At 66.9% G+C, this 53,191-nt stretch carries 48 protein-coding genes and 1 tRNA gene; 27 read left to right on the top strand and 22 right to left on the bottom strand.

Features of this window, described 5'->3' with window-relative positions; translation table 11 throughout:
* The first annotated feature begins 331 nt into the window (after positions 1-331).
* From ACU18_RS02840 to ACU18_RS02825, 4 genes are all read left to right on the top strand, one after another.
* Positions 332-1,897 (top strand): NCS1 family nucleobase:cation symporter-1, encoded by a 1,566-nt coding sequence (locus tag ACU18_RS02840; protein WP_050684029.1) that lies wholly within the window; start codon positions 332-334, stop codon positions 1,895-1,897.
* 27 nt (positions 1,898-1,924) lie between these two features.
* A complete protein-coding gene (locus ACU18_RS02835) occupies positions 1,925-2,677 on the top strand; it encodes an aspartate/glutamate racemase family protein (RefSeq protein ID WP_050684028.1) in 753 nt (250 codons plus the stop codon).
* 15 nt (positions 2,678-2,692) lie between these two features.
* The gene (locus tag ACU18_RS02830) at positions 2,693-3,454 is read left to right on the top strand and encodes an SDR family oxidoreductase (RefSeq protein ID WP_050684027.1); all 762 of its coding nucleotides are present in this window, start codon (positions 2,693-2,695) and stop codon (positions 3,452-3,454) included.
* A gap of 67 nt (positions 3,455-3,521) precedes the next feature.
* On the top strand, positions 3,522-4,247 hold the full coding sequence (locus ACU18_RS02825) for a Pr6Pr family membrane protein (protein ID WP_197273502.1): 726 nt from the start codon (positions 3,522-3,524) through the stop codon (positions 4,245-4,247).
* Between the two features lie 8 nt (positions 4,248-4,255).
* Here the strand turns inward: ACU18_RS02825 and ACU18_RS02820 are convergent, their stop codons facing one another.
* Genes ACU18_RS02820 through ACU18_RS02810 form a run of 3 tightly spaced genes read right to left on the bottom strand, consistent with a single transcriptional unit; the run spans position 4,256 to position 7,296 of the window.
* Positions 4,256-4,633, bottom strand: coding sequence for a sterol carrier family protein (locus tag ACU18_RS02820; RefSeq protein ID WP_050684026.1), 378 nt, complete (start codon positions 4,631-4,633; stop codon positions 4,256-4,258).
* Between the two features lie 28 nt (positions 4,634-4,661).
* Positions 4,662-5,684, bottom strand: coding sequence for an asparaginase (locus ACU18_RS02815; protein WP_050684025.1), 1,023 nt, complete (start codon positions 5,682-5,684; stop codon positions 4,662-4,664).
* A 37-nt stretch (positions 5,685-5,721) separates the two neighbouring features.
* A complete protein-coding gene (locus ACU18_RS02810; protein ID WP_050684024.1) occupies positions 5,722-7,296 on the bottom strand; it encodes a molybdopterin-dependent oxidoreductase in 1,575 nt (524 codons plus the stop codon).
* Between the two features lie 99 nt (positions 7,297-7,395).
* Between ACU18_RS02810 and purD the strand changes: the two genes are divergently transcribed.
* Positions 7,396-8,715, top strand: coding sequence for a phosphoribosylamine--glycine ligase (gene purD / locus ACU18_RS02805; RefSeq protein ID WP_050684023.1), 1,320 nt, complete (start codon positions 7,396-7,398; stop codon positions 8,713-8,715).
* A complete protein-coding gene (locus ACU18_RS02800) occupies positions 8,712-9,650 on the top strand; it encodes a phosphoribosylaminoimidazolesuccinocarboxamide synthase (RefSeq protein WP_050684022.1) in 939 nt (312 codons plus the stop codon). Before purD ends, ACU18_RS02800 begins: the two co-directional genes overlap by 4 nt.
* Before the next feature lie 10 nt (positions 9,651-9,660).
* Here ACU18_RS02800 and ACU18_RS02795 read toward each other — a convergent pair whose 3' ends face one another.
* Positions 9,661-10,926: a helix-turn-helix domain-containing protein gene (locus ACU18_RS02795; RefSeq protein ID WP_050684021.1), complete on the bottom strand. Its 1,266-nt coding sequence runs from the start codon at positions 10,924-10,926 to the stop codon at positions 9,661-9,663.
* Between the two features lie 133 nt (positions 10,927-11,059).
* On the opposite strand from ACU18_RS02795, the gene ACU18_RS02790 reads away from it, so the two are divergent.
* Complete coding sequence (locus tag ACU18_RS02790) at positions 11,060-11,305, top strand: hypothetical protein (RefSeq protein ID WP_050684020.1); 246 nt, start codon at positions 11,060-11,062, stop codon at positions 11,303-11,305.
* A gap of 187 nt (positions 11,306-11,492) precedes the next feature.
* Here the strand turns inward: ACU18_RS02790 and ACU18_RS02785 are convergent.
* From ACU18_RS02785 to ACU18_RS02765, 5 genes are all read right to left on the bottom strand, one after another.
* Positions 11,493-11,569, bottom strand: a tRNA-Pro gene (locus ACU18_RS02785).
* 66 nt (positions 11,570-11,635) lie between these two features.
* Positions 11,636-13,462: an ABC transporter ATP-binding protein gene (locus ACU18_RS02780; protein WP_050684019.1), complete on the bottom strand. Its 1,827-nt coding sequence runs from the start codon at positions 13,460-13,462 to the stop codon at positions 11,636-11,638.
* Positions 13,459-15,267, bottom strand: coding sequence for an ABC transporter ATP-binding protein (locus ACU18_RS02775; protein ID WP_050684018.1), 1,809 nt, complete (start codon positions 15,265-15,267; stop codon positions 13,459-13,461). Before ACU18_RS02775 ends, ACU18_RS02780 begins: the two co-directional genes overlap by 4 nt.
* A gap of 288 nt (positions 15,268-15,555) precedes the next feature.
* Entirely contained in the window at positions 15,556-16,503 is a 948-nt protein-coding gene (locus ACU18_RS02770) for a metallophosphoesterase (protein WP_050684017.1), read from the bottom strand.
* Positions 16,504-16,509: 6 nt separating this feature from the next.
* Complete coding sequence (locus tag ACU18_RS02765; protein WP_050684016.1) at positions 16,510-18,885, bottom strand: transglycosylase domain-containing protein; 2,376 nt, start codon at positions 18,883-18,885, stop codon at positions 16,510-16,512.
* 37 nt (positions 18,886-18,922) lie between these two features.
* On the opposite strand from ACU18_RS02765, the gene ACU18_RS19520 reads away from it, so the two are divergent.
* The 3 genes from ACU18_RS19520 to ACU18_RS02755 are packed head-to-tail and all read left to right on the top strand — an operon-like array spanning position 18,923 to position 20,539.
* On the top strand, positions 18,923-19,078 hold the full coding sequence (locus ACU18_RS19520; protein WP_009359196.1) for a DUF4177 domain-containing protein: 156 nt from the start codon (positions 18,923-18,925) through the stop codon (positions 19,076-19,078).
* Between the two features lies 1 nt (position 19,079).
* Complete coding sequence (locus tag ACU18_RS02760) at positions 19,080-19,613, top strand: RidA family protein (RefSeq protein WP_050684015.1); 534 nt, start codon at positions 19,080-19,082, stop codon at positions 19,611-19,613.
* Between the two features lie 14 nt (positions 19,614-19,627).
* Positions 19,628-20,539, top strand: a complete 912-nt coding sequence (locus ACU18_RS02755; RefSeq protein WP_050684014.1) for an NUDIX hydrolase — start codon at positions 19,628-19,630, stop codon at positions 20,537-20,539.
* 174 nt (positions 20,540-20,713) lie between these two features.
* On the opposite strand, the gene ACU18_RS02750 is transcribed toward ACU18_RS02755, so the two are convergent.
* The gene (locus tag ACU18_RS02750; protein ID WP_050684013.1) at positions 20,714-21,391 is read right to left on the bottom strand and encodes a Crp/Fnr family transcriptional regulator; all 678 of its coding nucleotides are present in this window, start codon (positions 21,389-21,391) and stop codon (positions 20,714-20,716) included.
* A gap of 252 nt (positions 21,392-21,643) precedes the next feature.
* Here ACU18_RS02750 and ACU18_RS02745 point away from each other — a divergent pair, with 252 nt between their 5' ends.
* Positions 21,644-22,828: a MarP family serine protease gene (locus ACU18_RS02745; RefSeq protein WP_050684012.1), complete on the top strand. Its 1,185-nt coding sequence runs from the start codon at positions 21,644-21,646 to the stop codon at positions 22,826-22,828.
* 21 nt (positions 22,829-22,849) lie between these two features.
* Here ACU18_RS02745 and aroQ read toward each other — a convergent pair whose 3' ends face one another.
* From aroQ to ACU18_RS02720, 5 genes are all read right to left on the bottom strand, one after another.
* A complete protein-coding gene (gene aroQ / locus ACU18_RS02740) occupies positions 22,850-23,314 on the bottom strand; it encodes a type II 3-dehydroquinate dehydratase (RefSeq protein WP_050684011.1) in 465 nt (154 codons plus the stop codon).
* A gap of 174 nt (positions 23,315-23,488) precedes the next feature.
* Positions 23,489-25,681: an alpha-galactosidase gene (locus ACU18_RS02735; RefSeq protein WP_050684010.1), complete on the bottom strand. Its 2,193-nt coding sequence runs from the start codon at positions 25,679-25,681 to the stop codon at positions 23,489-23,491.
* 118 nt (positions 25,682-25,799) lie between these two features.
* The gene (locus ACU18_RS02730; protein ID WP_050684009.1) at positions 25,800-27,140 is read right to left on the bottom strand and encodes an ABC transporter substrate-binding protein; all 1,341 of its coding nucleotides are present in this window, start codon (positions 27,138-27,140) and stop codon (positions 25,800-25,802) included.
* 60 nt (positions 27,141-27,200) lie between these two features.
* Positions 27,201-28,130, bottom strand: coding sequence for a carbohydrate ABC transporter permease (locus ACU18_RS02725; RefSeq protein ID WP_050684008.1), 930 nt, complete (start codon positions 28,128-28,130; stop codon positions 27,201-27,203).
* Positions 28,131-28,143: 13 nt separating this feature from the next.
* Positions 28,144-29,076, bottom strand: coding sequence for a carbohydrate ABC transporter permease (locus tag ACU18_RS02720; RefSeq protein ID WP_050684007.1), 933 nt, complete (start codon positions 29,074-29,076; stop codon positions 28,144-28,146).
* Positions 29,077-29,318: 242 nt separating this feature from the next.
* Here ACU18_RS02720 and ACU18_RS02715 point away from each other — a divergent pair, with 242 nt between their 5' ends.
* The 6 genes from ACU18_RS02715 (at position 29,319) to ACU18_RS02690 (ending at position 35,819) form a co-directional block, all read left to right on the top strand.
* Positions 29,319-30,341: a LacI family DNA-binding transcriptional regulator gene (locus ACU18_RS02715; protein ID WP_050684006.1), complete on the top strand. Its 1,023-nt coding sequence runs from the start codon at positions 29,319-29,321 to the stop codon at positions 30,339-30,341.
* A 160-nt stretch (positions 30,342-30,501) separates the two neighbouring features.
* On the top strand, positions 30,502-30,837 hold the full coding sequence (locus ACU18_RS02710; RefSeq protein ID WP_157370877.1) for a hypothetical protein: 336 nt from the start codon (positions 30,502-30,504) through the stop codon (positions 30,835-30,837).
* A complete protein-coding gene (locus ACU18_RS02705) occupies positions 30,837-32,414 on the top strand; it encodes a sensor histidine kinase (protein WP_082178146.1) in 1,578 nt (525 codons plus the stop codon). Before ACU18_RS02710 ends, ACU18_RS02705 begins: the two co-directional genes overlap by 1 nt.
* Positions 32,399-33,058, top strand: a complete 660-nt coding sequence (locus ACU18_RS02700) for a response regulator transcription factor (RefSeq protein WP_050684004.1) — start codon at positions 32,399-32,401, stop codon at positions 33,056-33,058. Before ACU18_RS02705 ends, ACU18_RS02700 begins: the two co-directional genes overlap by 16 nt.
* Complete coding sequence (locus tag ACU18_RS02695; RefSeq protein ID WP_231685992.1) at positions 33,055-34,599, top strand: SLC13 family permease; 1,545 nt, start codon at positions 33,055-33,057, stop codon at positions 34,597-34,599. Before ACU18_RS02700 ends, ACU18_RS02695 begins: the two co-directional genes overlap by 4 nt.
* Before the next feature lie 20 nt (positions 34,600-34,619).
* Positions 34,620-35,819 carry a glycerate kinase family protein gene (locus tag ACU18_RS02690; RefSeq protein ID WP_231685991.1) on the top strand — a complete coding sequence of 400 codons (1,200 nt, stop codon included), beginning with the start codon at positions 34,620-34,622 and terminating at the stop codon, positions 35,817-35,819.
* Here ACU18_RS02690 and ACU18_RS02685 read toward each other — a convergent pair.
* The 5 genes from ACU18_RS02685 to acs form a co-directional block, all read right to left on the bottom strand.
* Entirely contained in the window at positions 35,793-36,602 is an 810-nt protein-coding gene (locus ACU18_RS02685) for a DeoR/GlpR family DNA-binding transcription regulator (RefSeq protein ID WP_050684002.1), read from the bottom strand. The two genes, ACU18_RS02690 and ACU18_RS02685, sit on opposite strands and share 27 nt — an antisense overlap.
* Positions 36,603-36,660: 58 nt before the next feature.
* On the bottom strand, positions 36,661-37,572 hold the full coding sequence (locus ACU18_RS02680) for a carbohydrate ABC transporter permease (protein ID WP_050684001.1): 912 nt from the start codon (positions 37,570-37,572) through the stop codon (positions 36,661-36,663).
* Positions 37,569-38,540, bottom strand: a complete 972-nt coding sequence (locus ACU18_RS02675) for a carbohydrate ABC transporter permease (RefSeq protein ID WP_050684000.1) — start codon at positions 38,538-38,540, stop codon at positions 37,569-37,571. The genes ACU18_RS02680 and ACU18_RS02675 overlap by 4 nt, the downstream gene beginning before the upstream one ends.
* Positions 38,541-38,603: 63 nt before the next feature.
* Positions 38,604-39,914: an ABC transporter substrate-binding protein gene (locus ACU18_RS02670; RefSeq protein ID WP_050683999.1), complete on the bottom strand. Its 1,311-nt coding sequence runs from the start codon at positions 39,912-39,914 to the stop codon at positions 38,604-38,606.
* A 206-nt stretch (positions 39,915-40,120) separates the two neighbouring features.
* A complete protein-coding gene (acs, locus tag ACU18_RS02665; RefSeq protein ID WP_050683998.1) occupies positions 40,121-42,118 on the bottom strand; it encodes an acetate--CoA ligase in 1,998 nt (665 codons plus the stop codon).
* Positions 42,119-42,525: 407 nt separating this feature from the next.
* Here acs and ACU18_RS02660 point away from each other — a divergent pair, with 407 nt between their 5' ends.
* The 3 genes from ACU18_RS02660 to ACU18_RS02650 all read left to right on the top strand — a co-directional run bounded on the left by ACU18_RS02660 (position 42,526) and on the right by ACU18_RS02650 (position 45,484).
* Positions 42,526-43,944: a hypothetical protein gene (locus ACU18_RS02660; RefSeq protein WP_050683997.1), complete on the top strand. Its 1,419-nt coding sequence runs from the start codon at positions 42,526-42,528 to the stop codon at positions 43,942-43,944.
* Positions 43,945-44,015: 71 nt separating this feature from the next.
* The gene (nth, locus tag ACU18_RS02655; protein ID WP_050683996.1) at positions 44,016-44,810 is read left to right on the top strand and encodes an endonuclease III; all 795 of its coding nucleotides are present in this window, start codon (positions 44,016-44,018) and stop codon (positions 44,808-44,810) included.
* A complete protein-coding gene (locus ACU18_RS02650; protein WP_050683995.1) occupies positions 44,807-45,484 on the top strand; it encodes an NUDIX hydrolase in 678 nt (225 codons plus the stop codon). The genes nth and ACU18_RS02650 overlap by 4 nt, the downstream gene beginning before the upstream one ends.
* 35 nt (positions 45,485-45,519) lie before the next feature.
* Here the strand turns inward: ACU18_RS02650 and ACU18_RS02645 are convergent, their stop codons facing one another.
* Both ACU18_RS02645 and ACU18_RS02640 read right to left on the bottom strand, forming a co-directional pair.
* Positions 45,520-45,711 (bottom strand): YegP family protein, encoded by a 192-nt coding sequence (locus ACU18_RS02645; protein ID WP_050683994.1) that lies wholly within the window; start codon positions 45,709-45,711, stop codon positions 45,520-45,522.
* A 150-nt stretch (positions 45,712-45,861) separates the two neighbouring features.
* Positions 45,862-47,580 (bottom strand): bifunctional 3'-5' exonuclease/DNA polymerase, encoded by a 1,719-nt coding sequence (locus ACU18_RS02640; protein WP_050683993.1) that lies wholly within the window; start codon positions 47,578-47,580, stop codon positions 45,862-45,864.
* Between the two features lie 142 nt (positions 47,581-47,722).
* On the opposite strand from ACU18_RS02640, the gene ssd reads away from it, so the two are divergent.
* The 7 genes from ssd (at position 47,723) to ACU18_RS02605 (ending at position 53,188) form a co-directional block, all read left to right on the top strand.
* Positions 47,723-49,039, top strand: a complete 1,317-nt coding sequence (gene ssd / locus ACU18_RS02635) for a septum site-determining protein Ssd (RefSeq protein ID WP_331456809.1) — start codon at positions 47,723-47,725, stop codon at positions 49,037-49,039.
* Positions 49,040-49,119: 80 nt separating this feature from the next.
* A complete protein-coding gene (locus ACU18_RS02630; protein ID WP_050684030.1) occupies positions 49,120-50,328 on the top strand; it encodes a TadA family conjugal transfer-associated ATPase in 1,209 nt (402 codons plus the stop codon).
* The gene (locus ACU18_RS02625) at positions 50,328-51,110 is read left to right on the top strand and encodes a type II secretion system F family protein (RefSeq protein ID WP_050683992.1); all 783 of its coding nucleotides are present in this window, start codon (positions 50,328-50,330) and stop codon (positions 51,108-51,110) included. Before ACU18_RS02630 ends, ACU18_RS02625 begins: the two co-directional genes overlap by 1 nt.
* Positions 51,107-51,712 (top strand): type II secretion system F family protein, encoded by a 606-nt coding sequence (locus tag ACU18_RS02620; RefSeq protein ID WP_050683991.1) that lies wholly within the window; start codon positions 51,107-51,109, stop codon positions 51,710-51,712. The genes ACU18_RS02625 and ACU18_RS02620 overlap by 4 nt, the downstream gene beginning before the upstream one ends.
* A gap of 143 nt (positions 51,713-51,855) precedes the next feature.
* Positions 51,856-52,245, top strand: coding sequence for a DUF4244 domain-containing protein (locus tag ACU18_RS19515; RefSeq protein WP_050683990.1), 390 nt, complete (start codon positions 51,856-51,858; stop codon positions 52,243-52,245).
* Positions 52,245-52,649, top strand: coding sequence for a TadE family type IV pilus minor pilin (locus ACU18_RS02610; RefSeq protein WP_050683989.1), 405 nt, complete (start codon positions 52,245-52,247; stop codon positions 52,647-52,649). The genes ACU18_RS19515 and ACU18_RS02610 overlap by 1 nt, the downstream gene beginning before the upstream one ends.
* 161 nt (positions 52,650-52,810) lie before the next feature.
* Positions 52,811-53,188 carry an Rv3654c family TadE-like protein gene (locus ACU18_RS02605; protein ID WP_050683988.1) on the top strand — a complete coding sequence of 126 codons (378 nt, stop codon included), beginning with the start codon at positions 52,811-52,813 and terminating at the stop codon, positions 53,186-53,188.
* The last annotated feature ends 3 nt before the right edge of the window (positions 53,189-53,191 follow it).

The following is a 53,191-nucleotide window of genomic DNA, read 5'->3' as shown; positions in this document are numbered from 1 at the left end:
ATCTTCTCCTGCAGCCACGGAGGCCTCATTTCATCGTTGAATGATTGGCGACTGTTTTTCATGATGTGAGAAAACAATCTTGCACAACGAGATTATCCAGAGGGGCCAAGCCGGTCAACCGGAGCGGTGGTCCGCGGGGTTCCGTAGGCGAGATACCGCTTGCCCACCGATTGTGACCGCCGGCATGCCTGATCAACCTTGACCGAAGGTGATACAGATCATACTATTATTTCACTATTCAATATCTTGATTCCGCATTGTGGAATAACAGCGAGGGTCATTCGATCCGGTCTCACCACAGCGGCAGTACTCCCAGAATTGGAGCCCCCCAATGCAGACCAACCCCCCGGTCGGCGTCGAAACTGCAGACCTGACAGCGCCGTCAGTGCTTCCCACCCACCCCTCCGCTGGCGGTGATGCGCTCTGCGAGGCCGCCAGCGCCGCCTCCGGCGTCGAGATCAGTCCCACTCTCTACAACGCGGATCTTGCCCCCACCAAAAAAGCCGGCCGCAGCTGGTCCGGCTACAGCATCTTCACTCTGTGGGCCAATGACGTGCACAGCCTGGGCAACTACGCCTTCGCCATCGGCCTGTTCGCCCTGGGCCTGGGCGGCTGGCAGATCCTCCTGGCCCTGGGCATCGGCGCCGCCCTGCTGTTCGGACTGCTTAACCTCTCCGGCTTTATGGGCGTGAAGACCGGGGTTCCCTTCCCGGTCATGAGCCGCATCAGCTTCGGCATCCGGGGCGCACAGATCGCCGGCCTGCTCCGCGGCGCCGTGGCCGTGGCCTGGTTCGGAATCCAGACCTACCTCGCGTCCGTGGTGTTCCGCGTGATGCTGGTGGCCATGGTCCCGTCCCTGGCCGACCTGGACCGGAACTCCATCCTGGGCCTGTCCACCCTGGGCTGGATCGCCTTCGCCATCCTCTGGGTGGTGCAGCTGGTCATTGTCAGCTTCGGCATGGAAATGATCCGCAAATACGAGGCTTTCGCGGGTCCGGTCATCCTGGCAACCATGGCGGCCATCGCCGTGTGGATCTTCATCGAAGCCGGCGGCGCCATCGCCTGGTCCGCCAACAACGCGCTGGAGGGCCCCGAAATGTGGCTCACCATTTTCGCCGGCGGCTCGCTGTGGGTCTCCATCTACGGCACCTTCGTGTTGAACTTCTGCGACTTCACCCGCTCGGCGAAGTCGAAGAAGGCAGTGGTCCGGGGCAACTTCTGGGGCATCCCCATCAACATGCTGCTGTTCGGCGTGATCGTGGTGGTGATGGCCGGTGGCCAGTTCAGGATCAACGGCACCATCATCCAGAGCCCCTCGGACATCGTCCAGACCATCCCCAACACGCTGTTCCTGGTCCTGGCCTGCCTCGCCCTGCTGGTCCTGACCATTGCCGTGAACCTGATGGCCAACTTCGTGGCCCCCGTCTACGCCCTTACCAACCTGTTCCCCAAGCGGCTCAACTTCCGCAAGGCAGCAATCGTCAGCGCCGTGATCGGCCTGGTGATCCTGCCCTGGAACCTCTACAACAACCCGCTGGTCATCCTGTACTTCCTGGGTGGCCTGGGCGCACTGCTGGGCCCGCTGTTCGGTGTGGTCATGGCCGACTACTGGCTCATCCGCCGCGGCAAGGTCAACGTTCCCGAGCTCTACACCGCGTCCCGCGAAGGCGCCTACTTCTACAAAAACGGCGTCAATCCGCGGGCCATCACCGCAATGGTCCCGGCGGCTGCCGTGGCGCTGCTGATCGCCTTTGTTCCTGCGCTGGCCGCAGCCGCCCCCTTCGCCTGGTTCTTCGCCGCAGGCATCGCCGCAGTGGTGTACTTCTTCGTCGCAGACCGCGGGCAGCGACTGGTGGACCAGGACGGCGAGGCCATCGCCGTCGCCAGCACGCACTGACCGCCCACCCTCCAGCCAAGGAATCCCATGCGCATACTCGTTGCAAACGTCAACACCACCTCCTCCATGACCGAGGCGATTGCCGCCCAGGCCCGCAGCATTGCGGCGCCCGGGACGGAGATTGTGGGCCTCACCCCGAGGTTCGGTGCGGACTCGTGTGAAGGAAACTTCGAAAGCTACCTGGCGGCGATCGCCGTGATGGACGCCGTGACCTCCTACCCCGAGCCGTACGACGCCGTGATCCAGGCCGGCTACGGCGAGCACGGCCGGGAGGGGCTGCAGGAGCTCCTCGACGTTCCGGTGGTGGACATCACCGAAGCGGCGGCCAGCACCGCGATGTTCCTGGGCCACAAGTATTCGGTGGTCACCACCCTGGACCGCACCGTCCCGCTGATCGAGGACCGGCTCAAGCTCGCCGGGCTGGACGCCCGCTGCGCCTCGGTGCGGGCCAGCGGCATGGCCGTCCTTGAGCTGGAAGAGGAGCCGGAACGCGCGGTGGAGGCCATCATCGGCCAGGCGCTGCGGGCTGTCACCGACGACAAAGCGGAAGTCATCGTCCTGGGCTGCGGCGGCATGGCCGGACTGGATGAGGAGATCCGGCGGCGCGCCGGCGTGCCGGTAGTGGACGGGGTGGCGGCAGCGGTGACCATTGCCGAGTCCCTGGTCCGCCTGCGGCTCTCCACCTCCAAGGTGCGGACCTACGCTGTGCCGCGGCCCAAGACCGTCATAGGCTGGCCCCTGAACAGCGCACCGGTGGACGCCGCGCGCCAGGGCAGCTAGGTACAGGAGATCGGCGTGGAGAGTCCCCATCCCAACGGACGCGTGGCAGTGGTCACCGGGGCCGGCTCCGGCATCGGCCGGGAAGTTGCCCGGCAGATGCTGGCCGCCGGCTACCGGGTGGCCCTCGCGGGCCGTCGCCGGGAGCCGCTGGACGACGCCGCCGGCGGCCATCCCGCCGCGCTGGTGGTGCCGTGCGACGTCACCCGGCCCGACGCCGTCGAACGCCTTTTTGCGGACGTCCTGGGCACGTGGGGGCGCGTGGATGTCCTGTTCAACAATGCCGGCGTCTTTGGTCCGGCGGCGGGCGTGGACGAGATCAGCCTGGCCGACTGGGACGCCACGGTGGCGGTCAACCTGACCGGGTCCATGCTGTGCGCGGCAGCGGCGGTCCGGGCCATGAAGGGGCAGGAGCCGCAGGGCGGCCGGATCATCAACAACGGTTCCATTTCCGCCCACGTGCCGCGGCCCAGGACCGTTGCCTACACCGTCACCAAGCACGCCATGACGGGGCTGACCAAAAGCATTGAGCTGGACGGCAGGGGCTTCGGGATCACCTGCGGGCAGATCGATATCGGCAACACCAGCACCGGGATCATGGACACCATCGGGGTGGGCTCCGGCGCGCTCCAGGCGGATGGCAGCCGCCGGGTTGAACCGATGTTCCCGGTGGCCGACGCCGCCCGGGCCGTGCTGATGATGGCGGACATGCCGGCCTCCGCCAGCGTGGGTTCCGTGGTGGTCACGGCCGCGGGAATGCCGTTCGTGGGCCGCGGCTGAGCCTGCACCCGCAGGAATCCGGGCCGGCTTCGGCCGCCCGGGAACCGATGTGGCCTAGGATCAGGCCATGACCGCAAACAAGGGACTGGCTCTTTTCCGCACCTGGTTCGCGCTGCTGGGCTTCGTGGCAGTCCTGTTCCAGTTCCTGTACCTGATGCAGAACGTCCCGGGCGCAAGCGCCGGCAACTACTTCAGCTACTTCACCATCGAGTCCAACATCATCGCCTTCGTCACGCTGGGCATCGCCGCCTGGTTCGCCTGGAAGGGGGCGAGCCCCCGCTGGCTGGAACTGCTCCGCGGCGCCGCCACCGTGTACATGACCATCACCGGAATCACGTACAGCCTGCTGCTGAGCGACGTGGACGTGAACACACCACTGCCCTGGGTCAACGTGGTGCTGCATTACACAGTGCCCACCATCATTGTGATCGACTGGCTGGTGGACCTGCCCAAGACCAGGATCTCCATCAGGACCTCGCTGCTGTGGCTCGCATTTCCGCTGGCCTACCTGGTCTACAGCCTGATCCGTGGCCCCTTCGCCGACTGGTACCCCTACCCGTTCCTCGATCCCCGGCTGGGCGGCTATGGCACCGTGGCCGTGATGTCCGTCCTGATTGCCGTGGCGGCGTTCGCCTTTGCCGTGATCGCAGCGTTGTCCACCCGGCTGCAGAACCTGGTGCCGCACCCCGCCACCGCAGCGGCAGGGAGCAGGGTGGCCGGCACCGGGCAGGGCCCGGACCGGATTACCGGCACTGGTCCAGGTACCGCCACAGGTCCCGGCAGCGTCAGCTAAGGCAGCAGCTAAAGGGGCAGCAGCGCCGACAGGTCCGCGCGGAGCCCGGACGCTGCCACCTTCCCTGCCGCGACGGCGTCTGCCCAGCGGATCCTGCCGCTGACCATCCCCAGCCAGGTGGCGGCGTCGCACTCTATGACGTTGGGCGGGGTGCCGCGGGTATGCCGGGGACCCTCGACGCACTGGGTGACGCCGAACGGCGGCACCCGCACTTCCACGGAGTTGCCGGGCGCGCGGGCCGTGACTTCCTCCAGTGAATACCGCACCGCCGTTGCGAGTGTCTGGCGCGGAACCGCTGCGTCCGAGGGGGCTTCCTGGGCGCGCTGCCAGGCGGCGAGCGCGGCAGCGCCTTCCTCAAGATCAATCCGACGGCGGGCTATGGCCATGCGTCGGGCCTCCTTCCGGTGGGGTGGGTCAGGGCTGGTCCAGCAGGGCGGACACCGAAGGGCCCAGCCGGATCTGGCCCACGGGCCGGCCACCGCCCAGGACGGGTTCCACAACTTTGGCCAGGACGTCCGCCACCTTATCCGGGTCCACGGCACCTGCGGCCGCGAGCAAGGTCAGCGCCACCAGCGAGGTGGCCCGGAGGTTGCCGTCCAGGACCTTGATGGCCACGGAAACGCCCTGCGGCGTGGCCATGGCCAGGACGCCTTCCGCCCCGATCTTGGCGATGACTTCCAGGTCCTCCATCACCACGGTGTTGGCCTCGCCCTTGCCCTGCACTGCCCATGGGTAGTCCAGCATGGAGGTGGCAATGGTGGCGGCCCGGGCGTTGGAGTGTTTGTCCCCGGGGGCCTTGGCCAGCTGCGAGTACGCGCGGGCCAAGCCTTTCAGGGACAGTGCGGCCACGGGGGCGCCGCAGCCGTCAACACCCAGGTGCGCGATCCGTTCTTCGGCGTTTTCCTCGATGGCGGTGCGGACAGCCTGCTGCAGCGGGTGGTTGGGCTCAAGGTAGCTGGCGGTGTCCCAGCCGTTTTCGGTGCACGCCCAGAGGAACGCGGCGTGCTTGCCGGAGCAGTTGAACGCCAGCCTGGACCTGCCGCGTTCGGAGCGGACCAGCCAGTTCCGTGCGGTTTCGTCCTGTGGCCAGGCCTCGGGGCAGAGCAGCTGGTCCTCCCGGACGCCCGCGGCCTTCAGCATCCCGGACACCACATCCATGTGGTCCAGGGACCCGGTGTGGCTGCCGCAGGCCACCGCCACCTGGGCGCCCCGCAGCGGGACGCCGCACTGCATGGCGGCCAGGGCCTGGAACGGTTTGAGGGCCGACCGGGCATAGACGGGGGTGGTGATGTCGCCCAGTTCCGTGACCACGGAGCCGTCCGCCGCGAGGAGCACGGCGGAGCCGAGGTGGCGGGACTCCACAAAACCGCTGCGTTCAATAACGGCCAGTTCGACGGCGGAGTCCACGGTGAAGGTGGCGTGCGGGTTGTGGGGCATGCTGCTTAGTCTATGGTCCGGCCGGGCCTGCACCGCGCTACTGGACGGTGACCATCACGGACTGCCAGCCGGATGCGCCGTCCGGCACGGGGTCGGCGCGCTGGTCCGTCTGGACCTCGCCGGTGCCGTCCGTTGCCCGGACCTTGATGTAGTGCGGGCCCGGGGTGGCGTCCCACTGGTAGGACCACTGCCGCCAGGTGACCAGTGAAGCCTCCGTGGACAGCTCGGCTTCCGCCCAGTCGTTGTTGTCGATCTGGACTTCCACTTTGGTGATGCCGCGGGTCTGCGCCCAGGCGGTGCCGCCCACGGCGACCTTCCCGGCCGGGACCTTAGCGAAGGACTTGGGCACGTCCACCCGCGCCATGGTCTTGATGGGTCCGCGCTCGGACCAGCCGCGGTCGGTCCAGTAGGCCTTGCTGTCCGCGAACCGGGTGACTTCGAGGTCAACCACCCATTTGGTGGCGGACACAAAACCGTACAGGCCCGGGACCACCATCCGGACGGGGTAGCCGTGCTCCAGGGGCAGCGGTTCGCCGTTCATGCCGATGGCCAGGATGGCGTCCCGGTCATCCTGCAGGACTTCCAGGGGCGTGGAGGCGCTGAAGCCGTCAATCGAGGTGGAAAGGACCATGTCGGCACCGTCCAAGGGCTTGGCCCGGCGGAGGACTTCGCGGATGGGCAGGCCCAGCCACTTGGCGTTTCCGGCCAGGTTGCCGCCCACGGGGTTGGACACGCAGGTGAGGGAGACGTGGGTTTCGATGAGTTCGGCATCCAGCAGGTCCTGGAACGTGAGCCGGACTTCCTCTTCCACCATGCCGTGGATGCGCAGCTCCCAGTCGGCGGCGTTGATCTCGGGGACGCTGAGCGCTGTATCAATCCGGTAGAACTCGTTGTTGGGGGTCAGCCAGGACGGCATGCCGGCCACCGGGGACTGCACGCCCTCGGGAACTGCTGCGGCAGCCTTGGCCGGGGCGGGCAGCTGCATCGCGCTGCGGGCCTGGGCAATGTTGCTCCTGGCCGCGCTGAGCAGCCGGCCGCCGGTTGCCGCGATACCCGCACCAACGGCGGTGATGCCGGCCGCGGCAAAAAACCTCCGCCGGCTGGTGGCGGGCCGCCCGTCGTCCGCGGACTGGTCGGCGGGGGCTTCGGGCCACGCCTTCAGGCGCCACAGGGGAGCCACAAGCAACCGGAGGACCACCAGGCCGGCCAGGGTGCCCAGGATGCTGGGGATCGCGTCGACAGGGTTGACGCCGGCGCGGGTCACCACGGCGCCCACAATCACGGCGCCCATAAACAGGACGCCCAGGACACCGAGCGCCCATTTCCGGAACGCCACCACACCCAGCACGCAGGCCAGCAGCGCAATGGTCACACCCATGCCGGCGAACAGGGCCGCCTTGTCATTGGTGCCGAACGTGGCGATGGCGAAGTCCTTCATCCACGGCGGCGTGAAGTCGATGAAGGTTGACCCCAAGGCAAAGAGCGGGGTTGCCCTCGCCGTGAAGAACGCTCCGATGAGTTCTGCCACTGCCAGCACGACGGCGGCAGCCACCACACCTGCCAGCGCCGCCATGGCGGTGGTTCCCTTGGGCCAATTCCGTTGCGTCTTCATGTCAGCTATTCGGAGTGGCGGGTGCCGCGGATTGTCCGGGCAGGTTGGCAAAGACACAGCTTAGGCCCGCTAAGGGTGCACCACGTACCCTTGTTGACTGTGAAGGTACTCGTCATTGGCCCCGGAGGCCGCGAACACGCCATTGTCCGCTCCCTGCTCGCCGACCCCAACGTGTCCGAGGTCCACGCTGCACCCGGCAACGCCGGCATCAGCAAACTGGTCCCGACGCACCGGATCGACGGCAACGATCCGCAGGCCGTGGCGGCGCTCGCCACCCGGCTCGCCGTTGACCTGGTGGTGGTGGGACCGGAGGCGCCGCTGGCGGCAGGGGTCTCTGACGCCGTCCGCGCCACCGGCATCCCGGTGTTCGGCCCGGACAAGGCAGCAGCCCAGCTTGAAGCGTCCAAGGCGTTTGCCAAGGAAATCATGGCCGAAGCCGAGGTGCCCACGGCCATGGCCCTGGTGGCCACCAACGCAGCCGAAGCTGCCTCTGCCCTGGACACCTTCGGCGCACCTTACGTAGTGAAGGACGACGGCCTGGCCGCCGGCAAGGGCGTTGTGGTCACCAAGGACCGCGACGAAGCCCTGGCCCACGCGCAGACCTGCTTCGACGCCGGCGGAACCGTGGTCATCGAGGAATTCCTGGACGGCCCAGAAGTGTCCCTCTTTGTCCTGTGCGACGGCCACAACACCGTGGCACTGTCCCCGGCCCAGGATTTCAAGCGGATCTTCGATAACGACGAAGGCCCCAATACCGGCGGCATGGGCGCCTACACCCCTCTCGAATGGGCACCCGAAGGGCTGGTCCAGGAAGTCATTGACCGCGTGGCGCAGCCCACCGTCAACGAAATGGCCCGCCGTGGCACCCCCTTTGTGGGTGTGTTGTTCGTGGGGCTGGCCCTGACCACCCGCGGCACCCGCGTCATCGAATTCAACGTCCGCTTCGGCGACCCTGAAACGCAGGCCGTCCTGGCCCGGCTCAAGACCCCTCTCGGTTCCCTGCTCCTGGCCGCTGCCAAGGGCGAACTGGACCGGGTGGATGAGCTGCGCTGGTCGAAGGAAACGGCTGTCGCCGTCGTCGTGGCGTCCGAAAATTACCCGGACACCCCCCGGACGGGCGACCGGATCCGCGGCCTCAAGAAGGCGGAAGCGCTGGACGGCGTGCACGTCATCCACGCCGGCACGGCGCTGGACAACGACGGCAAAGTGGTCTCCGCAGGCGGCCGTGTCCTGGCTGTGGTCGCCCTGGGCAGCGACCTGGTGGAAGCGCGCGAAAAGGCGTACGACGGCGTGGAGCTGGTGCAGCTGGACGGCTCGCAGTTCCGCAGCGACATTGGCCGCAAGGCCGCACGCAACGAGATTAAGGTCTCCACCGCCACCGGAGCCCTCCCCGTGACGAAGGCGAAAGGCCTGGCATGAGCGAAACACCCGAGTTCCGCGGTCTCAAGACCGAAACCCTGGACCTGCCCGGCTGGACGCACGTCTACTCCGGCAAGGTACGGGACCTGTACGAGCCCGCCGACCCCGCCATCTTGGAGCAGGTGGGCCAGGAGTGCGTCCTGGTGGTGGCCAGCAACCGGATCAGCGCGTTTGACCACGTCCTGGCCAGCGAAATCCCGGACAAGGGCCGCATCCTCACGCAGCTGAGCCTGTGGTGGTTCGGGCAGCTGGGCGTGGAACACCACGTCCTGGCGTCCACCGTTGCGGACGGCGTGCCGGAGGCCGTTGCGGGCCGGGCCATGATCTGCAAAAAACTGGACATGTTCCCCGTGGAATGCATTGCCCGCGGCTACCTCACCGGCACCGGGCTCGTGGAGTACCGGGCCAGCGGGACGGTCTGCAGCATCCCGCTGCCGGACGGCCTGGTGGACGGCTCACGCCTGGAGCAGGCCATCTTCACACCGTCGGCCAAAGCCGAGGTGGGGGAACACGACGAGAACATCACCTACGAGGCAGTAGTGGGCATGGTGGGCGATGACATCGCGGCCCGGCTCAGCGAGCTGACCCTGAAGATCTACACGACGGCGGAGAAGATCGCCCGGGAACGCGGCGTGATCCTGGCCGACACCAAGGTCGAATTCGGCTACGACGCCGTGTCCGGGGCCATCACCCTGGGCGACGAGGTCCTGACGCCTGACTCGTCCCGCTTCTGGGACGTGGCCACGTACCAGCCGGGACAGGCGCAGCCGTCCTACGACAAGCAGTACGTCCGCGACTGGCTGACGTCCGCCGAGTCCGGCTGGGACCGGAGCTCCGACACTCCGCCGCCGGCACTGCCCGCAGAGGTGGTCAGCCGGACCCGCAGCCGCTACGTGGAAGCGTACGAAAAGATCACCGGCCAGGCGTTCGCCTGACCAGCCGGTGCTAACTGGCCCCGGCAGCCGCTGCGGCGCGCTGCTGGGCCAGCTTGATCTCCAGGACGGCATCCAGCGCCTGCTGGACCCGGTCTGCGGCTCCGGCCGCGCTGAACGCCTTCTGGGCCTCCTGCAGGTGCACCAGGGCCTCGTCCGTCTCGCCTGCGGCTTTCAGTGACTTCCCCAGCAGCAGCGAAACCTCACCGGCCGTGTGTTTGGCCAGGGAATCACTTTCGCTGTGGATGCCGCGCAGCTTCTCGACGGCAGCCACGATGTCCCCGGTCAGGTACAGCCAGCGGGCGCGGATGAACGCCACTTCCAGCTCATCGCTTTTGGTTCCGCCCACAATGGAAAATGCCAGTTCGGCCCGCTCGATGGAGGACAGCGTCTCCGGCTCCACGATGCCGGAGGAAAGCCGCACCGCCGCCGAGGCCTTGTTGAACCGGGCCCACAGCTCAATGTCGTTGGCGGGCGAGAGCAGTTTCGCTGCCCGTTCGTGGTGTTTGACGCCCTCCACGTAGTCGTGGCGCATAAATGCGACGTTGCCGATCACCCAGGCCACCTCGCCGGCGAGCTGCGACATGGAGTGCTCATCCACCTGCTCGTACAGGGCCTGGCAGAACTTCCAGGCCTCGTCCAGCCGGCCGCTTTCGGCCAGGGCGCCGATCAGGATCCGGTGGGCACCGATCAGCACGGTTGAGTTCCGCGGCAGGCTGACGGACAGCTTGACCGCTTCGAGGGCGTGCTCCACGGCGACGGACAGCTGGCCCTGGCCATGGCAGACGGCGGCCAGCATCTGGCGGGCACGGACGCCGAGCCCCACCGATTCGGTGGCCATGGGGTGCTCAAGCAGGCGTTCGATGATGTTGCGGCATTCCTGCAGGTCACCCTGCTTCATGAGGCATTCCGCCTGCATATAGGTCATGTTCCACCAGGCACTGGTGTTTTTGCCGTCCAGCGCGATCTGGGCGGCGGCCGCAGCGTGGCTGGCAGCGAGTTCGTAGTCCCGCAGGTCCCAGGCCTGGCGGGCGTACAGCCCGGCCAGTACGTACTCGGCGTCGCTGACGGAAATAGGCTGGCTCCAGGCTTCCAGCGCCTTGGGCGCCAGTTCCAGCCGGCGTGCCAGTTCCTCGATCACTTCTGCTGTCGGTTCCCTGCGGCCCGTCTCCAGCAGTGAGATGTAGCTGGGGGAATACAGATCCCTGCCCAGTTCGGCCTGGGTCAGCCCCCGTTCGAGACGCTCCGCGCGGAGCTTCTCCCCGAATCCGTTACCCACGGGATATCCTCCTCTTCTGGGACTGTCTTTGTGCAAATGCTTGACAGTCCCTGTGGAAAACATTTTACAATGTATGTCAACAAGGACAGTGCTGGCTTTGTAACGAATCCGACTCGTATTGAGGAACCCAAACATGTTCAAGAAGATCGCATCAGCAGCCGTACTGGCTGCCGCGCTGGCATTCTCCGCTGCGGCCCCCGCCGTCCTGTCCGCCGGGTCCGTCGTGGACAACTCGGCAACCTCCGTAGCCATTGGCAACTGGCCTGATCCCGCGTCCAAGAAGACCAAGACCACCACGGAGCCCACCACCACCACCACCGAGCCCTCGGGAACCACTTACACGGCTTCCCGGATCGGCAACTGGCCGGACCCCGCGTAAACAGCTTCCTCACCTAAACGGAGGCAGGGAACGGCCCCGGAGCGGATGCTCCGGGGCCGTTTTTTCTCCCGGCGCCGGGACTATCAGTCACGGACTGTGTCCTGCGCCGTTATGGAACCGGGATCTGAGGGACGCGGGCAATTAATACAAAAAGAGGGCCTCCGTGTGGAGACCCTCTTTTTGTAATTGGTCGGGATGACAGGATTTGAACCTGCGACCTCGTCGTCCCGAACGACGCGCGCTACCAAGCTGCGCCACATCCCGATCCGCTGCAAAAGCAACTTTACAAGAATAGCGGATGCCGGGTCCCGATGCGAAATCGGCGCCCGCTCAGACCAGGGAGTCCTTCCATGCGCCGTGCAGATCGGCGAACCGGCCGCCGCCGCTGATCAGGTCGGTGGGGCTGCCGTCCTCCACAATCCGGCCGTCGTGGACCACCAGAACACGGTCCGCGGTTTCCACCGTGGACAGCCGGTGGGCGATGATCAGCGCCGTCCGGCTCTCCGCGTCCGTGCCGGCCAGCAGCCGGGCCAGGCCGGTCTGCACAAGGCGCTCGGACGGGATGTCCAGGGAAGACGTGGCCTCGTCCAGGATCAGCACTGCCGGCCGGGCCAGGAATGCCCGGGCGAAGCTGATGAGCTGCCGCTGGCCGGAGGAGACCCTCCCGCCGCGCTTGTTGACGTCGGTGTCGTAGCCCTCCGGAAGTTCCAGGATGAAATCGTGGGCGCCCACCGCGCGGGCGGCGTCCTCGATTTCCTTCCGGGAGGCTTCCGGCCGGCCCAGGGCGATGTTGTCAGCCACCGACCCGCTGAAGAGGAAGGCTTCCTGCGTGACCATGGTGATGTTCCTGCGCAGGTCGGTGGTGCTCAGGTTGCGCAGGTCCACGCCGTCCAGAGTCAGGGAGCCGGAGGAGACGTCGTAGAAGCGGGCAATGAGCTTGGCCAGCGTGGACTTGCCCGCGCCGGTCTGGCCCACCAGGGCCACCGTCTGCCCGGCGGGGATGTGCAGGTCCATGGTGGGGACAATGACAGGGCCGTCGCCGTACCGGAATTCCACGCCGGTGAAGTCGACGGCGCCGCGGGCGTTCTTCAGCGCCACCGGGTTTTTGGGCGGCCGGACGGTGGGCACTTCCTCGAGCAGTCCGGAGACCTTCTCCAGGGCGGCCTGGGCACTCTGGAACGAGTTGTAGAACATGGCCATCTGGTCCACGGGCTGGAAGAACCGCTTGGTGGACAGGATCAGCGCCAGCAGTACACCCACCGCGAGTTCGCCGCCCAGCACGCGGAAGCCGCCGAAGAGCAGGACCACGGCCACGCAGACGTTGCCGATCAGCACCAGGCCGGGCTGGAAGATGCCGTTGAGGTTGATGGACCGGACCGTGACCAGCCGGTAGTCCTCCGCCAGCTCGCCGTACCGGTCGGCGTTCTCCTTCTCCTTGCGGAACGCCTTCACGGCGCGGATGCCGGTCATGGTCTCCACAAAATGCACAATCAGGCGGGCCGAGACAACGCGGGATTCCCGGAACGCAATCTGGGAGTGCTTTTGGTACCAGCGGGCCAGGAAGAACATGGGGACACCGGCGGCCAGGACCAGGAGGCCGCTGCGCCAGTCCAGGGCAAACACCGTGATGGCGGTGAAGATCATAAACAGCAGGCCGGAGGCGAGTGAGCTTACGCCGGAGTCCAGGAGTTCGCGGAGCGCCTCGAGGTCCGAGGTCTGCCGGGCGATGATCCGGCCTGAGGTGTACTTCTCGTGGAATTCCAGGCTCAGCCGCTGGGTATGGCGGAACACGCGCAGCCGCAGGTCCAGCAGCATGGACTGGCTCAGCCGGGCGGTGGAGGTGACGTAGAGGGCCGTGAGTCCCGCTGTCGCAATCGCGGCCAGCAGGTACGCGACGCCGGTGAACACCAGCGGGAGGTTGTCGCCGGCCTGGAGGGCGGGCAGCGCGTTGTCGATGCCGAACGCGATCAGCGCCGGGCCGGCAACGCGGGCGGCCTGGGACAGGACCACCATGGCAATGGTCAGCCAGAACCGCAGCCGAACGGGCCGGATCAGGGATCCCAGAAGGGCCAGCGACCGCCGTCGGACGGCCTTGCTTTCGTTTTTGCTGAGGTGGGCGTTGTCCTCGTTGGCGGTGCCGAAGGTAGCGGAGCTCATCGGGTGGCCTCCTCTGCCTGGTCTTCAAGGGCTGACAGTTCGGAGTCAAGGTCCCGCGGTTCCGGGTCGAGGCTCGCGATCACGTAGCGGTAGTGGCTGTTCGTGGCCAGCAGTTGGGTGTGCGTGCCGACGGCTGTGATCCGGCCCTCTTCCAGCAGGGCGACGCGGTCGGCCAGGGCCACGGTGGACGGGCGGTGCGCCACGATCAGGGTGGTGGTGTCGCGCAGCACCTCCCGGAGCCGGGTCTCCACGAGCTCTTCCGTGTGGACGTCCAGGGCGGACAGCGGATCGTCGAGCACCAGGACCTGCGGGCGGGCTGCGATGGCGCGTGCCAGCGCGATCCGCTGCCGCTGGCCACCTGACAGGCTCAGGCCTTCCTCGCCGATCAGCGTGTCCAGGCCTTCCGGCAGGGAGTAGGCGAAGTGTGCCTGTGCCACGTCCAGGGCCTCTTCCAGTACCTCGTCGGTGCGGTCCCGGGCGCCCAGGAGGACGTTGTCGCGCACGGAGTTGGAGAAGAGCGTGGTGTCTTCGAACGCCACGCCGACCACCCGGCGGAGGTGCGGGACATCGAAGTCGCGCAGGTCCACTCCGTCGATGCTGATGCTGCCCCCGGAAACGTCATAGAGCCGGGGGACCAGCTGGATCAGGGCGCTTTTGCCGCTGCCGGTGATGCCCACCAGGGCCATGGTCTCGGCGGGCCGGACCTCCAGGTTGATGTCCTTGAGGATCGGTTTGTCCGGTGCGTCCTCGAACGCGAAGGTGGCGTTGGTGAACCGGAGTGCCCCCGCCAGCCGGTCGGGCCGTTTGGCCTCGGCGGGGGACGTGATGGTGTTGGCGGCGTCCATCACTTCGTAGTGGCGGTCGACGGCGGTCTTCGCCGTGAGTGCCATGGCGAGGAGCATGCCGGAAAACTCCACGGGGGACGCAATCACGGCGGCGGTGGCGAAGAAGGCCACCAAGGCGCCGATGCTGAGCTGGCCGTTGGCGCAGAGCATCACGCCCACCACCAGGCCGGCCCCGAGGGCGAGTTCGGGCAGGAGCGTGACCACCATGGTGAAGGACGCCTGATGGCGGGCCTTCTCTATTTCGGTCTGCCGCAGCTCCTCGGCCTGTTCGTTGAAGTTTTCCAGGGCCTCGCGGCTGCGGCCGAAGGCCTTCAGCACGCGGATGCCGTGCACCGATTCCTCCACCGTGGTGGCGAGGTCGCCGGCCTGGTCCTGGCTGCGCCGGGCAACCTTGCTGAACCGGGTGCGGAACCGGAAGCTGTACGCCATGATGGGGACCGCCGCCGCCAGGAAGATCAGGGCCAGCTGCCAGCTCATGGAGAACATCACCGCGATGCCGATGACCACCGTCAGGGTGGTCACCACCAGCATGATGGCGCCAAACGCCATCCAGCGGCGCAGGAAGTTCAGGTCCGTCATGGCCCGGGAGAGGAGCTGGCCGGATCCCCAGCGGTCGTGGAAGGAGACGGTCAGGTCCTGCAGGTGGCCGTACAGCGAAACCCGCATTTTGGTTTCCACGGTGGTGGCGGGGTTGATGACGAACTGGCGGCGGAGGGCCACCAGGCCGGCCTCGGCGATGCCGAGGACCAGGATGACGGCGGCGGAGATCCACACGGCATCCGTGGCTCCGCCGGGCTGCAGGGAGTCATTGATCAGGACCCGGAGCACCTGCGGAATGGTCAGTGCCACCACGCTGGCCAGGAGTGCGCACAGGAGGCCCATGACCAGCCGCGGGATGATGGGCCGGATGTGCGGGTAGAGGCGGCTGATGGATCTGAAGAATGATGTTTGCTTGGCCATGCCCGCTTTTCAACCTAAACCGAATGTGATTACCCTTGGCAACTACCTTATGCCATTGAGTGAGACGATTCACAGGGGTTCCGGCTTTGGTGGTGGACTTGCCCAGTTATTATGATCCGCAATGCGCCGGGCCCAAACCCCACGCTACCCGCAGCCCCCGCCCCCTGTTTCCCCCCGAGTTGCACTATCACTTGTGGTCCCCAAAACCCCGTGTTGGGGACCACAAGTGATAGCGCAACTCGGGGTGGAGAGGGGTTGAGGGGGTGGTGGCACGGGTGGGGCTGCGGCTTAGGCTCCGGCGGTGAGGGTCAGCAGTACTGCTTCGGGGCGGCACGCGATGCGAACCGGTGCGAAGCGTGAGGTGCCGATGCCGCCGGAGACGTTGACCGGCGTCGTGCGGCCATTGCTGTGCCAGTCGTTCAGGCCCTTGGCCCGCCAGGTGGGCAGGTCGCAGTTGGTCACCAGGGCGCCGTAGCCGGGGATGCAGATCTGGCCGCCATGGGTGTGGCCGGCCAGCAGGAGATCCGCGCCCTCGGTAGTGAAGTGGTCCAGGACCCGCTGGTAGGGGGCGTGGATGACAGCGACCTTGAGGTGGTCGTTGGCGTCCTGGTTGACGGTGCCGCGCGGCCAGCCGGCGTACTGCTCCCGGTTCAGGTGCGGATCATCGACGCCGGAGAAATCAAACCGCATGCCGTCCAGCACCAGCGACTGGCTCCGGTTGGTCAGGTCCACCCAGCCGCCCATGCCGAACCCTGAGCGAAGGCGTGGCCAGTCCAGTTGCGTTGGGCCGCCCTTCCTCTTGGAGGGGCCCAGCAGGTAGGCGGCAGGGTTGCGGGGGGTGGGCGCGAAGTAGTCGTTGGAACCCGGCACAAAAACACCCGGAAATTCCAGCAGGGGGCGCAGTGCTTCGAGGAGCGGATCCACTGCCTTGACGTGGCTGAGGTTGTCACCGGTGTTGACCACGAGGTCCGGCTCCAGGGCGGCCAGGGAGCGGAGCCATTCAGCCTTCCTGTCCTGGCCGGGGACGAAGTGGATATCGCTGAGGTGCAGGATGCGGAACGGCCTGCGGCCGGCGGGCAGGATGGCCAGGGTCTCATCCCGGACAACAAACTGGTTCTTTTCCCACAGGCCGTACGCTGCAGTGGCGATTCCCGCTGCGGCGCCGGCGCCTGCGGTGACGGCCAAACCGCGCCCCAGGGACTGGGCGCGGCTTACCAGGGCGGGATCAATCCTCATGTGTGGTCAGCCGTTCCCGTTGCCGTTCCCGTTCCCGTTCCCGTTGCCATTTCCGTTGTTGCCCTCGGTGGTGGGGGCCGGAGCGGGCTGGGTGGCTGCGGGAGCGGGTGCCTGGGTGGCGGGGGTCGGCGCCTGCGTGGCGGGCGTGGGGACTGACCGCTGCGGGGCGCCGTTGATCATGTTGCTGGGCGGTGCGGGGAAGGCCTCGGTCCCGTAGTTCGGCGCAATCTGCGTCATGAAGTTGGAGAACATGGGCCCGGCAATCATGTAACCATCGATGCCTTGGTAGAACTTGCCGTTCACCGTGATGTTCTGGCCTGGACGTTGCTGTGCACCCAGCGGGTCGCCGAACCAGGCGGCGGTAGCCAGGCCCGTGGTGTGGCCCACCACCCAGGTGGAGCCGTTGTTGTTCGAGGTACCGGTCTTGGCGCCGATGGGGAAATTGGTGCGGGTGGAGAGCCGCGGCTGGATCAGCGAACCTGAACCGCGGTTCATGACTTCCTGCAGCGCGTAGTTGACGCCTCGCGCCACCTCCGGCTTGATCGCGTCGCGGCAGTTGGCGGACTGGGCGGGCAGATCCGCACCGGTCTGGTCCTTTACACCCGTGATGGCGATGGGCTCGCAGTACTTGCCGTCGTTGGCGAACGTGGCGAAAGCGCTGGCCATGGTCAGCGGTGCGGTCTGGGTGGAGCCCAGCAGGTTGGCCAGCGTGGACATGTCGATGTTGGGGTTCGGCGCGGCGATGTTGCCGGCGTCGTCCAGGACGATGTTTCCGTTCTGGTCCAGTTCGGGGAGTCCGCTGTGGAGGCCGACGGCGTCCACAACCTTCTGGATGCCGCAGAAGTCCAGCTGGGCTGCCGAGGCGAACGTGACGGTGTTGATCGAGTTGTAGAGCCCCTCAAGGACAGACAGCGGCCGGTACCACTGCGGCTCGGCGTTCTGGAGGTCATCGGCTGTACCAAGGCCCTGGTTCTTTTGTGCCGTGCTGTAGCCGCCGGTGACCTGGCCGCAGGTGTTGCGCCAGTTGAAGCCCAGCGGGTAGACGCGCTGCGCGGAGTTAACCACGGTATTCATGGTTTTGCCCTCGTTCAGCCACTCGGCAAACGTGAAGGGCTTCATGGTGGAGCCGGGCTGCGCGCCGCCCATGCCGTTGAGGTCGTTGCCGTCCTTGTCCAGCTTGTCCACGTTGAAGTTCACCTGCGAATCGAACCCGCCCTCGGCAGGGAGGAAGCTGGTGTTTTGGGCCATCGAGACGATCTTGCCGGAGCCGGGCTGCACCGTAACCATGGCGGCGCCCCATTTGTCCGGGTTGGCGCCGGCGGCCGTATTGACCTGGTCCTGTGCCACGTTCTGGGCTGCGGGGTCCAGGGTGGTGGTGATGGTGAGGCCGCCGCCGTAAATCAAGCGCTGGCGTTCCTCTTTGGTGGCACCGTACGCCGGGTTGTTCTCCAGCAGGTGCAGGATGTAGTCGCAGAAGTACGGCGCGGTGGAGGCGTACGCACAGCCTTGCTTGGGCTGGGTTACCACGGGCTCCACGGGAGTCGCCACAGCGGCGTCGTGCTCTGCCTGGGTAATTTTGGTCTGGCTCAGCATCAAACTCAGCACCAGGTCACGGCGGGCCTTGGCGTTCTCCGGGTTGGTGACCGGGTCAAACGCCGAGGGGCTGTTGACCAAACCGGCCAGCAGCGCGGCCTGGGGGAGGGTGAGGTCCTTGGCGGAGGTGCTGAAGAAGTAGCGGGAAGCGGCTTCGATGCCGTACGCGTTGACGTTGAAGAACACGATGTTCAGGTAGCCCTCAAGGATCTGGTCCTTGCTGAACTCCTTCTCCAGCGCGATGGCGAGCTTCATCTCGCGGAGCTTGTCGCCTACGCCCTTATTCACGCCGTTGAGCTTGATGTCTTCGTCCTTGCCTTCGGCGGCAAGGTTGGCGTTGAGGACGTTGTTGACGTACTGCTGCGTGATGGTGGAAGCGCCCTGCTTGTTGCCGCGAGCCGTGGCAACAAGCGCACGGAGGATGCCGGTGGTGTCAACGCCGCCGTGCTCGTAGAAGCGGCTGTCCTCCACCGCGATGACGGCTTCCTTCATAAACGGCGAGATGTTGTCCAGGGAGACCTTGGTCCGGTTCTCCTTGTACAGGCTGGCGATCTCGCTGCCGTCCGCGGCCAGGATCCTGGTGGTCTGGTTGGGCGGATCAACCTTCAGCTCGGCGGGGAGCGTGTCGAAAAACTCGATCGAGCCGCTGGCGGCGCTGCCGGAAACGGCTGCCGCGGGGACCAGCAGGCCCGCCACCAGGACACCGCAAATAGCACTCACGCCAAGGAAAATAAGGATCTTTCCCAGGGTGGTGGCCGTGTCAAAAAGGGGGTTCGTGCGAGTCGCCATGTTTTCCACTTTACCGGCAAGGACTAGTCTTTAGCTCATGACCAAATGGGAGTACGCGACGATTCCGCTCATCATTCACGCTACAAAGCAGATCCTGGACCAGTGGGGCGAGGACGGCTGGGAGCTCGTCCAGGTTGTCCCCGGGCCGGACGGCAACGGACTGGTTGCCTACCTGAAAAGGGAGAAGCAGTAATATGTCAACCCCCGCAGAAGCCCCTGCCGGCGCGGAAACAGCGCCAACATCGGCAGTGGAGCAACGGCTCGCCGAACTGGGACTGACCCTCCCTGCCGTGGCCGCACCCGTGGCCGCTTATGTGCCCGCAGTGATCTCCGGCAACCACGTTTACACCTCCGGCCAGCTGCCGTTTATTAACGGCAAACTCGAAGCTACCGGCAAGGTTTCGCTGGGCACCGAGGGGCATGCCGACGAGCCCACCGTCTCACCCGAGGACGCCCACCGCTATGCCGCTGTCTGCGCAGTGAACGCCCTCGCCGCGGTCAAAAGCGTCATCGGCGATTTGGACCGGATCACCCGCATCGTAAAGGTCGTAGGCTTTGTCTCCTCCGACCCCACGTTCACGGGCCAGCCGGGCGTCATCAACGGCGCCTCCGAACTGCTGGGCCGGGTCCTTGGCGACGCGGGCCAGCACGCACGTTCCGCCGTCGGCGTTTCCGTTCTTCCCCTGGACTCCCCGGTGGAAGTCGAACTGATCGCAGAATTCAGCTAGGTCCGGTCCTTCCCTTGCCACAACTAGCACGACGCCTCTTCGCCCTTCCCCAGGAATTGGAGGGAGCGGCTCAAAGCTGGCTTGAACACGGCGAACGGACCCCCCGGGCAGCCCGCCTGGCATCCTCGGTGGTGCTGCTCCGGGATTCGCCGACGGGGCTGGAAACGTGGCTGGCTTACCGGCCCGGTTCCTCCCCGCTGGGCGTCCTTGCGTTCCCCGGCGGTTCGCTGGACGCGTCCGACGACGACCCCATCGGTTGGTTGGGCCCCTCACCGCAGCAATGGGCTGACCACATGGGTACGGCCGACGTCGGATTGGCCCGCCGGCACGTGGTGGGCGCCATCCGCGAACTGTTCGAGGAGACCGGTTTGCTGCTGGCGGGCCCGGACATGTCCGGCACCGTCGAGGCCACTTCCACCCCGGAGTGGATGCGCGCCCGGCTTGCCGTGGCCGAACAGGAGCGCAGCCTCGCCCAGATCCTGGACAAGCGCGGGCTCCTGCTGCGGACCGACCTGCTCAAGTCGCTGGTCAACTGGCGCACCCCCGACTTTGCGCACCGCCGTTTCGATACCCGCTATTTTGCGGCCACCGTGCCCATGGGCCAACAGCCCAGCCTCCTGGACGGCCGCGGCGTATGGGGCCGTTGGGTCAACGCCGGCACCGTCATCGGCGGGCGCGGCACCACCGCCCTTGGTGATGAAGTGGGGCAGGAAAACACCGTGGGGCTGCCGCTGGGCCAGTTGCTGGTCCCCGGTTCCGAGATCATGCTCGAAAAGATGGCGGCCGCCAATGGCTGCATCGCCTACCTCAGCTACAAACGCAAGGCCCACGTGTACCAGCCTGCCCTCGTGGAGGAGGATGGACACCTGATGCTTGAGGTCGAAGCCGCCAAAACCACCCCCGGCGAACCGCAGCGGGAGCGCTGATCCAGCCTTCGCAGTGACCGGCCGGGGCAGACTGGACCCACGGATCCTCTGCGTGCTGCTCCTGCGTCGCTTTGACGCACGCTGCCGGATCCCCGGGTCCAGTCTCATGGCGGACGCCCGCGTTAAACGCGGAAGGCCGCCCTGGTCAGGACGGCCTTCCGAAAGGTGCGTTGCCTAGCGTGAACGCTGGCGCAAGCGCTGCATGTCCAGGATGACGACGGCGCGGGCCTCAAGGCGCAGCCAGCCGCGCTGGACGAACTCGGCCAGTGCCTTGTTGACCGTTTCGCGGGACGCGCCCACCAGCTGTGCCAGCTCTTCCTGGGTGAGCTCGTGAGCCACCAGGACGCCGTCCGTGGCGGGACGGCCAAAGCGGTCGGCCAGGTCCAGGAGTGCCTTGGCCACGCGGCCGGGAACGTCGGAGAACACGAGGTCCGAGAGGGAATCATTGGTGCGGCGCAGGCGGCGGGCCAGAGCCTGCAGCAGCTGGGCCGAGACCTCCGGGCGGGTGCGCAGGAGCGTATTGAGGCTCTCGTTCCTGAGGCCGGCGAGGCGGGTCTCCGACACCGCGGTGGCGGTGGCCGTGCGGGGGCTGGGGTCGAACAGTGCCATCTCGCCGAAGAGCTCGCCCGGGCCGAGGATGGCCAGGAGTGATTCGCGGCCGTCCGGGGACGTCCGGCCCAGCTTCACCTTGCCGGAGACGATGAAGTAGAGCTGGTCGCCCTGGTCGCCTTCGCGGAACACCGATGCTCCGCGGGAAAGGTCCACCTCGGTCAGCTCATCCGTCAGCAGACGGAATGCGTCGTCGTCGAGCGTGGCGAAAAGGGGTGCTCGGCGCAGTACCTCGATGTCCATGAAATCTCCTGAATAAAAGTGTCGGCTGTGGCGCTTGTGCCATTGTTTCAGAATTTTCAAGGTTCTGTGACGAACTTGGCACCGGAAACGCCCGCATGACGCCTGCTGATGACGGAATCCACAACATATCCGACCCCGGAGGAAGGCGGGAACCGGCGGTGCAGGACGGGCCCGAGGGGCCGCGTTGGCTCCACAGTGGATTGTCAGATACCCCCACTAGAATGGGGGTTCAACTTCTGATAAGGAGCCTTCGTGGCTGGCTTGACTGTCCTGGACCTGGTGCTGATCCTGGCGCTGCTGTCGTACCTCGTATACGGGCTGCGCAACGGCTTCCTGGTGACGGTCGGCGGGATCGCGGGTTTCGCGGCCGGGGCCGTGGCAGCCTTTTTCGCCGTCCCCCTGGTCAGCGGGTTCGTCCCGGACCCCGGCTGGCGGCTCACTGCCATCGTCGCGGCCAGTGTTGTCCTGGTGGTCCTGGGCCACAGCCTCGGCACCATGGTGGGGCGCCTGATCCGCGGCGCCGTGCGGATTCCGCCCCTTCGCGCGGTGGACCGGATAGTGGGCGGTGCGGCCAACCTTGCGGTGTCCGCGCTGGTGATGTCCATGCTGGCGTTCAGCGTGGGCTCGTTGGGCGTGCCGGTGGTGTCGGAGCAGTTGGCCGATTCGAAGGTGATCCGCTTCATCGACGGGCTCACGCCCACGCAGGTGAAAGCCACCATGGCGCAGCTGCGCTCCACGGTGGTCGGCAACGGCATTCCGGTCCTGCTCCAGGGCCTCGGCCAGGGACCCGCGGTGGCCGTCCCGAACGCCAGCACCGACACGCCCGCGCTGAACAAAGCCGCGGAATCCGTGCTGCGGATCGCCGGGACCGCCTACCAGTGCGGACAGAACCAGACAGGCACGGGCTTCGTGGTGGCCACCGACCGCGTCGTGACCAACGCCCATGTTGTGGCGGGCGTGTCGCAGCCCGTGGTGGAGCTGCCCGGCGGTGACGCCATGCCCGGCCGCGTGGTCTACTTCGACACCCGGCATGACCTCGCGGTGCTGGCCGTGGACGGCCTGCCCGCCCCGGCACTGCCCTTCAGCGGCGACCTGCCCGGCGGGAGCCCTGCAGCGTTCGCGGGGTATCCGCACGGCGGCCCGTTCCAGTCCAAGCCCGCCACCGTCCAGGACATCGCCACCATCCTGGTGCCGGACATCTACGGCAACGACCCCGCACCGGAGGACATCTACCGGCTCGCCGGGGACATCCAGCCCGGCAATTCCGGCGGGCCACTGCTGACCACCAACGGTGAAGTGGCCGGCGTGGTGTTCGCCAAGGCCACCTCCGACACCGAGATGGGATTTGCCATCACCATGGACGACCTCAACCCGGTGGCGGCCCAGGCGTCCGGGCTCTCGGCACCTGTTTCGTCCGGGCAGTGCATCCAGAAATAGCACCCGCCACTGGCCTGGCGCCTACAGCACCTCGGCCAGGTACTCGATAGCCAGCCGGTAGCCGGTGACTCCGGCGCCGACGATGACGGCTGCGCACACTCCTGACAGGTAGGAATGGTGCCGGAACTCCTCGCGCTGGTGCACGTTGGTGATGTGGACTTCGACGGCGGGCAGCTGCACCGCGGCGAGGGCATCGCGCAGGGCCACGGAGGTATGGGTAAAGGCGCCGGCGTTGATGACGATGCCCGCCGCGTTGCCCCGGGCAGCGTGGATGGCATCGAGCAGGACGCCTTCGTGGTTGGACTGGACGCACTCCACGGAAAAACCGTGGGCCCGCGCGGCGTTGGCGGCCAGTTCCTCAATATCCGCCAGAGTGGACGTGCCGTATTTTTCCGGTTCCCGGGTGCCCAGGAGGTTCAGGTTGGGACCGTTGATAACAAGGATGGTGCCGCGGGCGGCATCGGCGGCGGTATTGGCGGAAGTCATGGTGCCAATCTAGCCGTTTGCCCCCGCCCCGGGCATTTCTTACGCCGGCCCGCCTTCCACGCCGCCCCCTGCCCACGCCCACGCCCGAGATGGCACTTCGCGGCAGTGTTCGGGGGAAACATCGCCGCGAAGTGCCATCTCGCGCAGAGTGGAGGGGGCGTCGGGGCCGTGGGTTTAGAGGGCCGTGACCTGCAACAGCACGCCGTGCTCTGGGTGCAGCGGCGGCATGGGCAGCCCCACCTCGGCCAGGAACGTCCCGGTGGCCACCGCCCCGCCGGCCAGCCATTCCGGCGGCTGGACGTAGGCAAAGGTGTGGTTGTGGCCGGCGTCCGCCGCTGTGGGGTAGATGGCTTCCACGCGGTAGCTTCGCCCGCCCTCCAGCCCCGGGATGCCGATCCGGCCCGGCTGTTCGGCCGCGGCGGTGCGGGTGCTGACCAGGGCGAACAGCGCCGCCGTCGTGCCCTCAGCTGCCGGCCCGTCGGCCACCACGCCGTGGAGCAGCAGCGCGTCCCCGGGAAGGTCGGCGTGGACGCGGGTGCCGCTGTGGAGCAGGCCCCGGTGTTCCTTGTAGAGGCCCACAAAGCGGCGGAGCTCATCGCGGTCCTTGCCCTGGACAGTGCGGACGTCCCATTCCATCCCGAAGTGGCCGAAGAGGGCCGTGATGGCGCGGAAGGAGAGGTCGTGGGTGCGGGCGGTGGTGTGGGACGTGGTGGGGCCGATGTGGCTGCCCACGAGTTCGGGCGGGACCACGGCCCCGGTCCAGCGTTGGATTGTTTGCCGTTCCAGGGCGTCGTTGCAGTCCGAGGCCCAGATCCTGTCGGTGCGCTCCAGGATGCCAAGGTCAACCCGGCCGCCGCCTGAGGAGCAGCTTTCAATCTCGACGCCGGGATGGGCCGCCCGGAGCGCGTCGAACAGGCGGTAAGCGGCGAGGGTCTGCCCGTGGACGGAGGGCCGGCCGGCATGGCCGTGTTCGGTCTGGTCCCGGTTCTGGTCCCACTTGAGGTAGCTGATGTTGTTGCCCGCGAGCAGGGCATCGATCCGGTCGTAGACATACTGCCAGGCCTCAGGGTTCACCAGGTCGATGACGTGCTGGTTGCGCCATTCGAGCGGGAGCCGGCCGCCGTCGCCGGGTGCTGCCGCCGACGGGCCCACGATCCAGTCCGGATGCGCGCGGGCCACGTCCGAATCGAGGTTGATCATTTCGGGCTCCACCCACAGCCCGAACTCCATGCCGCGGGTGTTAACCGCGTGGATCAGCGGGGTCAGCCCGTCCGTCCAGACCGTTTCGTCAACAAACCAGTCGCCCAGTCCCGCGTGGTCGCTGCGGCGGCCGCGGAACCAGCCGTCGTCGAGCACAAAACGCTCCACGCCGAGGTCGGCGGCTGAATCCGCCAAATCCACCAGGGTGTCCAGGTTGTGGTCGAAGTACACGGCTTCCCACGTGTTCAGCACCACAGGACGCGGCTTCCCGGCGGGCAGGCCCGTCGCAGCGGCAGGCAGGACGTGGTGGGCCCTGGCGCGGAACCAGCTGTAAAAGGCGGCGGTGACGCCGTCGAGGCCCGAGCCGGAGTAGGCGGCAAAAAGCGCTGGTGCGCTGTAGCTCTCCCCGGGTGCCAGGACGACTTCGGCAGAGCCCAGGAGTTCGGCCGCGCCTACGACGGTGCGGCCGTCCCCGACGGTATCGGCGAAGTGTTCGTGGTTTCCGCTCCACGCAAAATGGGTGGCCCAGACCTGGCCGTGGCGGTTGCCGAAGCCCGTGGTGCCGGCGGCGAAGAGGAGTGAGGAGTCATGTCCGGTCCTGCCATGCCGGCCGGCCCGGACCCAGGTGCCCTGCTGGATGTCCCGGCGCTGGGGGTGGCGTTCGCGGCACCACCGGCCGGTGAGGTCCAGCAGTTCGGTGGCTGCCGGTGCAACCGGCAGGACGGTGGCCAGCTCGTCCACCTGGAACGGCGTGCTGCCGTGGTTGGTGAGGGTATGGCGCAACTCGAGGAGGCCGCCGTCGTGCAGGGTCAAGGTGGACGCGACGCTGATGCCCGTGCCGTCGTCGGCCTGGACGATTGTTGCCGTGCTGCCTTCCTGCACGGCTGAGGTGACCCGGAGCCGGGAGGAGAAGTCCAGTCCGCCGGACCCGTCGACGACCCGGTGTCCGCGCACCGCCGGACGGCCCCGCCAGGACGAGGATGCCTGTGGGAGGAGTGCGGCGGGCACGCGGGCATCGACGGCGGAGTTCGTTATCGGGGCGGTCAACAGTCCCAGGTCCGGAAGTGTGCTGCCCAGGTCGGCCCCCCAATGGATGACCTCTGCCTCCCCGCTGTCGAAGCTGATCAGCAGGCTGGTGCCGGCGGAACGGAGGTGCAGGGGATCCATGAACGTCTCTTTCGGGTCAAAGTCTGTTGGCCGCCGCGGAAGGTGCGGGGCTGGTCTGGTTACTACGGTAATGCCGCTCCGGGTGCCGCCGTGGCGGCGGCGCCCGGAGCCTGGGGTGTTACTTGAACAGGGCGTTGACCTGTTCGTTTGCTGCGGTGAGGGAGCTGGCTGGCGCCTTGCCGGAAACTACCGCGTCCATCGCCGGCTTCATGATGCCATCCACCTTGGCAGCGTTGTCGGCGATGGGAAAGAGGAAGGTGGTCCCGTCGTCAACCTGCTGGCTGAAGGCGGTCACATCCACGCCTTTGGCCTTGAAAGCCTCCACGGCTTTGTCCGCAGAGGTGGTGATGGCAGGGAACACCACAGCCTTGGACGCGACGACGTCCTGGCAGGCGGTGGAGCCCAGGTATTCGACCCATTCGATGGCCGCTTCAGGCTTTTTGGTGCCGGCGTAAATGGAATCCGCCAGGCCGTTGTACATGCTGGCGCGCTTGCCGCTGACCCCCTTGGGGGTGGGCGCAATGCCCACCTGGACGTCCTTGTAGCCGGTGTACTGGCCGATCATCCAGGAACCATTCGCATTGATGACCGACTTGCCGGCGGCGAACGTGTCGGCCATGCTGGCGCCCACGGTGGTTTCGAGCTTGGGCATGTAGCCCTTCTCCACGAGCCCTGCGAACCAGTCGATGCTTTCCTGGAACTTGGGGTCGTCGTAGTTGAACTTCTTACCCCACGGGTTTTTGTCCGTGTGGGTCCAGCCGGTGGTGCCCGTAAGGTAGCTCCATTCCGTCTGGCCCTGCCCGGAACCGGAGCCGGTCAGGCCCAGGCCGTAGACCTCGACGTTGTTTTTGTCGAAGCCGGCCTCGTCACCGCGGACCCCGTTTTTGTCCACGGTCAGGTGGGCGATGGTTTTCTCGTAGGAGCCGCCGTCGTCCGGGTTCCAGGTCAGGTCCGCCATCTGCGCGGCGCTCACGCCGGCGTCCGTGGCGAGCTTGGTGTTGTAAAACAGCGCGATGGTGTCCCAGTCCTTGGGCAGCCCGTAGCGTTTGCCGTCCTCGCCCACCCAGAGGTCCGCGAGGCCTGCGTTGTAGGCACCGGTGTCCACGTTGTCCTTGGCGACGGCGTCGTCCAGGGCCAGGAGCTGCTTGTTTTTGATGAATTCGGGGTACTTGCCCAGGTGGTCGGTGAAGACGTCCGGCGCCGTACCGGCCACAAAACCGTTGGTGAGGGTGCCCCAGTAGTCGTCCCAGCCGCGCTGGGTGACCTTGACGGTGATGTCGGGGTTGGCCTTGGTGAAGTCCTCGGCGCACTGCTTGTAGGCGGGAAGCTGGTTGGCATCCCAGAGCCAGTAGTTGATTTCGCCCTTGCCGGCCTCGGCTGATGAGCCGCCGCCACAGGCGGAGAGGGCAAGGACTGCAGCGGCTGCGGCAGCCAGGCTGCCAATGGTCTTCTTCTTCATGGTGGGCCCTTTCAAAGGCGTGTTGTCCGGGCAGGCCGCCATGGCATGCCCGAGAAGGGGTTATTTGATGCCGGAAAAACCGATGGAATTCACGATCTTCTTGCCGAAGATGGCGAACAGGATGAGGACCGGAAGGGCCGAGACCAGGGTTGCGGCCATCAGTCCGGACCAGTCGGGGGCGCCTTGCGGCGACTGGGATTTGAAGACGCCGAGGCCCACGGTGAGGACCCGGACGGATTCGTCCTGGCCCACCAGCAGTGGCCAGAAGTATTCGTTCCACTGCCCGATGAAGGTGAGCAGGGCAAGTGTGGCGAGCGGGGCCGCGGCGTTGGGCAGGATGATCTGGAAGAAGATCCGAAGATGGCTGGCGCCGTCGAGCTTTGCTGCTTCCTCCACCTCCCGGGACATGTTCAGGAAGAACTGGCGGAGGAAGAAGATGGCGAACGGCGTCATAAAGATGTAGGGGAGCACCAGGCCGAGCATGGAGTTCAGCAGCCCCATGTTTTTGATCAGCAGGAAGTTGGGCAGCGCCGTGAAGATGGGCGGCACCATCATGGTGGCCAGGAAGAGGCTGAACACCACGTTCCGGCCGCGCCAGCGGAGCCGGGCGAAGGCGTAGGCGGCCATGGCGCTGAAGAACACGGCGCTGGCGGTGGTGATGGCGGCAAAAAGCACCGAGTTGCGCAGGTAAATCCAGAAATCGATCTGCGCGCCGGAACCGCCGTCTGCGATCGCTTCCTCGGGGCTTTGCAGGCCGAAGACCCGCTTGAAGGCGCCGAGGTTGAAGTCTGCCGGCAGAAGGTTGGAGGCGTTGGTGGCCAACGATCCGTTGGTGGACAGGGCGGTGCGCAGGACCCAGTAGAAGGGCAGGACGGAGACGGCCACGGCGATGGCCACGAGGACCCAGGCGCCGGATTTGCGCCAGTTGATCGGCCGACGGCGGCGGGTACTTTTGACGCGCGACGTTGCGGGTGCGTGTGTGGTGGTCATGGTGGTGGTGTCCTTAGTCCAGGTCCGATTCGTTGCCTTTGAGGAACTTCATCTGGATGAAGGCCACAATGGCGAGGATGGCGAAGAGGATGACGGCAAGTGCCGATCCGTAGCCGAAGTCCGATTCGGTGAACGCCTTTTGGTAGATGTAGAACTGCAGCACCCGGCTGGCGTTGACGGGGCCGCCCTGGGTGGTGACGGCCACGGTGTCGAAGACCTGGAAGGAACCGATGATGGTGACAATCAGGACCAGTGCCAGGACCGGGCGCAGCAGCGGCAGGGTGATTTTCCGGAACGTTTGCATGGGGGAGGCGCCGTCCAGGTTGGCCACTTCATAGAGGTGGCTGGGAATGGACTGCAGTCCGGCGAAGATCAGGAGTGCCGTGTAGCCCATGTGCCGCCAGGTATTGATGAGGGCCTGGGTGGGGATGGCCCATTCCGCGCTGCCGAAGAACGCGATCTTGGGCAGGCCGATGCTGTCGATCAGGAAGTTGACGATCCCGATCTGGTAATCGAGCAGCCAGAACCAGAGCAGGGCGGCGATCACGTTGGCCATGAGGTAGGGCAGCAGGAGCGCGCCCCGGATGATTGTTGACTTAGCCACCCGGTGCATCAGAAGGGCCAGGCCCAGGGCGAGTGCCGTCTGGAGCACGATGTTGATCAGGACGTACTGCGTGGTGACGCCGAGGGCGTTCCAGAAAAGCGGGTCCTTGGCGATGGCCTGGTAATTGGCGATGCCGATCCATTCCGGCTCACCCAGGATGCTGTATTCGGTGAAGCTGAGGTAGATGCCGCGGAGCGTGGGGACCAGGTAGAAGAGGACAAACCCGATCATGGCCGGCGCGATGAAGAACAGTGCGATCTTGACGTCGCCCCGTCCACGGCGCCGCCGTGTCCCGGACAAAACCTGCTCCGCTGGACTTGCGTTCCTGGTAAGGGTGGTCATCTTCGACCCTTCCTGCGTGTGATGGATGTAACAACTGGGGATGAATCTACACGAGTAGATACATAGTGGCAAGGAAAAGTTTCCTGCCTCAAAAGTCCATGCACAGGCTCGAATGCCTGGTATCAACTCGAGTAGATCACTCGGTTCCGCGCTGGTGCTGGCGGAAAGCGCTTCCACCGGCGGCAGCGTGCGCACCTGCGCCCCTGCCGCCGTCGTGCCCTGCGATGGCTAGCATGGACCCTATGACTTCCACCGCAACCCAGGCGCCGCGCAGCGGCCCGGTGACCCGCAAGGACGTGGCCCGGTACGCAGGGGTCAGCACGGCAGTGGTCAGCTACGTGGTGAACGGGGGCCCCAAACGGGTAGCTCCGGCCACCGAAGCCAAAGTCCAGGATGCCATCCGGGTCCTGGGCTACCGGCCCAACGCCGCGGCACGGGCCCTGAAACTGGGCTCCAGTGAGACGCTGGGCCTCATCATTCCTGACATCACCAACCCGTTTTTCTCCCTGTTCGCCCATGCCGTGGAAGACGCCGCGGCGGCGTTGGGCTATGCCCTGGTGCTGAGCAACTCGGACGGCAACGTTGCCAGGGAACGCAACAATGTCCGCAACCTGGCCGCACGCCAGGTTGATGGCGTACTGCTGGCCAGCGTGCTCTTCGAACCGGACCTGGCATCCCTGGAAACGGCAGATATCCCGTCTGTGCTGCTCAACCAGGAACGCGACGCACCTGGTTTCAACAGCATCGGCGTGGACCTGGCCGCGGGGGCCCGGATGGCTGTGGAGCACCTGATTGGCCACGGTCACACCAACATCGGCCTGGCTATGGGAACCAACGTCTCCGGCAGCAAGGACGGCCGTGAGCAGGGCTGGCGGGACGCCCTTCGGGACGCCGGGTTGCGGGAGGGCCCCATCACCTACAGCGAGTTCGACAGGTCAGGGGGATACGTTGCAGGACAGCGGCTGCTGGCATCGGTCAACCGGCCCACGGCCATCTTCGCCAGCTCCGACATGCAGGCCATTGGCATCCTGCGTGCGGTGCGGGAAGCCGGACTGGACGTTCCAGGGGACATTGCACTGGCGTGTTTTGACGGTTCGGTCGAGTCGGAATACTCCTGGCCGCCCCTGACCACAGTGGTGCAGCCCGTGACCGCCATGGCGGAAGCCGCGGTGGCCTCGCTGGTTGGCGCCGGCCGCGGCGAACCGCCCAGGCACCGTTTGTTTGCCACGGAGCTGAAGGTCCGCCAGTCCTGCGGCTGCCCGTGACAATGCCCGGGGCCGTCGCGCCCGATTAGTCCCTGGCCCTTGGTGGAGCCGGCAGGCTCCGGGCCCGCCCCACTGGACTGGGCCGCAGGATTCCGGGTTCATGAAGACATCTTCATGCACGCTTCATGCTGGCCTCATACGCCCCTGCAACGATAAACGCATGCAAATGATTCGACGCGTGCTTCTGATGGTGGCGGTACTGCTTGTCCCCGCGCTCCTGGCAGTGGCCGGCACCATGCTGGCGGCCCCGGCCGGTCCGCCCCAAGTGGACAGCAGGACGGTGGAAATGGGGGCCGGTCCGGACGGCAAGCCGGCCCCTGGCCTGGAGCCCACGCCCACACCTGATCCGGCGCCTCCGCAGGCACCCGCACCGCCGGCTCCGGAGCCTCCCGTGCCGGCTGCGCCCGAGGCGCCGGCCGTGCCACCCCAGCCCGTGCCGGTGGTCCCGCCGGTAGTGATCGATGACGATGACGATGACGACGTGGGGGACGACTGATGACGATTGTGGGCGAACCGACAGAGGCGCCGGCACCGGCGCAGCCAAGCCGGAAACCCCGCGGAAGTGCCGGCCGGGACCGGCAGGGTTCCAGCATTCCGGCCCGCTGGCGGATTGCCGCTTGGATCCTTCTGACCACCGCGCTGACCCTCCTTGCGGTGCTGCTGACCATCAGGTCGCTCCTGCTGAACGGCGCCCAGGCGCAGGCGCACCAGGAGATCAGCCAGGAACTTCAGGAATTCCGGGCGTTCGCCAAAGAAGGGGTGGATCCCACCACCGCGAAACCGTTCTCCTCGATTGAGAAGATGCTGGAAACCTACCTCAGCCGCCAGGCGGCCGGCCGGAATGAGGTCATTCTGGGCAGCGTGGGCCAGCGCATCCTTTACACCCCCACAGGGGCACTGGCGTCCCCGCCCGGCGGACACAGACTACCGCAGGACCAGACCATGCTGGACCGCATCCGTTCCGGCACCGCAGCGTCCGGCATCGAGCAGACCGCCGGCGGTGAGCTGCATTGGGCCAGGCTGCCTGTCACCTCGGGCGCCGACACGGGCTACCTCATTGTGGGCGACTACATGGCCCCGCGCCAGGCTGAAGTCAGCGGCACCATCTTCACCATCTTCTTCGTTTCCCTGGGTGGCCTGCTGGTCACCGCCGGCAGTGCCTGGCTGGTGGCCGGGCAGATCCTGTCCCCGGTCCGTGAAGTCCGGAGGGTGGCGGACGACATTTCCGAGACGGACCTCACCGCAAGGGTCCCGGTCCACGGCAAGGACGATATTGCAGCGCTCGCCGTCACCTTCAACACGATGCTGGACCGGCTGGAAACGGCCTACCGGACGCAGCGTGCATTTGTGGATGACGCGTCCCACGAGCTCCGCACACCCATCACCGTGATCCGCGGCCACCTGGAGCTGATGGAGGACAACGCCGTGGACCGGCAACGGACCCTGGCGCTGGTGGACGATGAACTGGCCCGCATGGGCCGGATCGTGTCCGACCTCCTGCTGCTGGCCAAAGTGGACCGGCCCGGCTTTATCCAGCTGCGGCGCCGCGAAACCGCCACCCTCCTCCTGGACATCGAAGCCAAAGCGCAGGTCCTGGGGGACCGGGGCTGGCCCATCCTGGAGATCGCCGAGGGGCCGGTGCTGCTGGACGCCCAGCGGATCACCCAGGCCGTGCTCCAACTGGCCACCAACGCGTGCCAGTACTCCCCGGCCGGCTCCGTGGTCAGCCTGGGCTCCCGGTTCGAAGGCGAAGGCAGCGGACGCCTCTTCACCGTTTGGGTTGCAGACCAGGGCAAGGGCGTCGACGCCGAAGAGGCCGCCCGCATCTTCGGCCGGTTCCACCGCGGGCACGCCGCCCACCAGACGGACAGGGCCCGACCCGGCGCAGGGCTGGGACTTGCCATTGTCCGGAGCATCGCCGAGGCGCACCACGGAACCGCATGGCTCCGCAGCACGCAGGGCGAAGGGGCCACCTTCGGGATCAGCATCCCGGCCCCGGACGGCACCGGAGTTACCGAAGACCAGGAAACACGCCACAACAACGAGGAGCAGGCCGCATGCGCAAGATCCTGATTGCCGAGGACGACCGGCGGATTTCAGACTTCATCGAACGTGGCCTGCGGGCAGCTTCATACACGTGCCTCACCGTTGATGATGGAGCCAGCGCCCTGCTGCTGGCCCGGTCCGGGGAGTTCGACATGCTCATCCTCGATATCGGGCTGCCCACCCTGAGCGGCTTCGAAGTCCTCGAACGGCTCCGCAGCGAAGGCTCCCGCACGCCGGTAATCGTCCTGACGGCCAGCGACTCGGTGGCGGACACCGTCTACGGGCTGGAAAGCGGCGCCAACGACTACATGACCAAACCGTTCCAGTTCGCCGAACTCCTGGCCCGGATCCGGCTGCGCCTCCAGGATGACAACGATCCCGTCCCGGTCCTGACCCTGACGCACGGCGACATGGTCCTGGACCTCCGCAGCCGGCGGGTCCACTGCGGCGACGACGTCGCTGACCTGACCGCCCGGGAGTTTTCCCTGCTGGAAGTCTTCCTCCGCCACCCTGGCCAGGTCCTCACCCGCGAGCAGCTGATTTCGCATGCCTGGGACATGGATTTCGATCCGGCGTCGAACGTGGTGGACGTCTACGTCCGCGCCCTGCGCGGCAAAGTGGGTGCGGCGCGGCTGGAAACGGTACGCGGCGCGGGATACCGGTTGCTGTGAGCGAGGTCTATTACGCAGCCGAACCGCGCACGGCACCCCGGCCTCCCGGGAAGGACAAGGGCAGCAAGCCTTTCGGCTTCCTTGGCGCCCCGGCGCTGATCGCCCTGGCCGCCGCGCTGGCCTGCATGGGTGCGCTCGCGGTCAACGCCGCCAACGGATGGGGCCTGGGCGTCCCGGCAGCTGCAACGCTTAGCATCTTCGTTGCCGCCGTCTGGTTCTGGATCTTCTCCCTAGTGGAGGACACCTACGTTGCCTTGGGTGCAGCCGTGGCGCTGGTCATCAGCGGCACCCTGCCTGCCCAGAGCCTGTTCGATGCGCTCGGCGAGGACTCCATCTGGCTCCTGATGGCCGCGTTCGTGATTGCAGGTGCTGTGGCCGCCACCGGATTGGCAGCCCGCGGCGCTGCGTTCATTGTTTCCGGCGCACGTTCCGTCCGGCAGTTGGCCTACCTGTCCAGCCTGGGCCTGGTGGTCACGGCGTTTGCCATCCCCGCCACCTCAGGCCGCGCGGCGCTTGCGCTGCCCATCTTCCTGTCCCTCCGGGCCGCCCTGAAGGACCGGCCCCGGGTGGTGCGGATGCTGGCGATCCTGTTTCCCACCGTCATCCTGCTCTCGGCAGTGGCCTCGTTCCTCGGCGCGGGAGCCCACCTGATCACCAGCCAGGTGCTGCAGTCTGCCGGGTTCCAGGGTTTCGATTTCGCGTCCTGGCTGCTGCTGGGCCTGCCGTTGGCCCTGGCCGCCTCCTTCCTGGCCACTGAACTGGTGCTCCGGCTCTTCACCGGCCCCGCGGACCGTGCCCTGCGCCTGGACATCAGCACGGACACCCTGCAGCACGGCACCGGCACCGGCACCGGGACCGGGACCCGGATCACCGGGCCACTGGACATCGACGAGCAACGTTCGCTGTTCCTGCTGGCCGCCGTGGTGACGCTGTGGTGCACCGAACCCATCCACGGATTGGACCCTGCCCTGGTGGCGCTGATGGGTGCCCTGGTAGTCAGCTCGCCCCGCTATGGTTCCGTGAAATTGGGAGCGGCCCTGAAAAAGGTGCCGTGGTCCATGCTGCTGTTCATGGCTGCCACGTTGGCGCTGGGGTCCGCCCTGGTGACGTCCGGCGCCGCCCACTGGCTGGCGCAGTCCACCCTGGGGCCGGTAGCGTTCCTCGGCGCGGCCAAGCCGTACGTTTTTGTGGTCGCAGTGGTGCTGATTTCCACTGCCGCGCACCTGGTGATCCAATCCCGGTCCGCCCGGTCTGCGGTGCTGATCCCCATTGTGATCGCCGCTGCAGGGCCGATGGGGGTGGAACCAATGGCGGCAGCATTCGCCTCCACCGCCGCCGCCGGGTTCTGCCACACCCTCACCAGTTCCGCCAAGCCGGTGGCGATCTTCGCCGAAACCAACGGTGAACCGAACTACGACCCGGCCGACCTCCTCCGGCTGTCAGCGTGGCTGGCCCCCGTGAGCGCCGCCGTCGTTATTCTCTTCAGCTTTACAGTGTGGCCCCTCCTGGGCCTGCCGCTGTTCACTCCCGCACAACCCTAGGTAAAGGTGCCCTCATGGTTATGTCAGTTCCCCAGCGAATCCTGGTTGCCCCGTCCGGTTTCAAGGAAAGCCTTGATGCCGTTGAAGTTGCCGCGGCCATTTCCGCCGGCATCAGGCGCGTTATCCCCGGAGTCCACATCACCGCCATTCCCATGGCCGACGGCGGTGAAGGCACAGCGGCAGCGCTGGCCGATGCCACCGGCGGCAAGATCATCCGGGCCAGGGTCACCGGACCGGTGGGCGCCGCCGTCGAATCGTATTTCGCAGTCCTGGGCGGATCGGACCGACCCACGGCAGTGGTGGAAATGGCAGCAGCCGCCGGCCTGCGGCTGGTTCCCGCCGATCTCCGCGATCCAGGGACCACCACAACGCGGGGGGTGGGGGAGCTGATTCTTGCCGCACTCGACCAGGGCGCCGAACGGATCGTGGTGGGCTGCGGGGACTCGGGAACGTCCGACGGCGGCGCCGGTGCCCTGCGTGCCCTGGGCGCCAGGATCCTGGGTGCGGACGGCGCGGAGATCGCCGAGGGCGGTGCGGCCCTGACCGGCGCAGAAGTCCTGGACCTCTCCGGCCTGGATCCGCGGCTGGCCGGGTGCACGATGGAACTTGCCCTGAACCCCTACAACGTTTTGTGCGGGCCCGGGGGAGTGGCCCGGGTGTTTGGGCCCCAGAAGGGTGCCGGGCCGGAGCAGGTTGAAGTGCTGTCCGCCGGGCTGGACCGCTGGGCCGCCCTGTTGTCCCGGACCACGGGGGTTTCCGAGGAGTACCTGCGGACCGGGCCGGGTACGGGCGCCTCCGGCGGGCTGGGTGCCGGCCTCGCCGCTGTGGGTGCCCGGCTGGTGCCCCGTTTTGACCTGTTGCTGGATTCCGGGCTGGCCGGGGTTGACCTGGACGCGGGCATCGCTGCCGCGGACCTGGTGGTTACCGCAGAGGGGGCCATCGACTTTCAGACACCACGGGGAAAGGTGCCCGCGGAAGTGGCCAAGCGCGCGCAACGCGCAGGCGTCCCCGTTCTCGCTTTTGCCGGTTCGATCGGCAGGAACGCCACCGACGTCCATGCGGCAGGCATCGACGCGATTGCCGGGATCATTCCCATTCCCATGGACCTGGACAGGGCTGTTGCCGAGGGCGCTGCCCTCCTGCAGGAAGCCACCGAACGGACGTTCAGGGTCCTGCTCCTGGGCTCCGCGATCTCATCCCGCCTTGGCAGCGCTGCCTGAGCCGGCGAGCCGCAGCCGGCCCACTTTTTCCTGCAGCACGCGCCGGGCTTCCGTGCCGAGCCCTGGATCGCTGATGATTTCATCCGCTTCCTCCAGGCCGGCGATGGTGCTCATGCCCTGGGTGCCCCACTTGGTGTGGTCGGCCACGACCACCACCTTGCGGGAGGCCGCCACAAATGCGCGGTCCGTTTCGGCCTCCAGCAGGTTGGGCGTGGTGAAGCCCGCGTCGGGGTCCATACCGTGGACGCCAAGGAACAGGATGTCCAGGTGCAGCTGTTTCAGCGCCCCGGTGGCGATGGGCCCCACCAGGGCGTCCGACGGCGTCCGCTCGCCTCCGATCAGAATCACCGTGGAGGCGTAACGGGCCGGGCCCGCTGCCGCGGAGTGGTGGAACAGGTCCGCGATGCGCACCGAGTTGGTCACCACGGTGATCCTGGGCCCGCCGGCCAGTTCCTTGGCCAGCGCCCACGTGGTGGTCCCGGCGCTAAGTCCCACCGCCATTCCCTCATGGACCAGCCCGGCAGCCTCCACGGCAATGGCCCGTTTTTCCGCTGTCAGCTGGGTGGACTTGAGCTCGAACCCCGGCTCATGGGTACTGGCATCCCCCGGAAGCTTTGCGCCGCCGTGGATCCGCTCCAGTTTCCCGACGTCTTCCAGCACCTCGATGTCCCGCCGGACCGTCATGAGCGAGACGCCCAGCTGCTGGGCGAGATCGGACACGCGGACCACCCGTTCTCGCTGGACGGCGTCCACGATGGCCTGGTGGCGTGCTGCGGGGAGCATGGGGTTCCTTTCGGGCTGCGGGTGGGGAAGTGCTTTCCCCGTTACCTTCCATCTTGGTCTACCCCTTGCTGGAACCGAGAGTCAGCCCCGCAACAAAGTGCCGCTGGAGCACGAGGTAGATCACCAGCGTGGGGATGACGGTGATAACGGCGCCGGCGGCCAGCAGGTTGTAGTTGTTCAGGAACTGGCCCTGCAGGTTGTTGATGGCCGTGGTGATCGGGAGCCGATTGCCGCTTTGGATGAACAGCAGCGGCCAGAAGTAGTCGTTGTAGATAAAGATGACCTGCAGGGTGCCCAGGGCGGCGAACGCAGGCCGGCAAAGCGGCATGATGATTTCGCGGTACTGTCGCCAGATGCCGGCACCGTCCACCAGGGCAGCCTCGGTAAGGTCGGCGGACAGGGCCTTCATGTAGTTGGACAGCACAAAGGTGCAGAACCCCATCTGGACCGCAGTGTTGACGGCAATCACCACAATGTAGGTGTTGAGCATGTTGCCCGAATCGCTGAACGAATACGGCACCTCGAAATGTTTGGCCATTTCGAACAACGGCGCTGCCAGGACCTGCGGCGGGAGCAGGTTGCCGGCGGTGAACATGATGAGCAGCGTGATGTTGAACTTCCAGCTGACCCGGCTGACGGCGAACGCCATGAGCGAGGCGAAGAAGAGCGTCAGCAGCACGGCCGGAACGGTGATGATCACCGAGTTCAGGAAGTAGGTGGAGAAGCCGCCCTGGGTCCAGGCCTGGATGAAGTTGTCGAAGTTGAAGGCTCCGGCCAGGCTGAAGTAGCCGTGCTCGTTGGTGGAGGCCACCGGCCGGAGGGCGGTGAAAACGGACCAGCCCAGCGGAACCAGCCACATGATGGCCAGGACCGTCAGGAAGATGTGCGTTCCGTAGTGGCGTTTGGCCCGGTTGCCGGACCGGCCGGCAGCGCCCTGGCGCGTGGTGGCGCGGGTTGCGGTGGTGCTCATTCTTTGCTCTCCTTGCCGAAGGTGCGGCTGAGGTAGAAAACGATGGGGACGAGGGAGATGACCAGGAGAACCACTGCCAATGCAGAGCCCACGCCGATCACCTGGCCTTCACCCACCAGGTTCTGGATTACCAGCGCGCTGAGCATTTCCAGGCCGTTGGTGCCGCGGTTGATCACGTAGACCACGTCGAACGCGCGCAGCGATTCGATGATGGTGATGACCACAATGACGATGTTGATGGGGCGCATGGCGGGGAACACCACGCGGAAGAACGTCTGGTACGCGTTGGCGCCGTCAATGGAGGCGGCTTCCTTGAGGCTGGGGTCCACGCCTTTGAGCCCGGCCAGGTACAGGAGCATCACGTAGCCGGCGTGGCGCCAGGTGGCGGCGATCATGGCGGCCCAGATGTTCACCGATGAATCCCCGAACCAGTCCACTGCCTGCGGGGTGCCGGCCGTTCCGAGCAGGAAGTTCAGCAGCCCGTTGTCCCGCTGGTAGAAGAGCTGCCAGATGATGCCGATCAGGGCCAGCGACAGCATGACGGGGGCGAAGAAGATGCTTTGGTAGATCTTGCTGCCGCGGATGTTCTGGTCCAGGAGGACAGCCAGGAGCAGGCCCAGCGGGGTGGCCACCAGCGCCAGGAAGCACAGCCACAGCAGGTTGTGCTGGACTGCCGGCCAGAACGGCGGGTAGTCCTGGGTGATGTATTGGTAGTTGTCGACGCCGGCGGGCCGGATATTGCCCAGGTCCAGGCCGTTCCAGCGGGTGAAGCTCAGCCCCACGGACATCAGCATGGGCAGCCACACCAGCATCAGTTCGATCAGGGTGGGGATGCCCACCATCAGGGACAGGACCACTTTGTCCCGGGTGGAGAGCCGGCGGACGCGCCCGCTTTTGGTCCTGCGTGCAGGAGCCCCGGACGGCTCCCGGGATTCCGGCGGAATCAGTTCTCGTGCTGTGGTGCTCATGGAAGTCTTCCCTCTGTCTGTCAGGTGCACGCCGGCAACCGGACCCGGTTGCCGGCGGTGGAACTACTGGGCGGCGTAGAGGGTCTTGGCCTGGGCCTCGAGGTTCTTGACGTCCATGGAACCGTCTTTGATGAAGGCCTGCAGGGCAGGGATCATCACGTTGTTCGCCATGGCCGGGAGGGCATCCCGGTCAAAAAACTGGCTGATGTACTTCGCATCGGCGATGGTGTCGGCGCATTTTTTGTTCAGCGGCGAGAACTTGGACGTATCCGTGCCCTTGGCGGTGGCGATGTTGGACGCATCCACGGCGGCGTAGGCGTCCTGGGCCTCGGCGGTGCCGAGGAACGCCATGAAGTCGCGGGCGGTCTGGTTCTCGCCGCCCTTCTTGGACAGCAGCAAACCGTCGATGGGGGCTTCGACGGCGTCGCGGCCTTCCATGGCGATCTCCGGGAACGCGAAGAAATCGATGTCGGCCAGGACAGCCGGGTCGGTGAACTGCTGGGTCACGAAGGAGCCCAGCAGGTACATTCCCGTCTTTTTGGCTTCCAGGGCCTTGGCGGCGTCCTGCCAGGTCTGGCCCAGTGCTGCCGGATCCTGGAAGGGGAGCAGTTCGGCCCACGTTTCGAAGACGGAGCTGACCTTGGGCTGGTCCCAGGATTCCTTGTGGGCACAGAGGTCCACATGGAACTGGTAGCCGTTGAGCCGCATGTTCATGTAGTCGAACGTGCCCATGGCGGGCCAGCCGTCCTTGTCAGCGAAGCCGATGGGAATGATCCCGTCCGCCTTCATTTTGGTGGCCAGCGCCTTGAGTGCATCAAAGGTCTCGGGGACCTCGTAGCCCTTCTCGGTCCAGAGGCTCTTCCGATAGAAGAACCCCCACGGGTAGTTGTAGTTGGGGATGAAGTACATCTTGCCGTCAGGTCCGGTGGAGGCCTTCTTCAGGGCGTCGGAGTAGTTGGCCCCGACACTCTCCCAAACATCATCGATGGGGGCCAGCAGGCCCTTTTCGGCGTAGTACTGCATGCGGTAGCCGGCGAACCAGGTGAACGTGTCGTCCGGGGAACCCTGCAGGTAGGAGTTGATCTTGTTCTGGAAATCGTTGTGCGGCACGGTGTTGATGGTGACGGCCTTGCTGTTCTTGGCCGTGAAGGCGTCGGCGACGGCCTGGTAGGCCCGCTTGGGCACATCGTCCGAGGAGCCGGAGCCGAACGTCAAACCGGAGGAGCTGCTGCCCGATGCGGAGGGGCCGCTGCCGCCGGTGCATGCTGCCAGGAACGGGATACCGGCAAGTCCGGCTGCACCGACCCCGACCGTTTTGAGGATGGTCCGCCTGCTGGGAAAAGCAGCCGCCGACGCATCAAACTTTGAAGCCATGTTCTCTCCCTTGAAAAATAGCCGTGTGTGAGACACCTCACACGACCTGACTATAACCTCTCAAAAGCGAACATGGAAGCACGGGAAATAACACTTTGGCGTCGGGAAATTTTTGAATCGTCACAAAAGGCAGCGGCCCCTTGATCGCCGTCCTGACGGGGATCAAGGGGCCGCTGTGGCGGCCCGCCGGCGCCATGCTGCGGGTGTTACTTTTTGAGTGAAGCTGCGATCTGCTGCATCACCGTGTTGTCCGCCAGGGTGGTGGCGTCCCCCGGGTCGCGGCCTTCGGCAACGTCCTTGAGGAGTCGCCGCATGATTTTTCCGGAGCGGGTTTTGGGCAGCTCCGGGACCACCAGGATGTTCTTCGGTTTGGCGATCGGACCGATTTCCTTGCCCACGTGGTTCCGCAACTCCTGGACCGTGGCGTCGCCGTCGTCCACGGCATCCCCGCGGAGGATGACAAACGCAACAACGGCCTGGCCTGTGGTCTCGTCAGCGGCACCCACCACGGCTGCCTCGGCAACAGCGGGGTGCGAGACCAGGGCAGATTCGATCTCGGTAGTGGAAAGCCGGTGGCCGGAGACGTTCATGACGTCATCCACGCGGCCCAGGAGCCAGATGTCGCCGTCCTCGTCCTTTTTGGCGCCGTCCCCGGCGAAGTACATGGTCTCGAAACGGGACCAGTAGGTTTCCTTGAAGCGTTCGGGGTCGCCCCAGATGCCACGCAGCATGGCCGGCCAGGGTTCGCGGATCACCAGGAAGCCGCCGTGTCCGTTCGGGACCGACTGGCCCATCTCGTCCACCACGTCCACGGCGATGCCGGGCAGCGGAACCTGGGCGGAGCCGGGCTTCGCGGCCGTGACTCCCGGGAGCGGGGCGATCATCTGGGCGCCCGTCTCGGTCTGCCACCAGGTATCCACGATGGGGGTCCGGTCCCCGCCGATGACCTTCCGGTACCACATCCATGCCTCGGGGTTGATGGATTCCCCCACGGACCCCAGGAGCCGGAGGGAAGACAAGTCGTACTTGTCCGGGATGTCCCGGCCCCACTTCATGAACGTGCGGATGGCCGTGGGCGCCGTGTAGAGGATGGAGACCTTGTACTTCTCCACGATTTCCCACCAGCGGCCCTGGTGCGGGGAATCGGGGGTGCCTTCATACATCACCTGCGTGGCGCCGTTGATGAGCGGGGCGTAGGCGACATAGGAATGCCCGGTGACCCAGCCGACGTCGGCCGTGCACCAGTACACGTCCGTTTCCGGATGCAGGTCGAACACCGCCCGGTGCGTGTAGGCGGTCTGGGTCAGGTAGCCGCCGGTGGTGTGGAGGATGCCTTTGGGCTTGCCCGTGGTGCCGGAGGTGTAAAGGATAAACAGCGGGTGCTCGGAATCATGGCCCACCGCGGTGTGCTCGGTGGATGCCGTTTCCACGGTGTCCGCCCACCACTGGTCCCGGCCTTCGTGCCAGTCCACGTCCTGGCCGTTGCGCTTGACCACCACCACGTTCTGCACGGTGTGGCCATCGGCGGCGAGGGCCTGGTCCACTGCCGTCTTCAAGGCGCTGGGCTTGCCGCGGCGGTACGTGCCGTCCGCGGTGACCACCAGTTTTGCTTCGGCGTCATCGATCCGGGAGCGGAGCGCATCCGCCGAGAAGCCGCCGAACACCACCGAGTGGACGGCCCCGATCCGGGCGCAGGCCAGCAGGGTGATGACGGCTTCCGGGATCATGGGGAGGTACACGGCCACCCTGTCGCCCTTGGCCACACCCAGGGACTCGAAGGCGTTGGCGGCCTTCTTTACTTCCTCGGTGAGCTGCGCGTAGGTGTAGGTGCGGGTGTCGCCGGGTTCGCCCTCAAAATAGATGGCAACGCGATCGCCCAGGCCGTTTTCCACGTGCCGGTCCAGCGCGTTGTAGGCGGCGTTGACTTCGCCTCCCACGAACCACTTCGCGAACGGCGGGTTGGACCAGTCCAGGGCCTCGGTGAAGTCCTTGTCCCAGGTGAGCAGTTCACGGGCCTTCCTGGCCCAGAACGCGGGCCGGTCCGCTGCGGCATCCTCGTATTCCTGCGCGGAGACCACGGCGCCGGCGGCGAACTCCGGGCTGGGCGGGAAGGTGCGGGTCTCGTGCAGCAGGTTTTCGAAAGCATCGCCCTGTTGCTGGCCTGCCGGAGCGGTGGCCGTGGAGCTTGGAGTGTCCTGGGACATGTGAACCTCATCATTCATCGATCTTTGCTGCGCGGGACACCGGGCAGGCCGGGTCCGGCCGTTGCGCGGCACTGGGCACGGGCCAGTCACGGGCATCCCGCAAAGAGCTGTTCCGGAATCAAGCGTAATGCTTGATGCCGGGCCCTGTGTGCCGTGTCACAGCCCGGCCCGCGAGCGGCAGCCATTAAGCGGTGAATGGTGTTGGCGGCGAATTTTTTTGGCATCCGTGGCGGCGCGTGGCCAGCTAGTGAACAGGTGGGCTGTTGGCTAGGCTGAGATGGAATCGTGACTTTACTGCAGTGCGCTTCGGCGGGGCCCTGCCAGGGCCCGCCGCTGCGGATCCGCTGCCACGACGGCGCCATCTGGGTTCCCCCGGACCCTGGCGCCGCCACGCTAAGGAGAGACAAATGAACCAGCAGAGCTTCGGCCAAAAGACCGGCCCCGAGACGAAAGCAGGGCCCGGCGCAGGTCCAGCGGGCAGCGCAGCGCCCGGTGGGCAGACCGGAAACCCGTCCGGTACGGTCAACCCGGTGGCCGGCAAGGACGCCAACCAGGCAGTGACGGGTCCGTTCACCGTCCGGGACCTCGCTGTCTTTGCTGCCACGCTGGTCATGTTCGTCGCCTCACTGCTGCCAATATTCGGCGGCTTGAACCTGTGGAACCTGAACAACCTCTTTTTCCTGGGCCTGGGCATCGTCCTTCCGCTGGGCGTCAGCGCGCTTTTCGCCTCCCGCCGGTTGGCGCCAACCACCAGGATCCGGGTGGGCTCGCTGTCCATCGACCAGTTCGCATCCGTGGTGGCCTCCTTTGCGGTGGCCTTCTTCTTCCTGGCCGCAGCCAGCAGCTACGCCCCGGTGTTCCTTGTGGGCCTGATCGGCGCCTTGATCCTTTTTGCCGCCACGGTGCTGGGCCGGTTCCTGCCGTACATCTCCGCTGACTTCAAGGGCCGCGCCGAAGCGCCCGCCCACGTGGTGGCCCGCGAGGCCGCCGTGCCGGTTCAGAAGCCCCGCACCCCCAAGGCCCCGAAGCCTGAGGCCGTCACCAAAACGGGCACCGGTTCGACCACCGCAGGCGCCACCCCGGCCGGTTCCACCACGCCGGGCCTGGGTGGAAAAGTGTTTGGTGGGTCCGGCTCGGGTTCGTCCGCTGTACCGGCTGCCGGATCCAGCAATGGTCCTGCCGCGGCGGCTGCGGCCGGTGCCGCCGCGCCCGCTGCGCCCGCTGCCTCCACCGGTGCAACTGCCGGCAGCATCGGCGCCTCGTCCGCCGCAGCAGCGGGATCCGCCGCATCCGTCCCCTCCGCATCCGGTACCGCCGCGCAGGCCGGACGCACCTCCGGTGACTCAGGACCCGCGACCCAGGCCGCCGACGTCGTCCGCCCCGCAGCTGCCACCGCAGACGAACCCCACCATCACGGTTCTGCTGCCGCCAACGCGTCCGCGGCCCCCGCCACCGGCGTACTTCCGGCCAGCACGCCGGCCGCCGCCGGTTCGTCCGCCCCCGGGGACCCGGCCGGGCAGCGCACGGAGCCGCCGGCAGCCACCGCAGTGCATCAGCAGGTCCGCCGCGATGAGCCCATCGGCGCCACCGTGGATCCCGCGAACCGGCCCGAAGAGCAGGACGACCAGCCTGCCCACGAGGCCTTCTGGTTCGCCGTGGCCCAGCACCGCACCGCGTTCGATCCCCGTTCCGGCGAACCGGCATTTGTGATCGAACCCGGCGGCTGGGTCCTGGCCCTGGAGGACCGAGGGAACGAGTTCCTGGTCCAGCACACCGACGGCCGGCTGGGTATCCTTCGCGACCTCAGCAACATCGAGCGCGGCTAACTTCCATGGCCGCGCCCCGGGTTGCGAAAACACCGGCGGCGGTTCCGCCAGCCGCAGGGCAAGCCACCGGGATGCCGGTGGTTTCGTCCGAGTCGGTGCTTGCCCTGAAACGGCGGGCGCGGCGCATCAACAGGGCACTGGCGGAGAAGTATCCGTACGCCCATGCCGAACTCGACTTCCGCAATCCGTTTGAGCTGCTGGTGGCCACCGTGCTGTCCGCGCAAACCACCGACGTGATGGTCAACCAGATCACGCCGCTGCTCTTTAACCGGTTCCCGGACCCCCAGGCCATGGCGGAGGCCGAAGCCGAAGAGCTTGAAGCCATCATCAAGCCCACCGGATTCTTCCGGGCCAAGGCACGGAACCTCCTGGCCCTTGCCACCCGGCTGGTGGACGAATACGACGGCGTGGTCCCCGGCCGCCTTGATGCGTTGGTGACCCTCCCCGGGGTGGGCCGGAAGACGGCAAACGTGGTGTTGGGCAACGCGTTCGGTGTTCCGGGGATCACGGTGGACACGCACTTCGGCCGGCTGTCCCGGCGGTTCGGGTGGACGCAGTCCGAGGATCCTGTGCGGATCGAATCGGACGTGGCGGAGCTCTTCGAACCCAAGGACTGGACCATGCTGTCCCACCGCGTGGTGTTCCACGGCCGCCGCGTCTGCCACTCCCGGAAGCCTGCCTGCGGGGCCTGCCCGGTCGCCAACTGGTGCCCCAGTTACGGCCTGGGCGAGATGGATCCGGTCAAGGCAGCCAAGCTCCTGAAATATGAGCTGGCGCCCGGCAGTGAGGCACTGCTGGAACGGTTGCTGGCGGAGACGGGCAATGCTGCCGAAATCCGGATGGAATCCCAGAGAAGGAACCCTTGAGCGCCCGCAACGACCTGATGGATCTTGCCAGGCGGGTTGCCGGCGGCACAAACCCCGCACCGGATCCGCGGTGGGCTGCACTGACAGTTGATGCGCAGACCGCCCGCGAAGCCGCGGTGCTGATGCTGTTCGGACAGTTGGACGATGTTCCGGCCGTATCCGGCAAGCCCTTGGCGCCGGCAGACCTCGATGTGCTGTTGCTGGAGCGGGCCCACACCCTGGGCTCCCATCCGGGGCAGGTTGCCTTCCCCGGCGGCGGCCTGGACGCGGGGGAATCAGCGGTGGCGGCGGCACTGCGGGAAGCCGAGGAGGAAACGGGACTGGACCCGGACGGCGTCGAAGTGCTGGGTACCCTGCAGCAGCTCGGACTGGCGTACAGCAACTTCCTGGTGACGCCCGTGCTGGGCTGGTGGCAGGCACCCTCGCCCGTGCACGTCGTTGACTACGGCGAGTCAGCCCAGGTTTTCCGGGTACCGGTGCGCGACCTGCTGGACCCGGACAACCGCGCCATGGCCACCGTGCACCGTGCAGGCCGGACCTTCGACAGCCCGGCGTTTGTGGTTAACGGGGTGGTGGTGTGGGGTTTCACCGGCATTGTCCTGAGCGGGCTCTTTGACCAGCTTGGCTGGGCCGTCCCGTGGGACCATGACCGGCTGCACCCGATGGACGGGTGACGGCTGGTTCCCCGGCCGGCTTGTTCCGGTACCGGTCAGGCCTGCTGCTGGCGCAGGTCCACCACAATTCCGGTGGCTGCATTTTCCCGCATGGCCTTGACGCCGTCCCGGAGCGTAGCCAGGGACTTGAAGTTCGGTGAGACGGCCACCGTATTGCCCTCTGCGTCGGTGAGCCGCAGCCTGTACGAGTTGTCGCCAACCCGGTGAATTTCGAATCTGCCAGCCATCGACCGGACCTCCTGTGTGCGTCATTGCATACGTCATCGCAGCACCGGTCTGCATCAGTCGCCAGTACAAACTGTAGTGGGCGTCACAGTGCCCGTCGAGCTACCGCCCGGTAGGTTACTCCGGGTTCCGTAGCATCCGGCGCGTGTTGACTACTTGGCGTTGTCGTAGGAGTCCACCACGGCTACGCTGACCGGAAATTCCACCGGAATCCGGCCGAACAGCAGCTCCTTGGCGGCGCTGGCGGCGTCCTCGATGGCCTGGATGCACGCCCCCACCGCCGCTTCCGGTGCGTGGACCATCACTTCGTCGTGCAGGAAAAAGACGAGTTCCGCCCCGGCCGCACCGTCCGCCCGGATGGTGCGCAGCCGCCGTCGTAATTCCGCGAGCCAGCACGCCGCCCAATCCGCGGCGGAGCCCTGGACCACAAAATTCCGGGTGAACCGCCCTCGTGAACGGGCAATGGACTCGGCGCGGCGCTGTTCCTCGGCGGTGGTGGACTGCTGGCTCCGGTACCACAGGGGAGATGGTGGCGGGCTGCTTCGGCCCAGCCGGGTGGTGACGGTTCCGCCCGCTTCACCTGAACGGGCGGCGCGTTCCACAAAGTCCACAGCGCGCGGATACGTCCGGGCGAGCTGCGGCATCAGCCGGCCGGCCTCCCCGGAGGTGGCCCCGTACATGGCCCCCAGCAGGGCCATTTTGGCTTTGGCGCGGTCGCCGCCGAAACCCTTGGCCGCGATCCCGGCATACAGGTCCTGGTCCCGGGCGGCCTCGGCCATCACCGTGTCCTGGGCCAGGGCCACCAGGACCCGGGGTTCAAGCTGCGAGGCGTCAGCAACGATCAGCTTGTGGCCCGGATTGGCGTGGACGGCGCCTCGGACCTGGCGCGGAATCTGCAGGGCGCCGCCGCCCCGTGAGGCCCAGCGGCCCGACACCACACCGCCCACCACGTATTCGGGCCGGAACCGGCCGCCGGCAACCCAGGCGTCCAGCCAGGCCCAGCCGTTCGCCGAATGCAGCCGGGAAAGCTTTTTGTATTCCAGCAAGGGGCCGATGGCGGGATGGTTGGATTCCTTCAGTTCCCATTGCCGGGTGCTTTTGACCTCGATGCCGCTGCGGTGCAGGGCGCGCATCAGCTCCTGCGGTGAATCGGGGTTCAAACCGGGAGCGTTCAGCAGCCCGCGCAGTTCGCCGGCCAGCTGTTCGAGCTTTACGGGGCGGCGGCCGGCGGCAGGGCGCGGGCCGAGGTAGCCTGCCAGCAGATCCTCGTGCAGGTCCTCCCGCCACGGAACACCCGCGTGCTGCATTTCGGCGGCGATCATGGCCGCCGCGGATTCGGCAGCAAGCAGCAGGAAAAGCCGGTTGCGCCGGTTATCCTCCGTGCCGGCCTGCGCCAGGGTGTCCTGTTGGGCCGCGTATTCCAGCCGCAGCTCATCAGGCGTGAATCGTGGCGTGGCATTGGTGCCGGGGTCCTCGAACAGGGCGCCCTGGTCTGCCGGGGGAGGAGGCGGCAGTAACGCTTTGGGCGGGAGAAGGGTGTCCTCGGCGGGCGTCCGGTCGGCACTTTTCGCATACGCCGTGTGGGCGGTGAACTCCGAGAAAGCCAGGATGTTGCCGCACAAGGACAAGTCGTAGCAGCGTTCCAGCTCCACCCCTGCACCGAGAAGCGCCGGGTACCAGTCCTGGGTGCGGTGCCAGATCCAGCGGGGCGCCTGCCCGCCCGGTGTGTTGTTTTCCAGGCCGCGGACGACGGCGGCCAGTTCCGCTGCGGGGATCAGCTGCGGTTCCGGATTGGCTGGCAGTGGATCGCCTGCCTGGGTGAGCTCCTGCAGTGACGCGCCGTTGGGGTGGGCGGCGAGCAGCAGGTACATGCTCCAATTGTGCCCTGTCCGGCGGGGGTTCCTGATCGGTGGCTCGGGTTGGGGCGCGGGTGGCCGGCGCTGCGGCGCGGGTTTTCCACATAGGGGCAGGGGCACCTGCCGGGTGTGTGCATTTCGGTGGAAAGTGGCAGTCATGAGCAAGCACCAGTTGGGTCCGCCCCACCCGGGATCAGGGACTTCGGAACTTCCCACCACAGGCGGCAGCGTTGACGCGTCCGGCGCCCACGTTCGGATGGCACCCGCTGGACCTGCTGGATCTGGCGAACCTGCCGAGACCGCCGCACGACGGTCCGCAGCGTCGGGTTCGGCCGGATTTTTTGGGACCAGCCTCCGGGGCCGGACCCGCTCCCGTCCACAGGACAGCGATGAGCCGGCGGGTGTGTGGCTGCCCGGGGAAGCAGGGGAGGTACTGCTTTTCACCGGATCCGGCTTTCTGCGGGCGGAAGTGGAGCGGATCGCTGCAGCAGCGGGCGCCCATCTTCGGATCGCAGCGGATTCAGGAGAGGCCGCGCGCTACTGGGACCAGGTGCACTCGGTACTCGTGGGAAGCGATATCAGGGCGCTGCCGCCGCGGCGCAGGGCGCCAGCCGTCGTCATCGGGCTGGACGGGGAAGGCGACAGCCTCTGGCACCTGGCCGCGGCCTTGGGGGCCGAGCGTGTTGCCGTCCTTCCGGATGCTGCCGCCTGGCTTGCCGGCCATCTCAGCCGGGCGCGGGCCCCGGGACCCGGCGGTTTGGTCCTCGGGGTGACAGGAGGCTGCGGCGGGGCCGGGGCAACCACCGCCGCCATCTGGATTGCGCAGGCGGCAGCAGCCCTGGGGGCAAGGGTGCTGCTGGTGGATGGCGATCCGTGGGGTGGCGGGCTGGAACTCGCCCTTGCGGCCGAGGAATCGCCGGGCCTCCGCTGGCCTGATCTTGCCGAGGCGCGCGGCAGCATCGACTCCGCCCAACTGGCGGACGCGCTGCCCGTCTGCGGAGGTTTCGCGTTCCTGTCCTGGCCCGCCAGCCGGGAGCAACCAGTGTCTGTGCCACCGGCAACCACGGCGGGTGTTTTGGAAGCGGCCCGCCGGGGCTACGAATTGGTGGTGGTGGACATCGGCCGGGGCTCCGGTCCGTTGCGGACTTTCGCCTGGGACTGCGACCGCATCATGGTGGTGGTCCCGGCCCAGCTGAAAGCGGCCGTGGCTGCTGTCCGGTTGCTTCACGAACTGCCACCAGTGGAGGCTTCGCTATTGATCCGGAGCCGGCGCGGGGCAGACCTGGACGCGTTGCAGATCTCCGATGCCGTGGGGCTCCCGGCGCACGGCCGGTTACCGGACGTGCGCGGCGTGGCTGCGGCAACCGAGTCGGGCCGGCTTCTGGGCCTGGGCAGGCGTCGCCGCGTCAGGGCCTTTACGGCCGCGGTTTTGGATGGCCTGGGCGACGGCCTGCCCGGTGAGGAAGGACCGTGAGGGAACGGGCCGAGCCTTGGGGAGGGGAGGAGGGAGGCGACCGCGATGCAGTGCAGGCGCGCCGAGCCTGGTCGGGCGGAATAACCGGCCGCCGGGCCGGGACTCCTTCTGCAGGCAGGCAGGACGCCGGTCCATCGGTGGATTCCGGCCTGCTCGAATCGGTCCGTGCTTCCGTCATGGCGGATCCCGGGGCTGTCACACCATCCCGTGTGGCTGCGGCGGTGCAGGCCACCGGCAGGTTGCTGGGAACTGCCGGCGCGCTGGCCGCCGTCGAACGGATCAGCGCGGAGCTGAACGGGCTGGGCCCGCTGCAGGAGCTGACCCGTGATCCCGCAGTCACCGACATCTTTGTGAACGGTCCCGGGTCGGTCTGGGTGGATCGGGGGCAGGGTGTTGAACGGGTACGGGTGTACTTCGATGGAGAGGCGCAGGTCCGGGCACTGGCGTGCCGGATGGTGGCTGCTGGTGGCAGGCGGTTGGATGACGGCTCACCCTGCGTGGATGTGCGGCTGCCGGGCGGCTACCGGATCCACGCGGTCCTGCCGCCCGTGTCCACTGCCGGCACGCTGCTCAGTATCCGGATCCGCAGGGAGCGGGTGTTCAGTATGGCTGAACTACGGCTGGCAGGCATGTTTGACGGGCTCCTGCAGGACGTACTTGAGGCAGTGGTGCGGAACCGGCTGAACTTCCTCATCAGCGGCGCGACCGGGTCAGGCAAAACCACGCTGCTGGCCACACTGCTGGGGCTTTGCGCTCCGGCTGAGCGGCTGGTGCTCATCGAAGATGCATCGGAGCTGAATCCCGTGCATCCCCACGTTGTGTCCCTGGAGTCGCGCCACGGGAACGTTGAGGGCGGCGGCATGGTTGATCTGGGCGAGCTGGTGCGCCAGGCACTTCGGATGCGCCCCGACAGGCTGGTGGTGGGCGAGTGCCGCGGGGCGGAAGTCCGGGACCTGCTGGCGGCGATGAATACCGGGCACAGCGGCGCTGGGGGGACCATTCACGCGAACGCTGCGGCCGCCATCCCGGCCCGGCTCACGGCCTTGGGAGCACTGGCCGGGCTGAGCCCGGAAGGAGTGCGGCTGCAGGCCAACAGCGCCCTGGATGTGGTCATCCATCTTGACCGGACTGCCCTGGGGAGGGCAGTGACGTGCGTGGGGATCATCGGAGCAGGGCCGGCCGGACTCATGGTGACGCCAGCCCTGCGGCTGGAAGGCGGCCGGACGGTGCGGGGCCCGGGATGGGCTGTCCTCGCCGGACGGCTGGAGCTGGATCAGGAGTTCGTGTGATGGAACTGGCCCTCGCCGTCCTGCTCTTCCTTGCTGCAGCACTGACCCTGCGGCCGCCAAATGGAGCGAGGGCGAGGATCCGCCGTGTCCGGCAAACCGGGCCCCGGCTTGCCGCATACCCGCCAGGCCCGGTGGTCAGGGTTGGCTCCGGCTTGCGGTGGCCGCCGGGCCGCAGCCAGTCGATGCAGTCCCCGTCCATGACCTTGCTGGTCCAGCAGCTGGCAGCCCTGCTGAAAGGAGGACGCGCCCCCGCGCGCATCTGGGACGAACTGTCCAAGGTCCAGGACAGCAGCGGCGGACGGGGGCGTGGGAACTTGTCGGCAGGCTCAACAGCCATGGTGGCTGCGGCGCATGCCGCGGCTTTGGACGGCATGCCCGTGTCCGCGGCGCTCCGCCGGGCACTGCCGAAGGTGTTTCCCCGGCAGGGGAGCGAAACCCGGATCTGGTGGAACCTGGCTGCGTGCCTGGACATTGCCGAAGCGAGCGGCTGTCCTCTGGCCGACGTCCTCACCAGGTTCGCGGCGCAACTGGAAGCCGAAGACGACGCAGAAGCCGCACGGCACACGGCGCTGGCCAGCCCAAAGGCCACAGTCAGCCTGCTCACGTGGCTCCCCGTCCTGGGGCTTGGCCTTGGCTCGGCGCTGGGAGTCGATCCCTTGTCTGTCCTCCTGCAGACACCGTTGGGGCTGGGTACGTTGGCTGCCGGCCTCGGCCTTACCGTCGCTGGAAGGCTATGGTCCGCACGGCTGGTGGCGGCTGCCGCCGGTGCTGGACAGCCATGAGTGGCGAAGCTCCCGCGCTGGCACTTTTTGCCGTGCTCGCAGTAGCGGCCTGGATTGGTGTGTCCGGAAACGGGCGGTCAAGGCGTTGGATCCGGAACTGGCCGCCACCTGGAACTGTTGATGGGGACAGCGGGGCGCGCCGCAGGGGTCCCCCCGGTGGCGTCGAAGGGCTGGCGGACACAGCCATGATCCTGGAGCTGGTGGCGGCCATGCTCGAAGCGGGAGCCGGGATCGGGCGCGCCCTTGAGCTGGTGGCCGCCTCAGCAGACCCGATGTATTTCCAGGCCCTGCGCCCGGTGGTCGCAGCCCTTGCAATGGGCGCCGACTGGGGGACCGCATGGGGGAGTACGGGCGTCCGGCCCCAAGGAATCCTGGACCTGCAGGAGGCCCTCGGATTCGCCGCCCTGACCGGGGCGCCGTCGTCGGCCATTCTCTATGCCCAGGCGGCCAGGCTGCGGCGGGAACGCTTCCGGGCGGCGGAAAAACGCGCCGCGACCCTGGGCGTCAAGCTTGTTCTCCCGCTGGGGTTGTGCTCCCTGCCGGCCTTCATTTGCCTCGGTGTCGTTCCGGTGCTGCTGGCACTGCTGCCATCCGGTGCCTGAGCGGACGCCGCTGTCCCGTCCTCCACAGAGTCGGGCCGCGGCAGGTTATCCACTTAGCCCGATTGCCTCCTTTCAGCAGCACGCCTGCCCCTGAAGACTCGATGGGAGCCGGTCATCCGACCGGCAACACGGAAGGAAAGCACATGGCCATGAACCATCGCCACCCACATTCCAACGCTTCCGATGCCAATGGCGGCCCGCCGCCCGGAGCAAGGGAGAGACGGCGCGGAAAGCTCTTCAGGGGTTCCGGGGAGGAGCCGGCCCGGGCCGATCTTCCGGAGAATGTGGTGGAGCTGTATCCGGGTGCCAGCCTGACACGCCACACGCTGATGAGTGGTCCCCGGCTACGCACTGCCCGGATGCGACAGCGCTGCGGCAATGCTTTTGCCCAGGCCGGAATGGCCACAGCGGAGTACGCCATAGCCACCCTGGCCGCCGTCGGCTTCGCCGGCCTGCTGGTGTTCATTCTCCGCAGCGATGAAGTCCGGGGTTTTTTGCTGAACCTGATCCGGACGGCATTGGCGCTTCCGTGATGGTCCGCGGGGCTGCAGTTGGCGGGTGCAGGGACCGCTCCGGGGGCAGTGTCACGGCCGAGTTCGCCGTCACGCTGCCGGCCGTGGTTGCCTTGCTGTCCATGTTGCTTGCGGGTGCGGCGGCAGGAATTACCCAGCTGCGGCTGGAGGCGGGCGCCAGGGCCGGGGCCCGCGCACTGGCCCGCGGCGATGGACCGGACACGGTCCGCGGGACAGTAGCCGCCCTGGCTGGGCCCTCAGCGTCAACGTCCGTATCGTCCCAGGGCGGCTGGTTGGGAGTAAAAGTCACGGACCGGGTGGGTGGCACCTTGGGCGGGATCATCCCGTGGACCCTTACAGCCACTGCCTCGGCACAGAGCGAGCGTGGGGTGCCCGACGTCACTGGGACCTGGCCGGGCCCCTGACTGCCCACCGGGTAATGATCGGGTTCCGCACGGTCGGGAAGATGAGAGCTGCACCAAGGCAGGCGGACACCGCGTCCGTGCGGCGTGGAAGCAACGCCGGCAGCAGTCAACAAAGCCCCCAGGAGGGGCCTTGGAGGAAGAAAACCTGTTCAGGAGGTGGCATGCCGACGGTAAAGAAACGGGCTCATCCAACGGATGAGCGCAGGGAGCGCGGCTCGGGGACGGTGCTGGCCTTGGGGCTTGCGGTTGTGGTTATGCTTGCCACCGCGCTGGTCCTCCTCTTGGCCCAGTCTGCGGTGCTGGCCAGCCGTGCAGCGGCCGCAGCCGATCTGGCAGCGCTCGCAGCCGCGGACGCCCACCGCGGAATTACGGCGGGGGACCCGTGCGCGGCGGCGTCCATGGTTGCGGCGCGCCATGCCGCCGCGCTGCTGAGCTGTTTACCGCGCTCCGACCTGTCGGTGGAGGTTCGGACGGAAATGATCCGGCGGACCCTGCTGGGTCCGGCAACGGGCCATGCCAGAGCCGGTCCGCCGCCGTGACCG

The sequence above is a fragment of the Arthrobacter sp. ZBG10 genome (assembly GCF_001238605.1).
Lineage (GTDB): Bacteria > Actinomycetota > Actinomycetes > Actinomycetales > Micrococcaceae > Arthrobacter.
This window is presented reverse-complemented; position numbering and strand designations above follow the sequence as displayed.

What these genes read in the sequence shown, in the direction of transcription:
- ACU18_RS02840 (WP_050684029.1), top strand. Translation starts at nt 332, where the DNA reads ATGCAGACCAACCCCCCGGTCGGCGTCGAAACTGCAGACCTGACAGCG.
- ACU18_RS02835 (WP_050684028.1), top strand. Translation starts at nt 1,925, where the DNA reads ATGCGCATACTCGTTGCAAACGTCAACACCACCTCCTCCATGACCGAG.
- ACU18_RS02825 (WP_197273502.1), top strand. Translation starts at nt 3,522, where the DNA reads ATGACCGCAAACAAGGGACTGGCTCTTTTCCGCACCTGGTTCGCGCTG.
- ACU18_RS02820 (WP_050684026.1), bottom strand. Translation starts at nt 4,633, where the DNA reads ATGGCCATAGCCCGCCGTCGGATTGATCTTGAGGAAGGCGCTGCCGCG.
- ACU18_RS02815 (WP_050684025.1), bottom strand. Translation starts at nt 5,684, where the DNA reads ATGCCCCACAACCCGCACGCCACCTTCACCGTGGACTCCGCCGTCGAA.
- ACU18_RS02810 (WP_050684024.1), bottom strand. Translation starts at nt 7,296, where the DNA reads ATGAAGACGCAACGGAATTGGCCCAAGGGAACCACCGCCATGGCGGCG.
- ACU18_RS02800 (WP_050684022.1), top strand. Translation starts at nt 8,712, where the DNA reads ATGAGCGAAACACCCGAGTTCCGCGGTCTCAAGACCGAAACCCTGGAC.
- ACU18_RS02790 (WP_050684020.1), top strand. Translation starts at nt 11,060, where the DNA reads ATGTTCAAGAAGATCGCATCAGCAGCCGTACTGGCTGCCGCGCTGGCA.
- ACU18_RS02780 (WP_050684019.1), bottom strand. Translation starts at nt 13,462, where the DNA reads ATGAGCTCCGCTACCTTCGGCACCGCCAACGAGGACAACGCCCACCTC.
- ACU18_RS02775 (WP_050684018.1), bottom strand. Translation starts at nt 15,267, where the DNA reads ATGGCCAAGCAAACATCATTCTTCAGATCCATCAGCCGCCTCTACCCG.
- ACU18_RS02770 (WP_050684017.1), bottom strand. Translation starts at nt 16,503, where the DNA reads ATGAGGATTGATCCCGCCCTGGTAAGCCGCGCCCAGTCCCTGGGGCGC.
- ACU18_RS02765 (WP_050684016.1), bottom strand. Translation starts at nt 18,885, where the DNA reads ATGGCGACTCGCACGAACCCCCTTTTTGACACGGCCACCACCCTGGGA.
- ACU18_RS19520 (WP_009359196.1), top strand. Translation starts at nt 18,923, where the DNA reads ATGACCAAATGGGAGTACGCGACGATTCCGCTCATCATTCACGCTACA.
- ACU18_RS02760 (WP_050684015.1), top strand. Translation starts at nt 19,080, where the DNA reads ATGTCAACCCCCGCAGAAGCCCCTGCCGGCGCGGAAACAGCGCCAACA.
- ACU18_RS02750 (WP_050684013.1), bottom strand. Translation starts at nt 21,391, where the DNA reads ATGGACATCGAGGTACTGCGCCGAGCACCCCTTTTCGCCACGCTCGAC.
- aroQ (WP_050684011.1), bottom strand. Translation starts at nt 23,314, where the DNA reads ATGACTTCCGCCAATACCGCCGCCGATGCCGCCCGCGGCACCATCCTT.
- ACU18_RS02735 (WP_050684010.1), bottom strand. Translation starts at nt 25,681, where the DNA reads ATGGATCCCCTGCACCTCCGTTCCGCCGGCACCAGCCTGCTGATCAGC.
- ACU18_RS02730 (WP_050684009.1), bottom strand. Translation starts at nt 27,140, where the DNA reads ATGAAGAAGAAGACCATTGGCAGCCTGGCTGCCGCAGCCGCTGCAGTC.
- ACU18_RS02725 (WP_050684008.1), bottom strand. Translation starts at nt 28,130, where the DNA reads ATGACCACCACACACGCACCCGCAACGTCGCGCGTCAAAAGTACCCGC.
- ACU18_RS02720 (WP_050684007.1), bottom strand. Translation starts at nt 29,076, where the DNA reads ATGACCACCCTTACCAGGAACGCAAGTCCAGCGGAGCAGGTTTTGTCC.
- ACU18_RS02715 (WP_050684006.1), top strand. Translation starts at nt 29,319, where the DNA reads ATGACTTCCACCGCAACCCAGGCGCCGCGCAGCGGCCCGGTGACCCGC.
- ACU18_RS02710 (WP_157370877.1), top strand. Translation starts at nt 30,502, where the DNA reads ATGCAAATGATTCGACGCGTGCTTCTGATGGTGGCGGTACTGCTTGTC.
- ACU18_RS02705 (WP_082178146.1), top strand. Translation starts at nt 30,837, where the DNA reads ATGACGATTGTGGGCGAACCGACAGAGGCGCCGGCACCGGCGCAGCCA.
- ACU18_RS02700 (WP_050684004.1), top strand. Translation starts at nt 32,399, where the DNA reads ATGCGCAAGATCCTGATTGCCGAGGACGACCGGCGGATTTCAGACTTC.
- ACU18_RS02690 (WP_231685991.1), top strand. Translation starts at nt 34,620, where the DNA reads ATGTCAGTTCCCCAGCGAATCCTGGTTGCCCCGTCCGGTTTCAAGGAA.
- ACU18_RS02685 (WP_050684002.1), bottom strand. Translation starts at nt 36,602, where the DNA reads ATGCTCCCCGCAGCACGCCACCAGGCCATCGTGGACGCCGTCCAGCGA.
- ACU18_RS02680 (WP_050684001.1), bottom strand. Translation starts at nt 37,572, where the DNA reads ATGAGCACCACCGCAACCCGCGCCACCACGCGCCAGGGCGCTGCCGGC.
- ACU18_RS02675 (WP_050684000.1), bottom strand. Translation starts at nt 38,540, where the DNA reads ATGAGCACCACAGCACGAGAACTGATTCCGCCGGAATCCCGGGAGCCG.
- ACU18_RS02670 (WP_050683999.1), bottom strand. Translation starts at nt 39,914, where the DNA reads ATGGCTTCAAAGTTTGATGCGTCGGCGGCTGCTTTTCCCAGCAGGCGG.
- acs (WP_050683998.1), bottom strand. Translation starts at nt 42,118, where the DNA reads ATGTCCCAGGACACTCCAAGCTCCACGGCCACCGCTCCGGCAGGCCAG.
- ACU18_RS02660 (WP_050683997.1), top strand. Translation starts at nt 42,526, where the DNA reads ATGAACCAGCAGAGCTTCGGCCAAAAGACCGGCCCCGAGACGAAAGCA.
- nth (WP_050683996.1), top strand. Translation starts at nt 44,016, where the DNA reads ATGCCGGTGGTTTCGTCCGAGTCGGTGCTTGCCCTGAAACGGCGGGCG.
- ACU18_RS02645 (WP_050683994.1), bottom strand. Translation starts at nt 45,711, where the DNA reads ATGGCTGGCAGATTCGAAATTCACCGGGTTGGCGACAACTCGTACAGG.
- ACU18_RS02640 (WP_050683993.1), bottom strand. Translation starts at nt 47,580, where the DNA reads ATGTACCTGCTGCTCGCCGCCCACCCCAACGGCGCGTCACTGCAGGAG.
- ssd (WP_331456809.1), top strand. Translation starts at nt 47,723, where the DNA reads ATGAGCAAGCACCAGTTGGGTCCGCCCCACCCGGGATCAGGGACTTCG.
- ACU18_RS02625 (WP_050683992.1), top strand. Translation starts at nt 50,328, where the DNA reads ATGGAACTGGCCCTCGCCGTCCTGCTCTTCCTTGCTGCAGCACTGACC.
- ACU18_RS02620 (WP_050683991.1), top strand. Translation starts at nt 51,107, where the DNA reads ATGAGTGGCGAAGCTCCCGCGCTGGCACTTTTTGCCGTGCTCGCAGTA.
- ACU18_RS19515 (WP_050683990.1), top strand. Translation starts at nt 51,856, where the DNA reads ATGGCCATGAACCATCGCCACCCACATTCCAACGCTTCCGATGCCAAT.
- ACU18_RS02610 (WP_050683989.1), top strand. Translation starts at nt 52,245, where the DNA reads ATGGTCCGCGGGGCTGCAGTTGGCGGGTGCAGGGACCGCTCCGGGGGC.
- ACU18_RS02605 (WP_050683988.1), top strand. Translation starts at nt 52,811, where the DNA reads ATGCCGACGGTAAAGAAACGGGCTCATCCAACGGATGAGCGCAGGGAG.